The sequence below is a fragment of the Sediminibacterium sp. FW305-C-269 genome, assembly GCF_058231045.1.
This window is the reverse complement of the sequence record NZ_JBIQXQ010000001.1, coordinates 484,250-541,920: the sequence shown is the minus strand read 5'-3', so window position 1 is coordinate 541,920 and position 57,671 is coordinate 484,250. Positions and strand designations below refer to the sequence as shown.

The 57,671-nt window shown below is 46.9% G+C and carries 50 protein-coding genes and 1 tRNA gene (2 of these 51 running past the window's edge); 20 read left to right on the top strand and 31 right to left on the bottom strand.

Translation table 11 applies throughout. The annotated features are described in order from the left end of the window. Positions 1-702, bottom strand: the 5' portion of a protein-coding gene (locus tag ACH3Y6_RS02340) for an iron-containing alcohol dehydrogenase family protein (protein WP_490833960.1). Its footprint begins 372 nt before the window's first position; 702 of the gene's 1,074 nt are visible here — the first part of the coding sequence; its start codon is at positions 700-702; its stop codon lies off the left edge, out of view. A 233-nt stretch (positions 703-935) separates the two neighbouring features. Here ACH3Y6_RS02340 and ACH3Y6_RS02335 point away from each other — a divergent pair, with 233 nt between their 5' ends. Then, positions 936-2,084: a HEAT repeat domain-containing protein gene (locus tag ACH3Y6_RS02335; protein WP_490833959.1), complete on the top strand. Its 1,149-nt coding sequence runs from the start codon at positions 936-938 to the stop codon at positions 2,082-2,084. Next, complete coding sequence (locus ACH3Y6_RS02330) at positions 2,081-5,665, top strand: sulfatase-like hydrolase/transferase (RefSeq protein WP_490833958.1); 3,585 nt, start codon at positions 2,081-2,083, stop codon at positions 5,663-5,665. Before ACH3Y6_RS02335 ends, ACH3Y6_RS02330 begins: the two co-directional genes overlap by 4 nt. Here the strand turns inward: ACH3Y6_RS02330 and ACH3Y6_RS02325 are convergent. The 9 genes from ACH3Y6_RS02325 to ACH3Y6_RS02285 all read right to left on the bottom strand — a co-directional run bounded on the left by ACH3Y6_RS02325 (position 5,662) and on the right by ACH3Y6_RS02285 (position 16,698). Then, the gene (locus ACH3Y6_RS02325) at positions 5,662-6,849 is read right to left on the bottom strand and encodes a hypothetical protein (protein ID WP_490833957.1); all 1,188 of its coding nucleotides are present in this window, start codon (positions 6,847-6,849) and stop codon (positions 5,662-5,664) included. The genes ACH3Y6_RS02330 and ACH3Y6_RS02325 overlap by 4 nt on opposite strands. Next, the gene (locus tag ACH3Y6_RS02320) at positions 6,831-8,093 is read right to left on the bottom strand and encodes a YaiO family outer membrane beta-barrel protein (protein WP_490833956.1); all 1,263 of its coding nucleotides are present in this window, start codon (positions 8,091-8,093) and stop codon (positions 6,831-6,833) included. Before ACH3Y6_RS02320 ends, ACH3Y6_RS02325 begins: the two co-directional genes overlap by 19 nt. Before the next feature lie 42 nt (positions 8,094-8,135). After that, positions 8,136-8,504 carry a response regulator transcription factor gene (locus ACH3Y6_RS02315; protein WP_490833955.1) on the bottom strand — a complete coding sequence of 123 codons (369 nt, stop codon included), beginning with the start codon at positions 8,502-8,504 and terminating at the stop codon, positions 8,136-8,138. Positions 8,505-8,540: 36 nt separating this feature from the next. Next, a complete protein-coding gene (locus ACH3Y6_RS02310) occupies positions 8,541-11,528 on the bottom strand; it encodes a PAS domain S-box protein (RefSeq protein ID WP_490833954.1) in 2,988 nt (995 codons plus the stop codon). Positions 11,529-11,732: 204 nt separating this feature from the next. Then, the gene (locus ACH3Y6_RS02305; protein WP_490833953.1) at positions 11,733-13,079 is read right to left on the bottom strand and encodes a sugar porter family MFS transporter; all 1,347 of its coding nucleotides are present in this window, start codon (positions 13,077-13,079) and stop codon (positions 11,733-11,735) included. A gap of 108 nt (positions 13,080-13,187) precedes the next feature. After that, positions 13,188-13,928, bottom strand: coding sequence for a 3-deoxy-manno-octulosonate cytidylyltransferase (gene kdsB, locus ACH3Y6_RS02300; protein ID WP_490833952.1), 741 nt, complete (start codon positions 13,926-13,928; stop codon positions 13,188-13,190). 101 nt (positions 13,929-14,029) lie between these two features. Further along, complete coding sequence (locus ACH3Y6_RS02295; protein WP_490833951.1) at positions 14,030-14,851, bottom strand: sterol desaturase family protein; 822 nt, start codon at positions 14,849-14,851, stop codon at positions 14,030-14,032. Between the two features lie 195 nt (positions 14,852-15,046). Continuing rightward, positions 15,047-16,162, bottom strand: coding sequence for a DNA polymerase III subunit beta (dnaN, locus tag ACH3Y6_RS02290; RefSeq protein WP_490833950.1), 1,116 nt, complete (start codon positions 16,160-16,162; stop codon positions 15,047-15,049). A 119-nt stretch (positions 16,163-16,281) separates the two neighbouring features. After that, on the bottom strand, positions 16,282-16,698 hold the full coding sequence (locus tag ACH3Y6_RS02285; RefSeq protein WP_490833949.1) for a response regulator: 417 nt from the start codon (positions 16,696-16,698) through the stop codon (positions 16,282-16,284). 96 nt (positions 16,699-16,794) lie between these two features. On the opposite strand from ACH3Y6_RS02285, the gene ACH3Y6_RS02280 reads away from it, so the two are divergent. The 4 genes from ACH3Y6_RS02280 to nagA are packed head-to-tail and all read left to right on the top strand — an operon-like array spanning position 16,795 to position 20,163. Next, the gene (locus ACH3Y6_RS02280) at positions 16,795-17,274 is read left to right on the top strand and encodes a regulatory protein RecX (RefSeq protein ID WP_490833948.1); all 480 of its coding nucleotides are present in this window, start codon (positions 16,795-16,797) and stop codon (positions 17,272-17,274) included. Positions 17,275-17,291: 17 nt separating this feature from the next. Continuing rightward, positions 17,292-18,248 carry a lipid A-modifier LpxR family protein gene (locus ACH3Y6_RS02275; RefSeq protein WP_490833947.1) on the top strand — a complete coding sequence of 319 codons (957 nt, stop codon included), beginning with the start codon at positions 17,292-17,294 and terminating at the stop codon, positions 18,246-18,248. Positions 18,249-18,270: 22 nt separating this feature from the next. Continuing rightward, entirely contained in the window at positions 18,271-19,071 is an 801-nt protein-coding gene (locus ACH3Y6_RS02270) for an amidohydrolase (RefSeq protein WP_490833946.1), read from the top strand. 3 nt (positions 19,072-19,074) lie between these two features. Further along, the gene (gene nagA, locus ACH3Y6_RS02265; RefSeq protein WP_490833945.1) at positions 19,075-20,163 is read left to right on the top strand and encodes an N-acetylglucosamine-6-phosphate deacetylase; all 1,089 of its coding nucleotides are present in this window, start codon (positions 19,075-19,077) and stop codon (positions 20,161-20,163) included. A gap of 6 nt (positions 20,164-20,169) precedes the next feature. Here the strand turns inward: nagA and thiL are convergent, their stop codons facing one another. Both thiL and ACH3Y6_RS02255 read right to left on the bottom strand, forming a co-directional pair. Continuing rightward, the gene (gene thiL, locus ACH3Y6_RS02260; protein ID WP_490833944.1) at positions 20,170-21,201 is read right to left on the bottom strand and encodes a thiamine-phosphate kinase; all 1,032 of its coding nucleotides are present in this window, start codon (positions 21,199-21,201) and stop codon (positions 20,170-20,172) included. Between the two features lie 50 nt (positions 21,202-21,251). After that, the gene (locus ACH3Y6_RS02255) at positions 21,252-22,031 is read right to left on the bottom strand and encodes an inositol monophosphatase family protein (RefSeq protein WP_490833943.1); all 780 of its coding nucleotides are present in this window, start codon (positions 22,029-22,031) and stop codon (positions 21,252-21,254) included. Between the two features lie 84 nt (positions 22,032-22,115). Between ACH3Y6_RS02255 and ACH3Y6_RS02250 the strand changes: the two genes are divergently transcribed. The 6 genes from ACH3Y6_RS02250 (at position 22,116) to mtgA (ending at position 28,594) form a co-directional block, all read left to right on the top strand. After that, on the top strand, positions 22,116-24,044 hold the full coding sequence (locus ACH3Y6_RS02250) for a glycosyltransferase family 2 protein (RefSeq protein ID WP_490833942.1): 1,929 nt from the start codon (positions 22,116-22,118) through the stop codon (positions 24,042-24,044). An 81-nt stretch (positions 24,045-24,125) separates the two neighbouring features. Next, entirely contained in the window at positions 24,126-25,658 is a 1,533-nt protein-coding gene (locus tag ACH3Y6_RS02245) for a GH3 family acyl-acid amido synthetase (protein WP_490833941.1), read from the top strand. Between the two features lie 10 nt (positions 25,659-25,668). Then, positions 25,669-26,301, top strand: coding sequence for a peptidylprolyl isomerase (locus ACH3Y6_RS02240; protein ID WP_490833940.1), 633 nt, complete (start codon positions 25,669-25,671; stop codon positions 26,299-26,301). Between the two features lie 102 nt (positions 26,302-26,403). Continuing rightward, positions 26,404-27,048 carry a LysE family translocator gene (locus ACH3Y6_RS02235; RefSeq protein WP_490833939.1) on the top strand — a complete coding sequence of 215 codons (645 nt, stop codon included), beginning with the start codon at positions 26,404-26,406 and terminating at the stop codon, positions 27,046-27,048. 212 nt (positions 27,049-27,260) lie between these two features. Beyond that, positions 27,261-27,824, top strand: coding sequence for a hypothetical protein (locus ACH3Y6_RS02230; RefSeq protein WP_490833938.1), 564 nt, complete (start codon positions 27,261-27,263; stop codon positions 27,822-27,824). A gap of 53 nt (positions 27,825-27,877) precedes the next feature. Next, positions 27,878-28,594, top strand: coding sequence for a monofunctional biosynthetic peptidoglycan transglycosylase (gene mtgA / locus ACH3Y6_RS02225; RefSeq protein WP_490833937.1), 717 nt, complete (start codon positions 27,878-27,880; stop codon positions 28,592-28,594). A gap of 3 nt (positions 28,595-28,597) precedes the next feature. Here the strand turns inward: mtgA and ACH3Y6_RS02220 are convergent, their stop codons facing one another. From ACH3Y6_RS02220 to ACH3Y6_RS02175, 10 genes are all read right to left on the bottom strand, one after another. Next, positions 28,598-29,185, bottom strand: a complete 588-nt coding sequence (locus ACH3Y6_RS02220) for an AAA family ATPase (RefSeq protein WP_490833936.1) — start codon at positions 29,183-29,185, stop codon at positions 28,598-28,600. Positions 29,186-29,248: 63 nt separating this feature from the next. Beyond that, the gene (locus tag ACH3Y6_RS02215) at positions 29,249-29,632 is read right to left on the bottom strand and encodes a four helix bundle protein (RefSeq protein WP_490833935.1); all 384 of its coding nucleotides are present in this window, start codon (positions 29,630-29,632) and stop codon (positions 29,249-29,251) included. A 109-nt stretch (positions 29,633-29,741) separates the two neighbouring features. Further along, positions 29,742-30,383, bottom strand: coding sequence for a nicotinamide riboside transporter PnuC (pnuC, locus tag ACH3Y6_RS02210; protein WP_490833934.1), 642 nt, complete (start codon positions 30,381-30,383; stop codon positions 29,742-29,744). Between the two features lie 136 nt (positions 30,384-30,519). After that, positions 30,520-31,119, bottom strand: a complete 600-nt coding sequence (locus ACH3Y6_RS02205) for a NifU family protein (protein ID WP_490833933.1) — start codon at positions 31,117-31,119, stop codon at positions 30,520-30,522. Positions 31,120-31,235: 116 nt separating this feature from the next. Next, positions 31,236-31,556, bottom strand: a complete 321-nt coding sequence (locus ACH3Y6_RS02200) for a hypothetical protein (RefSeq protein ID WP_490833932.1) — start codon at positions 31,554-31,556, stop codon at positions 31,236-31,238. 48 nt (positions 31,557-31,604) lie between these two features. Then, on the bottom strand, positions 31,605-32,435 hold the full coding sequence (locus ACH3Y6_RS02195; RefSeq protein ID WP_490833931.1) for a hypothetical protein: 831 nt from the start codon (positions 32,433-32,435) through the stop codon (positions 31,605-31,607). Between the two features lie 171 nt (positions 32,436-32,606). Continuing rightward, positions 32,607-33,215: a c-type cytochrome gene (locus ACH3Y6_RS02190; protein ID WP_490833930.1), complete on the bottom strand. Its 609-nt coding sequence runs from the start codon at positions 33,213-33,215 to the stop codon at positions 32,607-32,609. Positions 33,216-33,475: 260 nt separating this feature from the next. After that, on the bottom strand, positions 33,476-34,108 hold the full coding sequence (locus tag ACH3Y6_RS02185; RefSeq protein ID WP_490833929.1) for a response regulator: 633 nt from the start codon (positions 34,106-34,108) through the stop codon (positions 33,476-33,478). Between the two features lie 85 nt (positions 34,109-34,193). Next, entirely contained in the window at positions 34,194-35,315 is a 1,122-nt protein-coding gene (locus ACH3Y6_RS02180) for an acyltransferase family protein (RefSeq protein ID WP_490833928.1), read from the bottom strand. Positions 35,316-35,325: 10 nt separating this feature from the next. Beyond that, the gene (locus tag ACH3Y6_RS02175) at positions 35,326-38,364 is read right to left on the bottom strand and encodes a sensor histidine kinase (RefSeq protein WP_490833927.1); all 3,039 of its coding nucleotides are present in this window, start codon (positions 38,362-38,364) and stop codon (positions 35,326-35,328) included. A 418-nt stretch (positions 38,365-38,782) separates the two neighbouring features. On the opposite strand from ACH3Y6_RS02175, the gene ACH3Y6_RS02170 reads away from it, so the two are divergent. Next, on the top strand, positions 38,783-38,974 hold the full coding sequence (locus ACH3Y6_RS02170) for a hypothetical protein (protein ID WP_490833926.1): 192 nt from the start codon (positions 38,783-38,785) through the stop codon (positions 38,972-38,974). Between the two features lie 209 nt (positions 38,975-39,183). On the opposite strand, the gene nifJ is transcribed toward ACH3Y6_RS02170, so the two are convergent. Continuing rightward, a complete protein-coding gene (nifJ, locus tag ACH3Y6_RS02165; protein WP_490833925.1) occupies positions 39,184-42,759 on the bottom strand; it encodes a pyruvate:ferredoxin (flavodoxin) oxidoreductase in 3,576 nt (1,191 codons plus the stop codon). 240 nt (positions 42,760-42,999) lie between these two features. Here nifJ and ACH3Y6_RS02160 point away from each other — a divergent pair, with 240 nt between their 5' ends. Further along, a complete protein-coding gene (locus ACH3Y6_RS02160; RefSeq protein WP_490833924.1) occupies positions 43,000-43,830 on the top strand; it encodes a hypothetical protein in 831 nt (276 codons plus the stop codon). A 9-nt stretch (positions 43,831-43,839) separates the two neighbouring features. Here the strand turns inward: ACH3Y6_RS02160 and ACH3Y6_RS02155 are convergent, their stop codons facing one another. Continuing rightward, the gene (locus ACH3Y6_RS02155; RefSeq protein WP_490833923.1) at positions 43,840-44,682 is read right to left on the bottom strand and encodes a hypothetical protein; all 843 of its coding nucleotides are present in this window, start codon (positions 44,680-44,682) and stop codon (positions 43,840-43,842) included. A 75-nt stretch (positions 44,683-44,757) separates the two neighbouring features. Next, positions 44,758-45,351, bottom strand: a complete 594-nt coding sequence (locus ACH3Y6_RS02150) for a hypothetical protein (RefSeq protein ID WP_490833922.1) — start codon at positions 45,349-45,351, stop codon at positions 44,758-44,760. A 246-nt stretch (positions 45,352-45,597) separates the two neighbouring features. On the opposite strand from ACH3Y6_RS02150, the gene ACH3Y6_RS02145 reads away from it, so the two are divergent. Next, complete coding sequence (locus tag ACH3Y6_RS02145; protein ID WP_490833921.1) at positions 45,598-46,344, top strand: hypothetical protein; 747 nt, start codon at positions 45,598-45,600, stop codon at positions 46,342-46,344. Positions 46,345-46,378: 34 nt separating this feature from the next. On the opposite strand, the gene ACH3Y6_RS02140 is transcribed toward ACH3Y6_RS02145, so the two are convergent. Further along, on the bottom strand, positions 46,379-48,736 hold the full coding sequence (locus ACH3Y6_RS02140) for an ATP-dependent helicase (protein WP_490833920.1): 2,358 nt from the start codon (positions 48,734-48,736) through the stop codon (positions 46,379-46,381). A 288-nt stretch (positions 48,737-49,024) separates the two neighbouring features. On the opposite strand from ACH3Y6_RS02140, the gene ACH3Y6_RS02135 reads away from it, so the two are divergent. Further along, positions 49,025-49,095 (top strand) — tRNA-Cys (locus tag ACH3Y6_RS02135). A 207-nt stretch (positions 49,096-49,302) separates the two neighbouring features. Beyond that, positions 49,303-50,052 carry a murein L,D-transpeptidase catalytic domain family protein gene (locus ACH3Y6_RS02130; RefSeq protein ID WP_490833919.1) on the top strand — a complete coding sequence of 250 codons (750 nt, stop codon included), beginning with the start codon at positions 49,303-49,305 and terminating at the stop codon, positions 50,050-50,052. A 312-nt stretch (positions 50,053-50,364) separates the two neighbouring features. Here ACH3Y6_RS02130 and ACH3Y6_RS02125 read toward each other — a convergent pair whose 3' ends face one another. Further along, the gene (locus tag ACH3Y6_RS02125; protein ID WP_490833918.1) at positions 50,365-52,773 is read right to left on the bottom strand and encodes an ATP-binding protein; all 2,409 of its coding nucleotides are present in this window, start codon (positions 52,771-52,773) and stop codon (positions 50,365-50,367) included. A gap of 107 nt (positions 52,774-52,880) precedes the next feature. Here ACH3Y6_RS02125 and ACH3Y6_RS02120 point away from each other — a divergent pair, with 107 nt between their 5' ends. After that, positions 52,881-53,744: a serine hydrolase gene (locus ACH3Y6_RS02120; RefSeq protein WP_490833917.1), complete on the top strand. Its 864-nt coding sequence runs from the start codon at positions 52,881-52,883 to the stop codon at positions 53,742-53,744. Between the two features lie 13 nt (positions 53,745-53,757). Here ACH3Y6_RS02120 and ACH3Y6_RS02115 read toward each other — a convergent pair whose 3' ends face one another. From ACH3Y6_RS02115 to ACH3Y6_RS02100, 4 genes are read right to left on the bottom strand one after another with little or no spacing between them, the layout of a single operon-like run. After that, on the bottom strand, positions 53,758-54,396 hold the full coding sequence (locus ACH3Y6_RS02115) for a response regulator (RefSeq protein ID WP_490833916.1): 639 nt from the start codon (positions 54,394-54,396) through the stop codon (positions 53,758-53,760). Beyond that, complete coding sequence (locus ACH3Y6_RS02110) at positions 54,393-55,175, bottom strand: sensor histidine kinase (RefSeq protein WP_490833915.1); 783 nt, start codon at positions 55,173-55,175, stop codon at positions 54,393-54,395. The genes ACH3Y6_RS02115 and ACH3Y6_RS02110 overlap by 4 nt, the downstream gene beginning before the upstream one ends. Beyond that, on the bottom strand, positions 55,151-55,810 hold the full coding sequence (locus ACH3Y6_RS02105; RefSeq protein ID WP_490833914.1) for a hypothetical protein: 660 nt from the start codon (positions 55,808-55,810) through the stop codon (positions 55,151-55,153). Before ACH3Y6_RS02105 ends, ACH3Y6_RS02110 begins: the two co-directional genes overlap by 25 nt. Before the next feature lie 45 nt (positions 55,811-55,855). After that, complete coding sequence (locus ACH3Y6_RS02100) at positions 55,856-56,134, bottom strand: hypothetical protein (protein WP_490833913.1); 279 nt, start codon at positions 56,132-56,134, stop codon at positions 55,856-55,858. A gap of 208 nt (positions 56,135-56,342) precedes the next feature. On the opposite strand from ACH3Y6_RS02100, the gene ACH3Y6_RS02095 reads away from it, so the two are divergent. Continuing rightward, a complete protein-coding gene (locus ACH3Y6_RS02095) occupies positions 56,343-57,353 on the top strand; it encodes a patatin-like phospholipase family protein (RefSeq protein WP_490833912.1) in 1,011 nt (336 codons plus the stop codon). 65 nt (positions 57,354-57,418) lie between these two features. Then, positions 57,419-57,671: the 5' portion of an MFS transporter gene (locus ACH3Y6_RS02090; RefSeq protein ID WP_490833911.1), read on the top strand. 1,046 nt of this gene lie beyond the right edge of the window; the window shows 253 of its 1,299 coding nt (coding positions 1-253); its start codon is at positions 57,419-57,421; the stop codon falls past the right edge of the window.

The window sequence follows — 57,671 nt, the reverse complement described above, 5'->3', positions numbered from 1 at the left end:
TTCATCATTCCAATGGTCTTTTTCTACAAACACTTTCTGGCATAACTGCAGGGCTTTCTCGCCATAACTTTTGCTGAACTCGTTCAGGTACGTTCCTTCCAGGCTTTCGATGCAGTGGATATAACAATCCATACCGGTATAAAAACGCTGGTTCACCGGGGCGTCTTTGGTGAGTTCGGGGTCGAGTACGATCTGGTCAAAGGGTGTAAAGTCGCTGTTCATACCCAGTTTGCGGGTGGGTCCGGTCAATACGGTGGTACGGCTCACTTCTGCGCCGGTACCGCTCAATGTGGGGATACCGGCTTTGTAAACACCGGGTTGTTTCACCAGGTCCCAGCCCTGGTAATCGGCAGAGGAGCCGGGGTTGGTCATCATGAGTGAAACGGCTTTGGCCAGGTCCATGGTGGAACCTCCGCCGATGCCGATGACACCGCTGATGGTGCCAAACTGCTCTTTCAGCTGCCTGGCCAATGCATCTACCTGAGTGGTCTTGGGTTCGTAAGTGACGTCTGCGAAAATGACCTGGTCCTTTCCGCGCAGGGGTATGCGGCTAACGAGTGGTTTGTTCTGGAAAAAATGATCCACCAGGAAGATCATTGGGGCATCTCCTTTGCGCTGCGGGGCAAGGATCTCATCGAGCTGGTTGAAACAGCCTCGGCCATACACTACATAACTTACCATCTTAAAATTCCGGAAACTCATACTTGTATTTTTAGCAGACAGCGGGTGGACATACCCACAAACCATCCTTGTAAGGAATCAGATACCGTGCAAAATTACTCCAGATGGAACGATTTTCAAACAGGTAGGCCGCTGCTGTTTTGAATAGTTTCTGCTATTCAGAAAAGGTATTACAAGCGCTTTTTATTACCCGAAAAGAACGCGGTTTGGCCTAACTTTAAGTCCTAATTATCCTACTGCCTATCCTGCAATACATGTTTCACCCGACAACGATACCACCGTTTTCTATTGCACCGGATACCTGCCTGCTGAACAGTTTTTTTGTGGACCTCACATCCAGGATCATGTCGCCCGAGCACCTGCTGACAGCTGCCAAATGGCTGGCTGTGGCCATAGTTGTGATCGTAGGTATCATTTACCTGCACCTGTTCATTAAAAAGCGGGATTTCTTCTATAAAGAAAGGATCCGGATATACCTGGAGAACTGGATCACGCAGGTGATCATGGAAGAAGAGATCGATACGGATAAGCTGCTCCGCAATTTCAGGCGGATCCTGTTCAGTCGTACCGCAAGGCAGTTTGCGATTGATGAGCTGATCGTGTGCAAAAAGAACTTTTCGGGTGGTGTAACGGAGAATATCATCTGGTTGTATCTGCGGCTGGACCTGAAGAAAGACTCACTGCGCAAACTGCGCAATACTGCTCCCTGGCATATACGAGCCAAAGGTATTCAGGAATTATACCTGATGGAGCAGCAGGACGTGCTGAAGACCATCTATAAGAATACCAACAGCAATAATGAGTTTGTGCGTATGGAAGCGCAAACAGGTGTGATCAACCTGACGGGATTTCCGGGTCTTCGATTTCTGGATGTGGTCTCTTATCCTATTACGGAATGGCAGCAATTAAAACTGCTGGAGCAGCTGCACCTGCATCCGGTGAAACAGGATTTATCTGATAAGATACCGCACTGGCTGCAAGCAACCAATACCACCGTGATCGTTTTTGCTTTAAAGCTTGCCGATGAATACCAGGTATATTCTGTAAGGGACCAGGTGATGGCCTGCATGGCACATTCCGACAAAACAGTACGCAGCCAGGCATTAAAAACGCTGGTAAGACTGGCAGATGAAACGACGCCTGCAACGCTGGCGGGTTATTTTCCGCAGGAATCGCCGGCTAACCAATTGTATATACTGGATGCTTTACGCACGCTGGCTACAGAGAATGAAACGGACTTCCTGGTGTCGCTGCTGGATCATGAGAATGATACTGTAAAACTGAAAGCAGCCGTGGTACTGGCAGAAGTATCTGAAACGGGTATGGAACTGATTACCGAAAAAAGCAGGCTGCAACCGGAACCCTTTGAGAGGATCTGCCGGCACATAAAAACGATCAAATGAACTGGGATACAGTGGGCACATTCATATTTCATTTGCTTACTTACGGGATCTTCCTGTATTCTTTTGTGTTGCTGTTATCATATGTACTGATCGCGATCTATTCGATCGGTGAAACCCGCCGTTACATGTGGAAGAACAGTTTTACCGATTACCGGGTACTGGCCACTTCGGCACACGCCCCATCGGTAAGCATACTGGCGCCCGCCTATAATGAAGGAAAAACGATCGTTGACAATGTGCGGTCGCTGCTCTCTATCTACTATGCCAACCTGGAAGTGATCATCATTAATGATGGCAGTAAGGATGATAGTCTTGAGAAACTGATACAGGCATACGAACTGGAGAAGACCGACTATTTTGTGAATGAGCAATTATCTACCAAAGCCATACGGGGTGTTTATAAAAGCAGGAACAGTATTTACAACAAACTGATCGTAGTAGACAAGGAGAACGGTGGAAAAGCGGATGCGCTGAATGTGGGTATCAATGTTTCGTCTAACGACTACCTGGTTTGTATTGATGTGGATTGTATACTGGAGCAGGATGCGCTGCTGAAGATGGTGAAACCGTTTCTGGAGCAGACAGACAGGCGCGTGATCGCCACCGGAGGTGTGGTGCGAATTGCCAACTCCTGCGTGATAGAGGATGGAAGGCTGATCAAGGTAAGACTGGCCGAAGACTACCTGCCCAGGATCCAGATACTGGAATACATACGCGCCTTTATCCTGGGAAGAATGGCCTGGAGCCGTTTAAACGGACTGATGCTGATATCAGGTGCTTTTGGTGCTTTTGATAAGGAGATCGCCATCAGGTGTGGGGGTTATAACCATGATACGGTGGGAGAAGACATGGAGCTGGTGGTACGCATGCGCCGTTACATGGAGGAACGCAAAGAGAAATACGCGGTGACCTATATACCCGATCCCCTTTGCTGGACGGAAGCGCCTGCCACTTTCAAGATACTGGGCCGACAGCGTAACCGCTGGATCAGGGGCACTTTTGAAACACTGATGATGCACAAGCGTATGTTCTTTAACCCCAGGTACGGTCTGCTGGGCATGCTGAGTTATCCGTACTGGTTCTTTTATGAACTCTGCGCTCCGCTGATCGAATTCTTTGGCCTTGCCTGTTTCCTGGTGTTCGTGTGGAACGGATTCATTGCCTGGGACCTGTTCTTCTCCTTTTTCCTGTTCATCGTCTGCTTTGGTTATCTCTACTCTTCCTTTGCCATATTGATGGAAGTGTTCACCTTCAACCAGTACAAACGCAGGATAGACATCTTACGTTTGCTGCTGACGGGTATGACGGAGCCTTTTTATTACCACCCCTTTGTGGTATGGAGCGCCATCAAAGGTTTTTGGGACCTGCTGAAAAAGAAAAAGGGCTGGGGCGAAATGACCAGGCAGGGATTTGCACAGAAAAAGAACGGTACAACTCCACTGGCCGTTCCGGCAAACACTACAGTAACAGCAGCAGCCGTTACTATGACCGCCCAGCCTGAGGAACAGACTGGGCCGGAACCGGAATGGTTCGTACAGCGTTCGATTATTCCGGTCATTGGCAGGTTCATCGGTTTTGTTGGCAGATCGCTTAATTATTATGTCAACCATAGCATCATCCTGTTGCTGCTGCTGATCTGTGCGCGTGGATTTGAACTGGTGTACGAGATGGCGCAACATGGCGTACCCCGTTTTGTAGGCAAAGTGGTGTTGATGGGTTTTGCCAAAGACCTTGTATTCTTTCTGCAGATCAGTGCCGGTGGTTACCTGCTGTTTGCATTGTTGTACCTGATACATAAGAAACTGGCACACCTGTTTTTTGTTGTGGTGTCAGTGATCCTGTTGCTGCTGCAGGTATTGTTGTCTGAATATTTTGTGACCACGCTGTTGCCGCTGGGTGCGGATCTCTGGTCCTATTCTGTTGCGGACATCAACCAGACACTAAGTGCTTCGGGTGGTATCAAGCCCTCCATCATCGTGTTGTTGCTGGCAACGGTATCACTGGTCATAGCCGGGTTCATCTTTTTCTTAAAGAACAACAAAGCCAGGAGCTGGACGGTTTTCATCTTTTTTGCTGCATTCATAGCGGTAACATTCACCAACAGTCCGAAACTGGTGAACGACTGGACGCCGGGTCAGGAGCACAGCAATAACATAGCGCTGAATAAATCGCGGTACTTTTTAGAATCCACTCACCGGTACTTTTTTCCACCCGCACAGGAATTGGATATTTATTCGGATCATTATCCGGAAACTACGGTCCCGCTTACAGGAGATGCTGTAAAGTTTTCTTTCCAATATATTGATGAGGCCCATTACCCATTCCTGCATGTGACAGATAGTATGAGGGATGTGTTGTCTCCTTTCTTTACCCCATCGGTAACCCCACCCAATATTGTGGTGATACTGGTAGAAGGACTGGGCAGGGCGTTCAGCAACAAGGGCGCTTACCTGGGAAGTTTTACGCCTTTTATGGATTCGCTCTCAGGAAAAAGTCTTTACTGGGAAAACTTTGTCAGTGAAGGGGGTGGCACATTTGCGGTATTACCTTCCCTGCTTTCCTCGCTCCCCGTTGAACTGAATGGTTTTAATAAACCGGGAGAAGCCATGCCCGAACACCCGTCGCTGCTGAACCTGGTTAAGAAAAACGGCTACCACACTTCTTTTTATTATGGCGGAGATGCGCATTTTGATAATATGAGCATTTTCCTGAAGAAGAACCGGATTGATGTACTGAATGATGAAAACAGCTTTCCGAAAGGGTATACCAAAATGCCTTCGCAAAACGGGTTCAGCCGGGGCTATGGTGATAAGGAACTATTCCGGAGATTTTTTGACAGACAAGCAGATAAACAACAACCTTATTTGTCGGTCCTGTTGACCTTGTCCACGCACAACCCTTTCCTCATCCATGAACAGGAAAAATACCTGCAGCAATTTGAAAACAGAATGCATGCGCTGGGTTTATCGGAGCAGGAGAAAGCAGAGAGAAGAAATTACCGTTACCAGTTTGCGAGTATCTTATATGCAGATGATGCTGTGAAGGAGTTCATTGCGGCTTATCAGAAAAGACCCGGATTTGAGAATACGGTCTTCCTGATCACCGGCGACCATCGTATGCCTGAGATACCCATGAATACGCGGATAGATCGTTACCATGTACCCCTGATTATCTATTCACCCATGCTGAGAAGAACTGCGAAGTTCTCTTCGATGTCTACGCATTTTGATGTGGCCCCTACCCTTACCGCCTGGCTCAAGAGAAGGTATCACTTACAGATACCCAACCAGGTGAGCTGGCTGGGAGCAGGGCTGGATACAGCACGCCAGTTCCGGAATCTGCATGCCTACCCGCTTCTGCAGGCCAAGAACGAAGTGGCTGATTTTGTCAAGGGCGATTATTTGCTTAGCGGCGACAAGTTATTCCGCATCAGCCATAATCTTGACCTGAGCCCGGAAACGAATGAAACCCAAAAAGCAGAACTGCAGGCGGCTTTCAACCGGTTCAAAGCAAAGAGTCACCAGGTGATCGAAACACAGAAGATCGTTCCTGACAGCATACTTCAGCGTTACATCCGTTAATTATGTGGCAGGGTCTGATAATAATCATTCAGTATCCTGGTTACCATGGGTTGGTATACATTCCAGAAAAAACTGTTCCTGTCAAGCGGATCTTTTCTGTTGTACAGGAACATTTTGAACCAGGCGATCTTTTTGAAATACGAAGAAGAGAGGCTGAGCGGGTTATCGGAAAAATCTGCCGAGAAATAAAAAAAGCGATAGTCGCTGCTCACATGTGCGGTGATAGCAGGGAAGGTTGGCTGCAGGTTATGCGCGGCCAGTAGTTTTTCGCCTGCTTTGTTCACTTCTATCTTAAAACTGGAAAGCACGCGGTTGTGCGAACTGTCGGGTACGATTACATCGAACCAGAAAGAATAAGGAATAGAAGCAGGCAGACTATAGTATTGCTGTTCTTCTTTGCCTGAAATGATCAGGGGCAGTTCCTGTTTGAGATGTGTGTTGTTTTCCAGGATCAGCACATGATCGTCTGTGTTTACCAGGGCAATGCCACTTTTTGTAAAAGGCCAGCTGCCATTGTGTTTTTTCCGGTACAGTTCAGTCAGCCATCGCGGCAGGTCGGGGTTGTTTGCGGTATCGAGTGAAGGGAAATAACGGCCGATCCATTTGGTCCAGCGGATACCGAATGCCTTTTCAAACGAAGTCCTTACGGCAGGATGGGTGGGTGTGGCCAGACAATTGAATTCGGTGATGATCAGTTTATGCCTGGCCTGCATCTGTTTGATGAAGTAAAGATCCTGCTGGCTCATGCCTCCGTATAAGATACCGGTGACCGCAGTATCGGTGTTCTCATGGTACCACTCATTCTTGTAAATACCGTAGGTGTCTGTCAGGTATACCAGGTCTACATCCTTGCTCAGCTGTTCCAGCCGGCTGTTGCTAAAACGCTCGAGACCTTTAACCTGGAATTTCTGGTCATCCAGTGGGAAAAAACCATAATAATCCTTTTCGCGATTGTACAGCTCTTTCCGGTTCTTGGTGAATTTTTCCTGGTTCAGGATCCAGTTGATGGAGACATGTTCCTGTCCTTTTTTGTTGAGCACGGTCTTGTCTACAATGGCCACCACCAGTTTTCTTTTCTCTGTGAGCAGCCAGGCGATATATAACCATAGCGGTGTCAATACCACCACCATGATTAAGATACGAATCAGGCTGCCGGTACGGGTCTTTAAAACCGGCGCAGCCATCCTATACTGATTTGGTATTGGTTTCCTCTGGTTTGCGGAAGGTACTCCTGGTTGAACCAGCTGCCGTCTATGCTCAGGATATTGTACAGGGATATTTTCTTTTTAAACATGAAGCCAACCTTGTAAGAGATCAGGCGTTCCTTGGTATCGAGCTGGATGGCATTGAGGCGGTCGTCGGGTGAGATACCATAGCCGATGTTCATACCCACCAGGTCGTCGGCGCTGCCATAGTAATAGCGGGCGGATACATTATAAGAAGCGGATACGGTACTGGTATACGCGCTTGGTGTAAGATAGGTGCGTGCACCAAACAACCAGCTTTTATAATACTTGCCAAGGTATGCTGTATAACTCCAGGTAGCATCGCCACTGAATTTCAGGTAACGGAAACCCAGCTCGCCCTCGAAACTTGCAGGCAGGTTGGCATACAGGGAGAAACCTCCGCGCCAATGTGGAAATACGCCCACTTTATCGGAATAACCGATGCTGACATAGGAATAAAACGTATTGGAGATGCGTGGATACGCTTCCAGCTCATATTGCACACCGTTTTCTTTGAAGCGGTTGGCATAGTTGATCCTGCCGGTAACGGAACCGAAACCTCCGGTGCGTGTATAATCAAAGCTGGCCAGGTGCCAGGGATCAGCGAACTGTTTGTCGAAATACACATAATCGTAGCTTAACCCGATCCTGTTTTGAGAGGATGATTCTTTGATGCGGTTAGCCAGTGAACGGGCTTCCGTATCATTCCTGTTTATTTGCAAGGCCTTGTCTATGGCAACCTGTGCTTCTGCATACCGGCTCGATGCATTCAGCAGTTTTGCCTTTCTTATCCAGAGCGCTTGCGATGACGGGTGTGAGGATAGTGCTGTTTCAACTATTTCCAGTCCTTTGGTATAATGATCGTTCCAATATTCCAGGTCAGCCAGTGCCAAAGAAGCGTCTTCATGTCCCGGGTTGTTCTGTAATACCCCGTTGAAATAATAGCGGGCGCTGTCGTATTGTTTGGTCCATGCGTATATCCTTCCCAGGAATATCCTGACATCTGCATAATCAGGGCTAAATGAGAGTGCTTTATACAGATAGGTTTTGGCTTTGCTGTAATTGTTTTCTTCAAAAGCCGCTTTGCGGGCTTCTTTCAGTAAACCATCCGATGTGGTGGTGTCCTGTGCATGGGCGGCTGTGCCCAGTAACAATGATGAGAGCAGGAGAACAAGGCTTTTCAAATGAACAGGGCGGATCATGCGTATGGTATTAGCTCAACAATAGCTTCTCATAAAAAAGCATCAGCTTTTGGCGCGTATAATGAGGCGTTTGACACGTACTGCCAATTCATTTAAACTGAATGGTTTGGTGATATAGTCATCCGCACCCAGTTCAAATGCTTCCATCACCACTTTTTCCTGCTCCATGGCTGAGAGGATGATGATGGGTGTTTTGCGGTTCAGTTTCTGCCGCACAAAATTGATCACTTCCAGTCCTGATGCATACGGCATCATGATATCAGTAACGATCACATCCGGATTGGCCTGCTCCAGTTGTTCTATCGCCTCACGACCATCATTGGTGACAACAACCTCATATCCCTCTTTTTTGAGTTTCATCTCAATGGTCTTCCGCAACATGGCTTCGTCTTCTGCGACCAGTATTTTCATAGTTATTCCATCGGGTTTTTACAAAATTAATTCATTTTAGGCGCCTGCTGCCAGCTCTTTTTGGATCCTGCTCACTTCCTCCTGCAGTTGTTGTTCTAATGCTGCAAATAACTTCAGCACTTCGTTTACCTCTTGTGCCAACTTTTCCATTGGAGTGTCATTTTTGGCTCCCTGTTCTATGTCAGCCAGCAGTACCCTGATTTTTTCCGCTTTTAACATTCCTGCCGCACCCTTAAGTTTATGTGCTTTTTTAGCCAGTGATTCGCGGTTGTTCTCTAATACCAGCACATTCAGTTCTTTGATGTCGAGCGGGGAATACTGCAGGAAATAGGTCAGTACTTCCAGTACATAATTCGGGTCTTCCAGCTCTTCCAGTAAAGCCAGGTCGTACATTTTTTCCGTTTTTTCAGGTTCTATAGATACCAGTTCGGGCTGAACCGATACATGGAACAGCAGGCGGATCATACGCGCATAGAGATCGTTGAAGTCGAAGGGTTTTACCATGAAATCATTCATGCCCACCTCAGCGCTTTTTTCCTGGTCCTCTTTTAAGGCGGTGGCAGTCATAGCGATGATAGGTGTTTGCAGGTGCATTTTCTCCCGTAAGTATACCGTGGTCTCATAACCATCCATAATAGGCATCTGCAGGTCCATGATGATGAGGTCGTATGCCGGATTCTGTTCACAGAGTGCGATGGCTTCTTTACCATTATTGGCGATATCTGCCCTGATCTGCATTTTCCGTAATACAAAATCTATCAGTTTCTGGTTGACGATATTGTCTTCTACCACCAGTATCTTCCTGCCCGCCAGTCTTGCTGCAAAATCTGTTTGTCCCGTCACCACATCATTGCTGTTCGTTTTCCCAAAGGGGATCACCACCACGAACTCGGAGCCATCATCTGGTTCGCTGTTCACTGTAATGGAGCCACCCTGCAATTCTATTAACCCTTTGCTGATGGTTAAACCCAGTCCCGCGCCGCCATAACCACTGGCGATCTTTTTGCCGGCCTGCGCAAAACTCTTGAAGATCGTGTCCAGTTTGTCTTTTTGAATACCGATACCCGTATCGCGTAAGGCAAAGGAAAGACTGCATTGTTGTTCGGTCTGTTGCTGTAAGGATACCGTCAGCGTGATGGAGCCTTCCGTGGTGAATTTGATGGCGTTATCGATGAGGTTGGTCAGGATCTGTTTCAGGCGGAAAGCGTCACCTTTTATAAAAGCAGGCACCCCCTTCTGTATGTTCAATGTGAATTGCAGCTTTTTGTTTTTAATGGCATACTCAAAATGCCTGGTGAGCTCTTCCAGTGTTTTTGACAGGTCAAACGCAAAACTGTCGAGCGTGAGTTTACCGGTGCTGAGGTTGGAATAATCGAGCACATTGTTTACAATGACCACCAGGTTGTTAACGGAGCGACTGATGATATTGGTGAAACGTTCCTGCTCTTCCGTTAAGGGGGTTTCCAGCAATAAACGGGTCATTCCCTGTATACCGTTCATGGGTGTACGTATCTCGTGGCTCATGTTAGCCAGGAACTGTTCCTGTATCTGTTGCGCCGTTTCTGCTTTTTCTACGGCCTGCATCAGTTTTTGCCGGCTCTCCACCGTATCTGTGATATCGGTGGCGATACCGCTGATGCCGAACATTTCATGGCAATCATTGAACAACGGAAATTTAATGAGCAGGAAATTCCGTTTGCCTTCGGGCGTATCAAGTACCTCTTCCAGCTGAATGGACTTTTTGCTGGCGATTACCTCATCATCTCCTTTCTTGTAGTGGTCGGCCAGTGCCTTTACGTTGAAGTCGTAGTCATTCCGGTTAATGACCATTTCATCGGTAACGCCAAACACTTCTTTGAAGCGCTTATTCACCATCAGGTATTTTCCTTCGAGATCCTTGATGAAGATGATGGCATTGGCATTATCGAGAATGGCATTGAGGCGGTATTCGTTCTCTTTGCGTTTGGCTTCCGACATATCCAGCTCCTGCTCCACCAGTTTCTTTTCTGTGATGTCTTTTGCCATGCACTGCAACCCCTCTATTTCGCCGTCATCTTCCAGCAATTGCGCCGATTGTTCTATCCACTTCAGCTCACCGTTCCGGCTGAGGATCTTGAATTCGAGGTAGGTAGCCGGTATCTTTTGCGTGAGCTGGGTTGCGTAAAAATTCTTTACCTCTTCTAAACAGCTTTCGTCAATCAACGTATAATAGGGTTTACCAATGAGTGCTTCCGGCGGGTATCCTGTAAGGGCCAGCACTTTGTTGTTGACAAAACTGATCAGCCCGTTCTTATTGATGGTATACATGACCGAGCCTGCGTTTTCTATCAGTTTTTTATACTGCTCTTCGCTGGTTATGAGTTCATCTTCTGCTTTTTTACGAAGACGCATGTCCATGTTCATCCGTAGCAGGACACCCAATACCAGCAGGAAAGAAAAAACACCACCGGCAAATGCGATATAACCGATTTTTTTGAAGCTGTTCTGGTTAGATGCCATCCGCTGCAGCAAACTCTTTGCTTCTATATCGCGGATCTGTTGTAGTAGTTTTTTTACGGAATGACTGATCGCGGGACCTTCGCCATCAATCATTTCATTGATAGCACTGCCGGTGTTTGGGGCTTTCATTAAACGTACCTGGAACGTTTCTTTTTGCAGGCAAAGGGTTTCCAGTTTGCTTGTATGCTCCAATAGCCAGGATTCTTCCTGTGTTAATTTTTTCAGTGTCTGTACAGAACTATTGATCAGTGTATGTAAACGATAGGTCTGCTCTTCCCACTTTGGTTCGCGGCTGACAAGATAACTCCGCGCGCTTACTTCGGCTTCGGAGAATACCAGGCCGATGGTATCGATTTCTTTGATCAGTACATTGGTTCGGTCTACCAGTAACCGGGTTAACTCCTGTTTCTTTCTCTGTTGCGCCATTACAAACAGGAACAGGGAAAAAGCCACCAGCGAGAAAACGATTAACCAGCGGATCTTTCTGTCGGGTATCAATAAGCGGATGGTGCCTGTTTTTTTCATGGATAGGGCCTCTGAACAGAAACACGGTTGTGTGCTTACGTGCGATCTTCAAACAGAAGAAAGCTTCTTATGCAAGTTACGCATGAATCCGTTAATAATTTCCCGAAGCAAACTGGCGGGCAGGTAAACACCTGTAAATTTTCCCGAGTGACGCCTATCCCCCGGCTTCCAGCCTGAAAAATAATACCCTGAACCGGCCAGGCCTCAGGCACTCAGCTTTTTCTCGAGCTCTTCCAACGAAACGCCCTTGGTCTCAGGTACGCTGCTGAATACCCAAACCAGCTGCAGCACCATCATAGCGGCAAAGAATGCGAAGATGGGCCAGGGATTGTCTTTGAAGATGCCATTGTCGCTATCCAGAAATACAGGGGTTACCAGGGTGATCAGTGCCGCAAAGACCCAATGCACGCTGGCACCGAAGGATTGTCCTGCACTCCGGATCTTGTTGGGAAATATCTCTGAAATAAACACCCAGATCACCGCACCCTGTCCAATGGCATGCGCCGCAATGAATAGCAGCAGGAAACTCATCAGGAAAACAGGTCCGGCATGGCTGTAAAAAGCCCAGGACACCATGGCAAGACTAAGGATATATCCCAATGAACCAATTACCAGTAGGGTTTTTCTGCCCAATCGGTCTATCAGGTACAGTCCTACAAACGTGAACACGAGGTTCACGCCACCGATGGCGATGGAGTTGAAAAGGGATTCTTTTGCTGCCAGCCCGGCTTTCTCCAGGATCTCCGGGGCGTAGTAAAGAATGAAATTGATACCTGAGAGTTGGTTGAAAAATGCGATCATGAACGCCAGGTAAATGATCCTCCTGTGTTTGCGGTTAAGGAAAGACACGGTTTGTCCCTTACTGTCGTGTTCGTTACTGCGGAGGATGGATTCGGTTTCAGCAGCTACATCGGTTACACCGATCTGCAGCATGATCTCACGGGCCCTGGCCAGGTCATTCTTTTTGGTAATGAGCCAGCGGGGACTTTCCGAAACGCCCAGTACAAGTAAGGTATAGATGGTTGCGGGGAATGCCAGTACACCCAGCATCCAGCGCCAGTCGTTCCCGCCGCCAACACCCTGCAGGAAATAATTCGAGAGAAAAGCCACCAGTATACCGAATACGATATTGAACTGGTACAGCGCACCGAGCCTGCCGCGGGTTACAGGAGTAGAGATCTCTGAAATATAAATAGGGGCTACTACCGAAGAGACACCGATACCTACGCCACCCAGAAAACGGAAGAAAGAGAACATGTACGGTCCTGTTGCCAGTGCAGAGCCCACCGCTGAGACTGCGAACAGGATACCTACCCAGAGCAATACCGCTTTTCTGCCGAACAACTCAGTGGGCACGCCACCAAAGATGGCGCCCAGTACGGTACCCCATAATGCCATCGACATAATAAAGAAGCCATGAAACAAAGGCGTGGTATGCCAGAGTTCTTTAATGGGCTGGTTAGCGCCGGAAATAACAACGGTATCGAAACCGAAAATGAAACCTGCCAGTGCCACTACTATTGACCACTGTACCAGTTTGCTTTTGTTCATAGCAATCGATTTTGGTACAGGAAGATACGAGGAAATGGGAATATTGAATTATAACAAGGAATGTTGAACGCTGAGGGATCAATTCGATCGATAGTCAGGGTTCCTTGTTCATGATTCAATATTCCCCACCAGTTTGGCGGCGCGTGCGAGATCTTCGGGAGTGTCTATTTCAATACCCATATAACCGGTCACGACCATTTTCAGCAGGATGCCGTTCTCCAGGTAGCGGAGGCATTCGATCTTTTCTGCGGCTTCCAGCGGGGTCATTTCCCAGTTGGTGAAATTGAGCAGCGCCTGTTTGCGGAAAGCATATACGCCGATATGTTCATAATAAACGGTGCTGGCCTCAACACTGCGCGGGTAAGGGATCACGCTGCGCGAGAACATGAGCGAGTTCATGTGTTTGTCTACCGCCACTTTTACGTAATTCGGATCCTCGATCTGGCGCTGGTCTGTCATTACCTGCATCAGCGATGCCACCTGTACCGTTTTACCGGGCTCGCCTTCGAATACACGCAGCAGTTGTTCAAGGGGTTCGCGTTTTACAAAGGGTTCATCGCCCTGCACGTTCACAACAATATCAACTGCCAGGTCTGCAACAGCTTCTGCAATGCGGTCGCTGCCGCTTTCATGGTTCTTTTTGCTCATGACGGCCTTACCGCCATGCGAGGTGATCTCGTTGAAAATGATGTCGCTGTCCGTAACCACATAGACCTCATCGAAAAGACCGGTGGCAAGCGTATTATCATAGGTATGGCGGATCACTGTTTTGTTACCGAGCTGTTGCATCAGTTTGGCCGGAAACCTGGTGGCGGCATAACGGGCGGGAATAAAGGCACAGATTTTCATAAACGACGTATTTGAGCCGCGTTTGTGTTGTCAGGTGCAACGGTTCTTGTTCGCACAAAGGCACAAAGGCGCGGTTGGAAGGGTACGGGTGCAAAAGTATTTTAATAATCTGTCTTTACGGTCTTGTCGAAGGGGATCTGTAACTGAAAAGGCAGGTTCTCGTCTTTTGCATTGTCCAGCACATCCAGCCCATAACGGATCTGATCAATGGGCGTATCATTATAGGTCCCGAAGAGGCGATCCCAGATGGAAAAGATATTCCCGTAGTTGCTGTCTGTCTGCGGACGCATATAATGGTGATGTACTTTGTGCATATTGGGCGATACAAGGAACCAGCTCAGGGCATTGTCGAGCCAGAGCGGTAAACGGATATTGGCATGACTGAACTGTGTAAACACCACGCTCAGGCTCTGGTACATCATCACCATCCACATGGGTGCGCCGCTCACCACTACTCCCAGCATGGTAAAGATCACGCGCAAGACACTTTCACCGGGATGGTGGCGGTTGGCGGTAGTGGTATCCACATGGGTATCGGCATGGTGCACCATGTGAAATTTCCACATCCATTTGATCTTATGTTCCAGCAGGTGTACAAAATAGGCCCCGGCAAGATCGAGCAGCAGCAGGCCGGCGATCATGAATAACCAGAGCGGCATTTTTACGAGGTATAATAATCCGAACTGATGCGCCACCACCCAGTCGCTGGCTTTCACGATCAGCAGTGCACAGGCGAAGTTGATGATGATGGTGGTGATGGTGAAAAAGATATTGATGGAAGCATGTTTCCATTTGTGGTACCTGAACCCGAACAGGGGTATCACACCCTCGATCAGCCAGAAGAAAGTAATACCCCCGGCCAGGATAAGTGCCCGGTGCAGGCTGGGTATATGATCAAAATAGCTGATGATATTCTCTACCATGGTGCAATCGTTTAGAGAGTCAATTTACTAAGAAATCACTTACAGCCAACACCGGTAATGGCCCGCAAAGACGCGGAGTGCTACGGACAAGCATTCATTCATCATTCCTTGCTCGTCTGTTCATCTGTTCCTCTGTTCAACAGAAAGCCCCCGTTTCCGGAGGCTTAGTTACTTCATTATATTGAAAGGCTTTGTTTAGTTATTCAGCATCAGCGGCATCACCAGCATCAGCAGGTCTTCGCCCTCGGCCTGTTCGGTGGGTTTGATGAGACCGGCTTTGGTTGGGGTTGACAGCTCCATGCGTACATCATCCGTATCGGCTGCATTCAGCATTTCGATGAGGAATTTGGCATTGAAGGCGATCTGCAGGTCTTCGCCATCATACTGGCAGTTCATGCGCTCATTACCTTCAAAGCTGAAGTCAACATCCTGTGCGGCCATCTGTAATTCGCTTCCGGTAATGTTGAGGGCGACCTGGTTGGTGCTCTTGTTACTGAAAACGTTCACACGGCGCAGTGCATTCTGGAAATCGGCCTTGTTCACGATGAGGCGGTAAGGATTGTCTGCAGGGATCACCACTTTATAATCCGGGAAGCGGGCATCGATCAGGCGACAGATCATCTGTGTAGAACCATGGTTAACGAACAGATGGTTGCTGTTGTAAGTGATGGTAAGCTCATCATCGTTATCGGGTAAAGCATTCTTCAGCAGGTTCAGCGGTTTTTTGGGAACGATGAACGAATCTGTTTTGGTTGCTTTGGTATCTGTTCTCTTATAACGTACCAGCCTGTGTGCATCGGTGGCTACGAACTGGACCGCATCTTTGGACAGTTCAAAGAAAACACCTGTCATGGCGGGACGCAGGTCATCGCTGCTCACGGCGAACAGGGTCTTGTTGATAGCGGTGAGCAGGGCGCTGCTGGTCATGGTAAAACCGGTAGTATCATCGGCAGCGGGTTCTTTCGGAAAATTGTCCGGGTTTTCGCCCATTACCTTGTACTTACCATTATCGCTGGTGATCTCAACGGCGAAGTTTTTATCGATATTGAAAGTTAGCGGCTGATCGGCAATGTTCTTCAGTGAATCCATCAGGATCTTGGCCGGGATACAAACCTTTCCATTGGTTTTGCTTTCCACATCCATCTGAACCCGCATCACGGTTTCCAGGTCGGTAGCGACTACATTCAGTTTTTTGTCCTGTATCTCAAATAAAAAGTCTTCCAGTATGGGCAAAACCGTATTGGCATTGATTACCCCACTGATTTGTTGCAGGTGTTTTAACAGCGAAGACGACGAAACAATAAATTTCATTCTACACAATTTAAGTTCGCAACAAACCTAATGTAAAATGTTAATATTCCGCACTAGAAATCGCGGGTAACCCCGTTAAAAAACGGAATGTGAATGAGTTGTGGATTGGCTGATACTTGTTAACAGGCAAGGTTTTCCATCAGCTCCTGGTAGGTGCTGCGGTTAACGGGTTTTACCAGGTAGTCGGTAACGGTTTTGTAAGAGCGGGAACGTTGCATGTCGGTGCTGTTCACCGAAGAGCTCACTACATAGACTACGATGGGTTTGGGCAGAGCGGCTCCCAGCTTATCGTATTCTTCCAGGAATTCCCAGCCATTCATGATGGGCATATTGATATCGAGAAAGATCACATCGGGGAGTGTATCGGCGTCGGCAGAAAGTTGCTGACGGAAATAGGTAAGCGCTTCGTTTCCGTCGTAAAAAGAGTGAATATGTTTGGCTAATCCGGTAGATTCAAGGATGATCCTGGCAGTATACTGGTAAATATTATCGTCATCTATCAGGCAGACGATATGTTTCTGTTTCACGTCGGTCATGGTTCTTCAAATAAATGTTACTTTGAATGGGGGGTAAGGGCGGATATCGGCGGAAATAGTTTTCAAATATAGGTTTTTATACAATAAGTTGCACATGTGAAAAAGAGCCTGACGCCAGAAATGGCCTATCCCAAGATCCGGCATTACTGCGGTTACAGCGAAAGATGCCATTATGAGGTAAGGGAAAAACTCTTCAGTTTCGGATTGTTCAAGAAGGATGTGGAGATACTGCTCTCCAGGCTGATTGAAGAGGGGTACCTGAACGAGGAAAGGTTCGCGATCTTGTTTGCCGGGGGGCATTTCCGACAAAAACAATGGGGCCGTACCCGTATCATCTACGCCCTGCGCCAGAAAAAAGTGAGTGAACAGAACATCAGGCGGGCCTTGAAAGAGATAGCGGAAGACGCTTATCTGGCTGTTTTACAGAAACTGGCCCTTGCCAAATGGAACAGCCTGAAAGCCGAACAATACATCAACCGGGAAGCCAAAACAACGGCTTACCTGTTACAGAAAGGCTACGAACACCCGCTGATACAAAAGACCCTGGCGGGGATACGCACAGAAAAGAGCAGTTAAACTACATACAGAGTCGCATGTTGAACAAGATCAAAAAAGGATGCCTGTACCTGGCTGCTTGCTGTATGGTCCAGCTGGTGCATGCTCAACAGAAAACAGCTCTTGTCCACACCCGCGAATTTACGTTCACCACAGAGAATGATGCTTACCTGTTTCAGAAAAAAGACGCTTATTATACCAATGGTTTTGCTTTCACCCTTCGTACGGCCGGTGAAAAAAAGGGGGTACGCGTGATGCACACGTATGAATTGGGGCAAAAGATCTACACGCCGCTGCTGCGTAAGACCACCGGTCCCCAGGATATTGACAGGCCGTATTGTGGTTATCTCTATGCGCAGTATACCCAGACGCGTTTCCCTGTGGGAGATGCCATTTTACAGTATGGAGCCACGCTTGGTCAGGTTGGCCCCTATTCGCTGGGTGAAAATGTGCAAAGCAGTTATCATAAGATGCTGGGTTATGCCCGGTTTACCGGATGGCAATACCAGGTGCAGAATTCATTGGGTGCCGACCTGGGTGTCCGTTATGCCCGAACGGTATTTCAGGATAGCAGCCTGTTTAAATGGGTGCCCGTAGCGGAAGCCAGTCTGGGCAGCAATTTTACCTATGCCAAACTGGGCGCTTACCTATGCGTCGGTGTTTTTGAAAAAAACCAGCAAAGCGCCCTCTGGAATGCCAGGATACAGAAAAAAAAATCCCGCACAGAGCGGGCCTATGAATTATTTGCCTATTGGTATCCGCAGGTGTTACTGCAGGGATACAATGTTACCGTGCAGGGGGGGCTGTTCAGTAAAGGAAGTGGGGCCGTGCTGTCAGACCCCAAACGGGTAATGTTCCAGCAGCAATTTGGGCTGTATTATGCCAGCGGTAAAATTTCTGCCAACCTTGCGCTGGTGATACAATCCAGGGAAGCCATCACCCAAATTAACCTCCAACGATACGGATCTGTGCAGCTGAGTTATCGTTTCCATTAACTTGCAGGTATAATAACCCAATATGCCTACACTTAGTTTCACCATCATACAAACCAACCTGCATTGGGAAGACAGGGAAGCCAATCTCTCCATGCTGGAAGAAAAGATCATGGGTATCCGCGAAAGGACCGAGATCGTGGTATTACCGGAAATGTTCAGCACAGGGTTCAGTATGCAGCCGGATAAGCTGGCCGAAAAAATGGATGGCAAAACCGTTCAGTGGATGAAACGAATAGCTGCCACCAAAAAGATTGTACTTACCGGCAGCGTGATCATTGAGGAAAAAGGGCATTATTACAACCGCTTGCTCTGGGTGCTGCCGGATGGGCAGCTGGGTTATTATGATAAACGACACCGTTTTGCTTTTGCAGGTGAGGACAAAGCGTATACGCCCGGCCATAAACGACTGATAGCCCAGGTGAAAGGCTGGAAGATCAACCTGCAGGTTTGTTACGACCTGCGTTTCCCCGTTTGGGCGAGGCAGCAGGTGAACAATGCTCCCGAATATGATGTATTGTTGTATGTGGCCAACTGGCCCGAGCGCAGAAGTCATGCCTGGAAAACCCTGCTCACTGCACGCGCTATTGAGAACCAGTGTTTTGTAGTGGGTGTGAATCGTGTGGGGGAAGATGGTAACGGTATTAATCACAGCGGCGACAGCATGGTGCTGGATGCATTGGGCACTACCCTGTATCATAAACAGGATCAAGAAGATATTTATACTATTGTTCTGGAGAAATCGGGCTTAACAGAAGTTCGGGACAGATTCCCTTTCTGGAAAGATGCCGACCAGTTCAATATCATATCCAACGAAGAAGAATAAATTATGGAACAGTATTATGCCGAGAAGTTATTTACCGGGAATGAATTTTTGCAGCAACAGGTGGTGACGGTTGCTGACGGGTTAATCGTTGATATCGCTGCTGCAGGAATACCTGCCGAAAAGCCAGCGAAACAATACGATATCATCGCTCCGGCATTCATGGATATCCAGATTTATGGGGCACATGGAAAATTGCTGGCAATATACCCGGAAGCCGATTCTTTGCACAAGCTGTACGACTACTGCAGCAAGGGAGGCGCCTCTCATTTTCAGGCAACGGTGGCAACGAACAGCAAAGAAGTATTTTTTGCGTGCATCGATGCGGTAAGGGCTTATTGGAAAGAGGGCGGCAAAGGCTGTATTGGCCTGCATGTAGAAGGGCCCTGGCTACACCCTGTACGTAAAGGGGCACATATAGAATCTTTCATTCACTCGCCATCGGTGGATGAGGCACGTGAGCTGCTGGAATATGGCAAGGGCGTGATCACCATGATCACCCTGGCGCCGGAAGTATGCAGCCAGGAAGTAATTGACCTGGTACATTCCTATGGTGTGGTGATCTCTGCCGGACATAGCAATGCCACTTATGAAGAAGCCACAGCAGCCTTCAACAAGGGAATCCCTGCTGCCACACATTTATACAATGCCATGAGCCCCCTGCAGCACCGGGCACCGGGAATAGTGGGTGCTATTTTTGATCACCCGAAAGTAATGGCCAGTATTGTACCGGATGGTTTTCATGTTGACTTTGCTGCTATCCGCATTGCCAAAAAAATCCTGCAGGAACGGTTGTTTGTGATCACAGATGCGGTTACAGAAACCAGCGAAGGGCCATATCCGCACCAACTTGCCGGCGATAAATACGAATCGAACGGTATCCTCAGTGGTTCTGCGTTGACCATGGCCAGCTCCGTACGTAACCTGGTGAATAAAGTTGGCATAGCAACGGACGAAGCCCTGCGCATGGTGAGCCTCTATCCGGCACAAGTGATGAAAAGGGACAAACAGATGGGCAAGATCGCCAAGGGATACGAAGCCAACCTGGTAATGCTGGATAACGCATTACAGGTGCAGGCGTTGGTTACTGCTTAGTGCTGTTTATTTCTGGAAAGCATTCCAGCCCTGAGCGGTGATCGGGAAAGTATTGCCACCCTTGGTGTGCAGTTTGCAACCTGTTTCAATGTCTGTCATGTAACCGATCACGCTGATCTCTTCGTTGAGGGTGATCTTTTCGTAGTCTTCCTGTTTCATGGTGAAGATCAGTTCATAATCTTCGCCTCCATTCAGTGCGCATACGGTAGGGTCCAGACCGAACTTATAAGCAGCTCTCCGGCTATCGTCGGAGATGGGGATCTTTTCTTCGTACACCACGCAACCCAGGTTGCTCTGTTTGCAGAGATGCAATACTTCACTGCTGATGCCATCGCTGACATCCATCATGGATGTGGGCATGATATCGTTCTGTTCCAGGAACTTGATGATGTCTTTTCGGGCTTCAGGTTTCAGTAAACGGCCCACGATATAACTTTCGTTCTCCAGGTCGGGTTGCAGTTGCGGGTTTTCAAGATAAATCTTTTTTTCGCGCTCCATCAGCGTCAATCCCAGGAAAGCGCCACCCAGGTCGCCGCTCACACAGATCAGGTCGCCCTTGTTGGCAGTACTTCTTTTCACCAGTTTATCCGCCACCACTTCGCCGATGGCCGTAACGGAAATGATGAAACCTTTATTGGAAGAAGAAGTATCTCCTCCCACCAGGTCAACCCCGTGTTTTTCGCAGGCCAGGTATACGCCCTCATAAAACTCATCCAGCGCTTCCAGGCTGAAACGGTTGCTGATGGCAATGCTCATGGTTACCTGTGTGGGTGTGGCATTCATGGCATAGATATCACTCAGGTTCACCATGATGGATTTGTAGCCGAGGTGTTTGAGGGGGGTGTACATCAGGTCAAAATGAATGCCTTCCACCAGCATATCGGTGGTGATCACGGTCTGTTTGCCAAAATGGTCGATCACGGCGGCGTCATCGCCCACACCCAGTATGGTGGACGCGTTGTGTATCTCAAAATTGCGGGTCAGGTGATCTATCAGACCAAATTCTCCCAACTCACTGATCTCTGTTCTTTGCTCCATATATAATGATGAATTGAGAAATGTGAACGTTTACTACTATGATAACCTGCTTAAAATACAGCGCCATTCACAATAGAAAGTAATTCGTCGTGAATCTTTCCATTAGTAGCGATGATATGCGGTTGGTAGGGCGAGTAATAGTCGCCATTGAAATCGGTCACTTTGCCACCCGCTTCTTCAACGATCAGAAAACCTGCGGCGCTGTCCCATGCCTGTAGCCTGTGTTCGTAAAAACCATCAAATCTTCCGGCAGCCACCCAGCAGAGATCCATAGCGGCACTGCCCAGCCTGCGAACAGGAACACCTCTGCGTATCAGCTTCGAAAATACTTCAATGGGGCCGTTGGGCATATCAAGGTAGGTATAGGGGAATCCGGTAACGAGGCAGCTGTTGATGACTTCCGTTTTGTGGCTGACATGGATCTTTTTGTTATTCAGCGTAGCGCCAAAACCATGCTGCGCAAAATAGAGTTCTTTCAGGAAGGGATTGTATACCGCACCCATGACCATCTGTCCGTTATGCTCCACGCCGATACTCACACAACAGATGGGGATGCCATTGGCAAAATTCACGGTACCGTCGATCGGATCGATGATCCATTTGTAGGCCGAATCCATTACGATCTCACCACTCTCTTCACTCAGGATGAAATGATCGGGGTATTCTTTCCTGATCACATCAAAAATGGCTTTCTCTGCCGCATGATCGGCCTCAGTAACGAGGTTGTTGATGCCTTCCTTATTACTGATTTTGAATTCGCCATTAAAATAACGGGTCAGTTGTGCAGCGCCGGCTTCTGTTGCTTTCAGCAACGCGTGTTTTAACATCATGCTGCAAAAGTAAGAAAAGGATGGCAAGTCTGTTTATCCGGCTGCTACCCGGAATCCAGTATCTTGTAGTCCGAATCCGCTTTTTTGCAAGTCTCCATTGTCATAGTGAATTATAATGTCAGGTATTTCCTGGAACAATGCCTGCATACCGTGCTTAGGGCTTCTGCTACGCTGGAAACCGAATGTTTTGTGGTGGACAATGCCTCTTCTGATGATAGTATGGCTTACCTGAAACCCTTGTTCCCAACGGTCAGGTTCATTGAGAACAGCAACAACCCCGGTTTTGCCAGGGCCAATAACCAGGTTTTGTCATTATGCCGGGGGGAATACGTTCTTTTCCTGAATCCGGATACCCTGTTACCCGAACATGCGCTGCGGGACTGCCTGGCGTATATCAGACAACAGCCCGATGCCGGGGCGCTGGGCGTAAGAATGATAGATGGACATGGCTGTTTTCTGCCGGAGAGTAAACGGGCTTTTCCCGCACCACTGGTGTCTCTATATAAACTGAGCGGATTGGCTGCCCTGTTTCCCCGCTCCGGCATCTTTAACCGTTATGCACTGGGTAACCTTGATGAACATGCCAACCACCGTGTTGATGTGCTGGCAGGGGCTTGTATGCTGGTGAAGCATGACCTGCTGCTGCAATTACATGGTTTTGACGAACGTTATTTTTTATATGGGGAAGATATTGATCTCAGCTTCCGTATCCGTAAGGCCGGATACCAGAACCTGTATTTTTCCGGTGTTACCATTGTTCATTTCAAAGGGGAAAGCTCCGGTAACAATAGCCTGCGTCATGTAAAATATTTTTATGAAGCCATGCTGGTGTTTGTAAGGATACATTACCAGACCCTCGCCGGAAAATCATTGGCTGTTTTTCTGCAACTGGCCATCGGTTTACGTGCGGCTATGGCAGCCATTACTCGTCTGATGCGGCCATTGTTATGGCCGCTGGCAGATGGCATGCTTGTCTGGCTAAGCCTGCAGCTCACAAGGCTTTTCTGGATACAGGCGTTCCGTAACGGGAGGGATTTTGGCGTGGATGTTCTGGAATATGCGTTCCTTGTTTTTTCGTTGCTTTTTGTGGGCGCTGCAGCTTTTGCGGGTATGTATGATCTGCGCACACGCATATCGCAAATGTTCTCGTCGCTTGTTTTTGCCATATTGTCTTTACTGTCTGTGTATTCATTATTACCCGAGACCGTTCGGTTTTCAAGAGGTGTCATGTTGTGGGGTGGTTTGTTGGCAACACTGCTGGTTTTGTTGACAAGGAAATTATTTCGCCACCCCGGTGCGGAATGGTTACCGGATGTTTCAGAGGCACTTACCGTGCTGGTAGCTTCTGAAAGAGAGTATACCCAAGCGCATCTTTTGCTGGAAAAAGAAATGCTGGATCAGCAGTTACTTGGCCGTATATCGCCGGAACCGGGCGATACAGATGCAATGGGTTGTTTAACAGATCTGCCGCTGCTTGCGGAGAAACTGCGTTTTCGCAGAGTTGTCTTTTGTTTGGGCGATCTTACCCTGCAACAAGTGTTGCCGGTATTGACGGCATGCCGTAAACAACCACTGCGTTTCCTGTTTCATGTATCGGGAAGCCGATCAATGGTGGGCAGCCAGGCAATGGCGCCCGGAAACGGGATCATTATTCCGGAGTTTTCCTATGCCATTCAACAACCTCACCAGCAAAGAATGAAAAGGGTGATTGACCTGTTCTTCAGTTTTGTATTTTTCTTAACGCTTCCGGTACATCTGCTGCTGCAAATCCATCCTGCGGGTTTCCTGAAAAATATTTTCCGGGTGTTACTGGGTTATAGAACATGGGTGGGCTATGCATCTGCTGCAGATCAGCTTCCATGCATAAGGCCTGCTGTATTGGCTTCAACAGGCATACCGGGTAGTGTTTCACCATTGGTTGAACAGAAGGCTGATCGTTTGTATGCAAGGAATTATGACTGGTGGGGCGATATCCGTATCCTGTTCCGTTATTACCGTCAATTGGGGAATTGAAAAGCCCACCCCTGATCAAAATCGTATCATAATTACGGCTTTTGCGTTAGCTTCGTGCTTTCTTAAACCCTGCTTCTAACGATGGCTATACTTGATATCAAGCTCCCCAATACCATTTTAAAAGCACTCCGTTTGCCGCAGAACAGTCCTCGCAGGCAACAGATCAAAGTATTGAAGAAACTGCTCCGAAAAGCCCGGTTCACCGAGTTCGGCCAGCAATATCTGTTTGATGAGATACTGCTGAGTAAACATCCGGGAAAGAAATTCCAGGAACTGGTACCCACTTTCAATTATAACAAGATCTATAAAGAATGGTGGCATAAGACCCTTGAAGGGAAACCGGATGTATGCTGGCCCGGTAAGATCCGTTATTATGCACTCAGCAGCGGCACCAGCGAGTCGGCCAGTAAATACATTCCCATCACCAACGACCTGTTGCGCGGCAACAAGATCGTCATGATCAAACAACTGCTGAGCCTGCGTACCTATGAAGACATCCCTTACAGCTCTATCAGCAAAGGATGGCTTACACTGGGCGGCAGTACAGACCTGCAGAAAGGAGCAGGTTATTATGCCGGTGACCTTAGTGGCATCACCGTTAAAAAAGCGCCTTTCTGGTTCCAGCCTTTTTATAAACCAGGGAAAGAGATCGCTAAACAAAAAGACTGGAATAAAAAACTGGAAGAGATCGTAGAGAAAGCGCCGCAATGGGATATTGGTTTTGTGATCGGTGTACCAGCCTGGATACAGATGTGTATGGAAATGATTATCCAGCGCTATCAGCTCAACAATATCCACGAAATGTGGCCCAACCTTGCCTTTTTTGTGCACGGGGGCGTGAGTTTTGAACCGTATAAAAAAGGTTTTGAGAAATTGCTGGGCAAGCCCATTACCTATATAGAAACCTACCTGGCCAGCGAAGGGTTCATTGCTTACCAGGAACGGCAGCATGCCCAGGGTATGCGGCTGGTAACCGGGGAGCATATTTTTATGGAATTCGTTCCTTTTGATGAAAAGAACTTTGATGCCGACGGAGAAATGGTTGCTAACCCGGAAGCACTCATGATACATGAAGTGGAAGAAGGAAAAGATTATGCCCTTCTCATCAGCACTGCGGCCGGCACCTGGCGTTACCTGATCGGCGATACGATCCGGTTTGTGGATAAGGAAAGATGCGAGATCGTGATCACGGGCCGCACCAAACATTTTCTTAGCCTGGTAGGGGAACACCTGAGTGTTGAGAACATGAACAAAGCAATTCAACTGGCAAGTGAAGAATTGAATATCTGCATACCCGAATTCACGGTTGCCGGCGTACCCCATGGTAACTTTTTTGCGCACCACTGGTATGTGGCCTGTAATGATACCGTAGATGCCACTCTGTTAGCCAACAAGATAGATAACCAGCTGAAAGAGCTGAATGATGATTATGCTGTTGAAAGAAAAAGCGCATTGAAAGAGATAAAACTGGAGGTGCTTAGCGAAAAACAGTTCATGGATTTCATGCAGCTCAAAGGCAAAGTTGGCGGTCAACACAAATTTCCGCGGGTTCTGAAAGGGGGAATGCTGGACGATTGGCAGGCCTTTCTTGCTTCGCAGAACCATTCTAAATAAACCTGCAACCATGGTAAAGCGTTGGGGGATATTTCTGTTATTTGTCGGTTTTGCCTGCAGCATGGCAGCGCAAAAACCGGATATTTCCATCCTGAAACAAAGAGCCCCCGAAACCTTCCGCGCTGTGTTCACTACCACAAAAGGCGATTTTGAAATAGAAGCATATCGGAAATGGTCACCACTGGGTGTAGACAGGTTGTACCAGCTCATCAGTACCGGTTTTTATGACAAGGCATTACTCTTCAGGATGGAACCTGGTTTTGTGGTACAGTTCGGAATTGGTGCCAGCTACAGCGACAATCGTTTCTGGGACCCGAAGAAATTACCCGATGAACCCATGCTGCAAAAAAACCTGGCAGGAACCATTGCTTTTGCAAGAGGCGGCCCTAAAGAACGGGCTACGCAGATATTTATCAATCTTTCTGATAATACAAAACTGGATACGGTTCTACGGGGTGGCATAAAAGGGTACACACCTATTGCCAAAGTGATCCGGGGAATGAATCATATAAAAAAATTCTACAGTGGTTATGGAAGAAAGCCGGCACTGATCCAGGATTCTTTATATAAGTATGGTAATGTTTATTTCCAGGAGCGCTTCCCTTTTCTGGACCAGATCATCCGTGTACGGATTGTTAAATGAAGTACACCAATTTGATGAAAGGCAACCACACAAATGTAAAATTTAGAATTTACCACTTACTTTCGGGTAACATTCGAACCGCGAACAGTGATAATAGCGCCATTGATTAAAGGACTGGTATTGGGTATTTTTCTGGCCATTTCGGTAGGGCCGGTCATATTTGCCATTCTTAAACAAAGTATTAATAACGGGCATAAAGCGGGGTATGTATTTGTGGCCGGCATTTCGGTAAGTGATATTGCACTGGTATTGATCTGTAATTTTTTCACCTCTCTTTTTCAGCAGGCACTTACCCATAAAACAGTGATCGCTGTAGCTGGTAGTATTTTTCTGGTAGCACTGGGTGTGTATACGTTGTTCTTTAAAAAAGTAAAAACGGACGAGGATAATAATATCATTGTCAAAAAATTCCGCAAGCGTGATTACCTCGCGATCTTCCTGTCCGGCTTCTTTATCAATGTACTTAATCCCGCTGTTTTTCTTTTCTGGTTTGCATGGACAGCAGCGATCCTGGCCGATTCGCAAACGGCCCCCAATCCGCTTCAATACAGGGCCATTGTATTTGGTACCTGTTTGCTGTTTGTATTACTCACCGATATTGTCAAAGTAGCCCTTGCATCCAGGTTACGTTCCAAACTTACCAAACACAACCTTGTTAATATCAACCGTATTTCAGGATTGATTTTGATCGGTTTCGGCATAGCCCTGGCCTGGGGTATCATGAGCTACGGAGACCAGATTAAATAAGAGGTGAGTGGGCAGTCGTGAGTGGTGAGTAGTCAGTAGGTAGTGACTGAGGGCAGAGACGCCAATTTTCTCTATTAAAGACCAGTATAGTGAATCGTCAATGGTGAATATAGATATTTGTGACCATTCCGGCTAATAAGAACTCCACACTGACCATTCACCATTAACAGTTCTTTTGCGCCTCATTCCCCGCTATCTGTTACCTTCGACCAGTGAAACCACTGTTAACTGCTGCACTTATTGTATGGAGTCTTACGGGTAGTTATGCGCAAAGCGATCTGCTGGTATTGAAACAAAAGAACCAGACCATACAAACCTGGGTGCCAGGCAGCCTGATCAGCTTCCAGTTCAGTAGCAAACAATGGTTGCAGGGTATCATCAGGACCATCCGCAATGATTCCATCATTATGGAACAGATCGATATCCGTACAGTCCCCAATGCTTTTGGTTTTCCCACGATTGATACGGCCAAACTGGGTCTGATGAAATTACACGTGAATGAAGTGTACGGTATGCCTAAGCGCGTATACGGAAGTGGCATTTTCACCAATGGTATACTGTTGCAATTGGGCAGCGGTGCTTTTATGTTCCTGAATATTGTCAACAGCCTCATACGAAACGAACAGGTGTTCAGTTCCCTGAATCTCGGACGCCTGGGTGTGGCCGGCGGCGTATTTGTGGTGGGTAGTTTATTGCGGGCCAGTCATAAGACCTATATTGTCCTGGGTAAAAAGTATCGCCTGGCAACCATACAGGTGGGCGCCGCTAACAGGTAGCCGGCTTTTGTTTTGCAACAAGTGCTCCGGGGTTTTAGTATCTTGCTAACCAGATGGCAATCAAAACTTTATTCAAGACCACCTGGCGGTGGACCAAACGTATCCTTTTCTGGGGTTTTGTTTCTTCTCTTTTATACATTATTGTCTGTCGCTGGGTAATGCCCCCCATTACGGTTACACAGCTTACCAATAGTTTCAGCTATGGTTTACAGAGGGATTATGTAAGCGGCAAACAGATCTCACGTAATGCCAAACTGGCTGCCATAGCCAGTGAGGACCAGGCTTTTCCGGACCACGGCGGCTTCGATTGGGATGCCATTGAGAAAAGCCTGCGCCCGAAAAAGAAAGGAAAGAAAACCAGGATCCCTCTTGGTGGCGGGGCCAGTACCATTACACAGCAGGTGGCCAAGAACGTTTTCCTCTGGCAGGGTGGTCGCTACGATAAATATATCCGGAAAGTGCCCGAAATGTATTTCACCAAAATGATTGAATGGATCTGGGGTAAACAACGGATACTGGATGTTTATCTGAATACCATTGAAATGGGTCCTGGCATTTTTGGTATAGAAGCGGCATCGCAGAAATATTTTGGTAAACATGCAAAAAATCTGAGTCGCGCAGAAGCCGCCATGATCATTGCCTGTTTACCCAATCCTAAACGATTTACTGTTAAACCCATGAGCCGCCGCGTAGCCTGGCGTTATCCGCAGATAGTACAACAGATGAACAATATTGAAGACGATGAAGATGTACAGGCTTTGCTGAAGTGAACCTTACAGGTATTCTGCTATAGCGGCTATGGAAGTGGTTAAACGATCATCATATCCGCCGGTGATCTCTACCCAGGGAACGGACTGATTGATGAGAATGTCTTTATAGATATGATACAATTCTTTCCGGTTCTTCTCATCGGGGTATTCCCGTAATTCATCTTTCACCCACGGCAGATCCGTATTGCATAATAAGTAGAGATCGTATCTTCTTTCTACTATCTGATCCAGAATGAACTGGTGACATTTACCAAATACATATTCGCACCAGACCTTCATCACATACATGTCAGTATCAACAAACAACAGCGGTGTCTGCTGACTGGTTTCCAGCGAATGCGGGTTCACCCAGGTTCGTTCATTTACTTTGGCCCACTGGCTGTTCACCAGGTTGGTATATTCATCTTCCAGCGCCAGTTGTCCTTTGGCAATGGTGAGCAGATCATCGAATTGGTAATCTTTACCATTGGTGAGCAGGTATTCCCTTGCAAATTCGGGACACCACTGCATACGGTAATGTTGCGCCAGCAATTCGCACAAAGTGCTTTTGCCGGTAGACTCGGGGCCGATGATGACAACTTTTTTAATCATGAATACAATATGATGGGAACAGATGAACAGATGAGCAAGGAACAGAAGAGTGCAGAATTTTGTTTAACATGACTGTTGTGTTTTCTCCGTACTCCGATTCTTCTGTGCGGTAGAGATACTTTTTACAAATATGCTGATAAGTTCGTTACATTCTGTTAGCTCTGCATAGATGTTATGTTCCTTTAGCCAATCCAATTTATCAATAATTTTTAAACAGTTATACGTTTCTCTGAGTTCTTTAACGGCGATTTTCATCTTATGGATAAAATCAGACCTGGATTCTGCTGATTGAGCTTCGCCATATTGCAATGCAGGGGATGAACCACTTCTTGTTAATTGCCTAGCCAAATGGTAGCCAGCTATATTTTTAGGCAGTTGATCAGTTACAGTTATCATTGATACAGCAAAACTTATCAGTCGATCACTTAGGTTATGATAGCTTTTCATATTTTCCCGTTTGCGTGTCAAAGTGGGAAGATTAGCGATCTCGGTCAAGCGTATTTCCCGCAAAATCTAATGTATTTACCCCCTCTTTCCTCATTCATCTGTTCCTTGCTCATCTGCTCATCTGTTCCATGTTTCCTGCTCTTTTCCTCCACTCTGCCAACCCTGCAATAGCCAGAACTAACAATATGATAAACTGTACACTTGTGAATACATACCCTTTGATAAAGTATAACGGAACGGAAGCCATATTGGTTGCGATCCACCAGATCCAGCTTTCTACTTTCTTTTTGGCCATCAGCCACATGCCGGTATAGGCGGTGGCAGAGGCAAACGCATCGGCCCAGGGAATGGCTTCGGGTGCAAATGCCCGTTGCGCCCAGGTCAGCGCCGCAAAAATGACGAAGTAAAAAGCGGCGAAGAACAGCAGCTGTTGTATCCATTCTTTCCGATCGCTGTAGCTGATGTGTAAGACCAGCTCCTGCCTGGCCTTATCTTTCTTAGACCAGAGGATCCATCCATAGATACTCATGATGCTGTAATACAGGTTTACGCTGGCTTCTCCCAACAGATGACCTTGTATGCTGAGGTAGATGTAGAACAGCGTATTGATCAGTCCTACAGGATATACCAGGATATTTTCCTTTCTGCTGAACCATACACTGCCGATGCCTGCCAGTACGGCAATAAACTCAACAGGCCCCGTTTGCTGCAAGCCTGTAATGAATTGTTGATAGATCTCTGTTGCACTCATAATAAGATACTCAATGTAAGGAATCCTGTTGAAGTAGGATGACAGTCTGCCAACACGGGATGTTTTGTGCTTTGTTGGTAAAAAAATACCCTGCAGTTTTTACTGCAGGGTAGAATAACCATATCAACTCACAAAATTATTCGGCTTCTGCCACGACTTCTTTTACCTCGGGGATCATACGTTTCATCATTCCTTCGATACCTGCTTTCAGGGTGATCATAGAGGATGGACAACCACTGCAGCTTCCCTGCAGCATCAGGTTCACGGTTCCATCGTTATAACTTTTGAACTGTATGGCGCCACCATCCATTTCAACGGCGGGTTTCACATAATTTTCCAGCAATTCCTTCACGCGTTTTACGATATCGTCATCATCTGCGCTAACGGCATTAGAGGCTTCCTGTTTTACTTTGGCCACTTCCTCTTCGTTCACTACAACACCACCGTTCTCGAGGTATTGTTTCAGGAATTCTTTGATGGTAGGAATCACATCCTGCCAGTCGTCGGTATCTACTGTTTTGGTCAGGGTTACAAAATTGCTGGCAATGAATACGCTCCTGATAAAAGGGAAACTGAACAGCTCTTTTGCCAGGGGGGATGGGGCCGCCAGTGTTTCATCTGCAAAATCAATACTCTTGCCGGGATATAGTAATTTGTTGGCCACGAATTTCATGGTCTCCGGATTGGGCGTCATTTCGGTATAGATACTGATGACCGGATTGCCTGTTTGAATCATAATACTTGGCTTTTGTGCTACTGCAAAAATAAACAAAAGCCAGGCAGGGAAGGTTCAGATGGACTGTTGGAGCCATTCCGGAAGCCATATTTTTCGGATATCGAAACCCCGGTTCGCTACCAGCAGGCAAAACGAACGCTGCCTTCCTCAATGGAAAGGGGTGTTTCTTTACTTGAGTTGGGTTCAACAGTCTGATTATCAATGCAATCAATGGGTTTTGCTACAGGTTTTTCGATTGATTGAATCAGCGGTTGTGGATGTGCAATGTTTTGGGTGGGGGCAGCCAAAACCACACTTGCCAGGCAAAACAGGCTGAGAAGGGTATTTTGGTACACTGCTTTCATATTCAAAATTATGGAACAAAAATATTCTCGAATCTGCATGTTTGCAACCACATAAACGTGTGAATTGCCGGTTTGTGCATGTTTTGAATACAAAAGCCCGGATTTTGTCCGGGCTTTTGGGCGAATAATAGTTTGTTTCTATTAATAGGAGAAAGTAGCATTCTCTATTGTATCGGGGAACCCGGTTGATTTGGTAACGGTCTTGCGGGTCAGCGGGTAACCGCCGGTATCATAGGTATAGGTATGGGTCACGGTCTCTTCTATATTACCCAAAGAATCGTAGTGTATTTCTGACAATGGGTTGTTCGGGATAAAACTTTCCATAGGCAGGTAGGGGTTGGTTTCAAAAACGGCGCTGGTGTTCGGGTTGGTATCGTACTGGCTAAATACAAACTCGTTGGTTTTATCCAGCGAACCGGTTGTTGCGTCCTTAAAATAAAGGGTCATTTTTTTCAGATTGCCATTGGTATAGTATTCGTTTTCGTAGCGTAAACTGGGTGTAACAGAAACACCGCCACCAGGTACACGGGTATATCCGTCTGTCTTCCAGAGTTTACCATTGGCATCGTAAGTATAGGCATACCAGGCGATCAGGTTCCCCCCCGCGTTAAACATTTCTGTTTTACTCAGTTTATTATTGGCATCGTACGTGTATTTGAATTTACTGCCGTCATCTCCACGCACTTCAGCTACCTGGCTTCCTGTGTAAATAAAATCATACACAACATGTATCGGTGTACTTGTGCCGAAAGTAATATGATTGATGATGGTTTTAATGCTTCCGTTGCCGTTGTAGGCGATGCTTTCATAGCTACCGTCATCGTAAGCGATCCTGGATAATTTTTTGGTACTGCCCGGAGGCGGATTTTGTGGGTCGGGTGTAACAGGGTTTTTGGTGCAGCTGGTTACCAGTAAGGCAAATAAGAGATAGCATACACCAGTTTTCATCGATAATAATTTCATTTTTTTCATAGTATTCGTTTGTAATCTGTAGCAAACCTAAGCCTGCAAGAACCGGCATCCTATTACATGAAAATGTGGTTGGGATAAAGGGTGCCAATCCTGTAAGAGCGGTCTGACCGGTTTATTGAAAATAAAAAGCCGCAGCAAACGCCGCGGCCTGGTTTCTCAGTCAAGGATCGATTATTTAATATCGGTCGGTGGTACCGGGTTGGGTACGGCGTTGTTAACCGGTTTGGTTGATTTGAGATAGGCGAATATGGATTTCAGGTCCTCATCTGTAAGTTTACGGAAGTTGGGCCATGGCATGGGTGGCAACAGTTGGCGACCACCTTCCAGTCCCTTGAATTTGCCTTCACGTAACGCACGCATAAAATTTTCTTCTTTCCAGCCACCGATACCAGTACTGTCTGAACTAATATTCGATGCATAGGAAATACCCCACGGTCCTACAGCAGCTGTCAGGTCCGGAGCAAACAGGGCCCATCCGTTCTGAACGGCTTTTTTATCTGCCGGAGGCAGTTTGCCATCTTTCTGGAACCCGGAGAAGCGTAGTTCTGGAATGAGTTCGGGACCGTGTGCGCCCATTCTTTTGGGAGAATGGCAGTCATCACATCCGATTGTATTTACCAGGTATTCGCCACGTGCGATCCTTTTAGTGGTGTCAACAGTGTTCTCGCTGGTGGCGGCAGTGTTTGTTTGAGAATCTTTGCCGGAAGAGCTGGTGCAGGAGATAATTGCGGCGGCAATAACGGCAGACAGGATGGTTACTGTGAGAAATTGTTTTTTCATGGTTGGTTTGTATGGTTACATAATTTTGGAAAATTCATTTCAGCTACAGAAATGTTTTTTATTGCCGCAAACCTACCTGTAGCAGCAGGCCTGGGCAATCACATGAAAATGTGGTTGGGTATGAAAGGGAAATAATCGGTAGGAATGGTAAACAACAGAGGCTATCCGGTGTAGATAAACACAGGTACAAAAAATAGCCGCGAAGCTGCAGAACAGTAATCTGAACGGCAACCCGCGGCCCCCCAATTATAAACAGAATGTTATACCAGCTTGTCTTTGAAAGCTTTGGCTACAGCTTCACTTTTGCTGTTTACGTGAAGCTTTTCGTAGATTTTTTTGATATGGCTTCTTACCGTATCGATGGCAATGAACATTTCATTGGCGATCATTTTATAACTATAGCCTTCTACCAGGAATTGTAATACCTGTTTTTCGCGATCTGATAAATTGTAGTCTTCCCCTTTTTCATTGTTCATAGAGGAGAACATCTTTAATACCTGTGTGGCAATGCTGGCGGTCATAGGAGCGCCGCCGCTTTGAGCCTCTTTGATGTATTCAAGCAGTTTGGAGGGAGGTGTTTTTTTCAATACATACCCATTGGCGCCGCTGCTGATGGCCTGGAATACGTTTTTGTTATCATCAAAAACAGTGAGCATCAATACTTTTACATCGTCGTTCACCTGGCGTATCTTCTTCAGGCCTTCAATACCGTTGATTCCGGGCATATCTATATCCATCAGTATCACGTCGGGTTTCCAGGCGGTGACTTCTTCGGTTACGTTATTGCAGTTCTTAAATGCGGCCAGTACCTCAAAACCTTCCGATCCATTGATGAGCATTGTCAGTCCTTCACGTAGCTGGGGGTTATCTTCGTAAATCAACAGTTTCGTCATTATTTCTCTTTTACCGGTTCAAAAATAGGCAGTGGGTCAGGATAAATCAACCGCATAAATATGTTATCCTGTCTGTTATCTATGGTTAAAACCCTCTTCCGCCGGTTGCCCACCGGTAACAACCGGGTAAATATCGCCTGCAGAGCGCTCCCAATCCCACACAGCCAAAGAAAACGACCGCGGGTGCCAGCAGGTAGGTGATGAGGCGGTAATTCGGTATATCGTTCAGGTACAGGTAAAACAGCCGGGTCAGATAAACCACCAGGGGTGCATGTAACCCAAAAATAAAAAAGGAGAAAGAAGAGATCCAAAGAAACCAGTGCTGCCGCATACACCATTTTACCAGGGTATCGGCGCCGAACCATACTGCAAGAATACCGGCCAGTACGGCAATATCGTGCAGGATATTCAGCAGAATATAGGTGTATTTACTGTTCGGATCCAGCTCAAAAGCCATGAAGCTTTTAATAATGCTGAATCCGACAAATAAAAGCCAGGCAAGGTACAGGCTTAGCCATTTTGGCTTTTTTTCCAGGTTAATACCGGCTTTTTGCAGCCATACACCTGCAGAGAAAAAAAGTAGTCCCCTTCCATCAAACACAAAAAACCCCAGTTCAAATACCCAGAGGAAAAATGTGATGGCGAACCATCCGACAGGAATAAAACGGATAGCCCAGCGGATACCCGGATAGATCAGGTTGGTGAGAAACAGTGCCAGGATAAACCATAACTGAAAAGAGATGGGTGCTACCAGCCACCTGACAATAATACCCCACCAGCCGATCTCTGTATAGGGGCGGTTATCTCCCATTTGATCCAGTTTTGATTCTAGTACTGCCGTGGCGGTAACGGGAAACTGCTGCCAAATATAGGTGGTGGCTAAACCAATCGCACTCCAGATCAGGTAAGGGGCCAGTAATGTTCTGGCCCTTTTAGAGACCTGTTGCAGGTAAGGTGCTTCCTGGTCCTTAAGCGCATAGATATAACCAGATATCATGAACAGTAACGGTATGCGGAAACGCAGGATTCCATTGGCCATAAAGTATTCGAAGAAAGAAGTGAAGGTCAGGGGCTCCTGCACTGTGGTAAAGGGTTGCAGGTAAGTCTGGTTCAGGTTATAGCCATGCACTGCCAGCAGCAATGCAATGGAGATAAATGTATAGAAACGTAGTTTCTGGCTAACCAGTCTGCTGATCTGCACAGGCATGAAGTTGGATTTAGGTTACTGGTATGTTCACCGTTACTTTTGCTCCACCGCCGGGTTTTGATAAGATATGTAAACGTCCCTGCATGGCATCGGCTCTTTTCTGCATATTGCCCATTCCATTTCCGCTGTCTGCTTTTTCGGGGTCAAAACCGATGCCATCATCTTCTACTACCAGCAGCAGCCTGTTATTGTGTAAGCCTATCTGCACAATCACCATACTGGCTTGTGAGTATTTGGCCGCATTGTTCACTGCTTCTTTGAATATGAGGAAAAAATCTCTCCGGGCTTCCATATTCAGTTTTACATCAAAGACCGATTCATCCACACGAAAATCCAGTTCTATTTCTTTTGCTTCGAGTACATTGGTGGCAAACTCACGCATTCGGGCAGTGATCTTCTGCATGCTGTCGTTGCTGGGTTTGATGCTCCAGACGATATCATCCATAGCTTCCATCATACGCTGACTGTTATCGCTGATCTTGCCGAGGTATTCCGTGGTTTTTACAGGGTCTACATGGATCCTGCTTTTGGCCATGGAACTGAGGATATTGATGGTACTGAGGGTACTGCCCATATCGTCATGCAGATCGCGTGCCACACGGTTCCGTAATTTTTCAACAGCCAGTAATTTGTTTACGCGTAACCTGTGCACTGCATAGATACCTAAGGCCAGAATGAAAAACAGGGTACTAATGAACCAGTAGGTACGCCAGAAAGGCGGTTTGATATAGATGTGCAGTTGAGTGATATTTCTGGAGCGGTTGCCGTCAATGTCCTCGCAGAACACGCTGAATGTGTAGTTTCCGGGTGGCAGTAATGAATAATTGATAAAATTCTGGCGGTCGGCTTTGATCCAGTCCTTATCAATGCCACTCATCTTATAATAATAAGTCAGTTTTTCACGGTCAAGATAGCTGAGCGAGGCAAAATAAAAACTGAATGAATTCTGTGTGTTTGAGAACTGGATGCGGGGTAAAGATTGCAAAGAATCGACCGACAGGTAATTGTTCAGCAGTTTGAAATCGGTGATCACCACATCTCTCGGTTGTTTGTTCCGGAAGATGCCGGGTTTGAAATAGAGCAATGCATTGTTACCGGTAAACATCATGTATCCGTCGGCGCTGAAAAAATCTGCTTCGGTGGTGGCATGTGCCAGAGTGATGCCGTCTTTTCTTCCATATGGTGTAACCCGCCTGGTACTGGGGTTGTAACGGCATAATCCATCGAGCGTGATCATCCATAGGTAACCCTCTCCATCCATGCGCATGCGCATGATGGTATTGCCTGGCAATCCGTCATCGTATGTAAGCCAGTACACTTTACCCGTTTTCTTGTTGATGAAGTTCATGGCCCCTGCACCAAATACAATGGTGCTGTCGTTCAGCTGCTCAATATCCTTGCCCACATTCATGAACAGTTTTTCTCCGGCAGGACCTTCGGCGGTATAGTGTTTGAGGATGCGCGTACCATCGCTGCTGAGGCAGTACAAACCCTTACTTTCAACGGACACCCACAACAGTCCTTCCTTATCGACAAAGATCTTGTTGATGACAGAGCCCATTTTGTGAAGTATGGTGAACTTCTTACCGTCGTATTTCACCAGCGAGCCGCGGAAACTGGATAACCAGATATTTCCTTTTGTATCTCCTGTGATGAAATTGATGGTTGCGCCTTCAAAAGCCGGTTCGGTCAGAAAACGGGTTTGTTTGGTGGCAGTATCGTAGATCATGTAATTGCCTGCCTGGCAACCGATCCACACTTTTCCGTCCGTATGCTGGTACAGGGCCCAGGTTTGCCGGTATTCGATCCATTTATCGCTGCCTTCAGGTTTGTTGGCATAGATGCCGGCATCATAGGTTTCCAGGTTTCGGTTCAGGGTAAGGATGCCACGCCCCCAGGTGCTGAGCCAATATTGTCCCGAGTGCAACTGATAAATATCGGTACACTCCACTGCGCCTTTTTTTTCCGAGAAAAGAATGTTCACCACCGAATAAGTGCCACTGCCCGGGGAGGCAAAATATAGCCCGTTGTCGGTACTCACCCAGATGCTTCCGTCATGGTCTTCCATTATCTGGTATACAAAATGAAACTGTATCCCGGTTGCTGCGCCGGCTTCATGTTCATAATAATAGAAACTGCGGGTGTCATTGTCAAAGTTGTACAGTGCATTGGTGCCATACATCCAGAGCAGACCCTGCTTTGTTTCATAAAAATTCCGCAGTTCTGAATAGTCGGGGTTATAGTTCAGGCCTGCAGTATCTTTCAACGGTTTGCCGGTTGAGTCGTAACAATATTTTACATGTGCTGCCACCCAGGTAAATAACCAGTGCCTGCGTTTGCTATCGATAAATACTTCTGATGCACCGGCCCCAAGTTCTTTCCGGTTCAGCAAGGGAATTTTTTTGGGATTGTACTGTTTGGTGTACATTTTTTTATCCCTGACATCATATACCGAAAACCCGTTATCCCCGCAGGGGAACCAATACTGCTGTTTCGGGCTATCCTCAAATAATCCCGGACCCGGTATCCATCCTTGGGGAAACTGAAAATAGTTGTCATCTATAAATGCTTTCTGTTTTTTATCGTAGTGCAAAAGCCCGAATTTATTGATGATCAGGAAGGTCTCACCACGACTATCCTGCCATAGCTTGAATCCGCCGAGGTTATTAATGGGCCGGAAACTTTTTATCGGAACAATGGTATAGGTCAGGGTAGCCGTATGATAAATGCCTATTTCCTGCAGGTTGGGAAAACAGAGCCAGAGTGAGCTGCTATCGTAAGGGAGTATCCCGGTAAGGTTGGATGCCCTGGGACTGGCAATATTGGCTGCATTGAAACGGATAAATTTGGAGCCATCGAAACGCTGTAGCCCATTGGCCGTTCCTGCCCAGATAAAGCCCTTTTTGTCCTGGTAAGTGCAATACACAACATTAGAGGTAAGGCCAATACCATCATCGGTACTAATGCGATTGAACGTAAATCCGCGCTGCGCCAGCAACGGGGTTACAGAAAGCAGTAAACAGGCAAAAAGTTCAAGGGTTTTCTTCATGCAGGGTTTGGATGTATCAAATCTATAAACAAAAAGGTTTACTGGATACCGGAACAGGAAATTCACCCTTTTATGTGGTATAAACGGTTTACCGGGCGTATCAAATGGGCGGTTGCCGGCAGAAGAATAGAAAAGCCCCAATAGGAATACCGGGGCGAAACTAACTGCATATTATGAAAACGGGGGATGTTATTGATCCTTGCCATACCCCGTATTGAATTAAAATTGCAGCAGCAGTACCTGTAAAAATATCGGATAAGGATAAACGGAGGATTGAAAACGATGAAAGGCAAACCACCTCACATAAATGTGTGATAGGTCTAGAATCCTTACTGGTAAAGGATTTCACATGAATGTGTGATTGTACGGTAAGGAATTTGGAGGCAATTTTGCACCATCTCATCACATAAAAACAACTATGAAAGGAAAATACATCACCACTTCTTTAATGCTGGCTGTGCTGGCTGGTGGTAAAAACGGGGTAAGTGTACTGGTGGATGAAACCACAGCCGTTACCCAGGATCATACACCAATCTGGACCAGGGATACCAACAAATCAGCAGAAAAACAACCCAGAATGCAGGGCAGGGATGAACTTAAACTGGCTTAACCTGTTATATCAATTACCCGGAAAAAAATACCATGGAAAAGAAATTCATACAACTGATGGACCGCTTTTTCACATTTCTCCTGCTGATCTCTGGCGAGGAGGATTATGAAACTGTTTCCATCAGTCATATCCTGTAATGTTCTGCTTGTTATCCAATAAAAAGGGGAACCTCTTTTCGAGATCCCCCTTGGGTTGGTAAGTATGCAAGCTTATAAGTTTCGTAGTGCCAGTATTTTCTCCCAACGATGACGGATGCCTTCATTGGCCAGGGCCAGGAACTCACCCGCTTTCTCGGGATCATTGTTCTTAATAGTGGCAAACCGGTTCTCATGATAGAGGAACTCATCCAGTGCAACAGAAGGATCTTTGCTGTCAAGCACAAATCGTTGTCCCTGTTCTTTTAATGGATTGTAACGGAACAGTGGCCAGTAACCGGTTTTCACGGCCAGGTCCTGCTGGTCTAATCCATGGCACATATCGTATCCGTGTGCAATACAGTGGCTATAGGCAATGATGATGGATGGACCAGGATAGGCTTCTGCTTCCAGAATGGTCTTCAGTGCATGAACATCGTTGGCACCCATGGCGATCTCAGCCACATAGGCAGATCCATGTGCGATGGCCTGCATGGCCAGGTCCTTTTTACCGGTTGTTTTTCCCTTGATAGAGAACTTAGCACTGGCACCGATCGGTGAAGATTTCGATTTCTGTCCGCCGGTATTGGAATACACTTCTGTATCCAGGACCAGGATGTTCACATTTTCGCCGGTTGACAATACGTGATCCAGTCCGCTGAATCCGATATCATAGGCCCAGCCATCTCCACCCACGATCCACATGGATTTGTGTTCGAGGAAGTCGGCTACCTGGTATAATAATTCCGCTTCTTCTTTCTGTATCTCTTTCAAACGGCTTTTCAGGGCTGTCACGTTCTTACGTTGCTGTATCACTTCTGCTTCGTTGCCCTCTACGTTGTTCAGAATGGCGTCGGTCAGTTCACCGCCCACTTCTTCGCGTAGGGTTTTCAGCAGTGAGAGCGCATAGTTGCGTTTCATATCGGTAGCCAGCTTGATACCCAGACCGAATTCAGCATTGTCTTCAAAGAGTGAGTTGGCCCAGGCTGGTCCGTGTCCCTCTGCATTTTTGCTCCAGGGGGTAGTGGGCAGGTTACCGCCGAAGATAGAGGAGCAGCCGGTTGCATTGGCAACGATCATCCTGTCGCCAAACAGCTGGGTCAGCAGTTTCAGGTAAGGTGTTTCACCACATCCGCTGCAGGCGCCGGAGAATTCGAACAGGGGCTCCAGTAACTGTGAACCTTTTACGGTACCGCGGTTCACACGGGTTCTGTCGATATCTGGCAGACCGATAAAGAAATCCCAGTTTTGTTTCTCAGTCTCTTTTAATGGCAGCACATCCTGCATGTTGATGGCTTTGTGACCTGGCTCTGTCTTGCTCTCGATCGGGCAGGCTTCCACACAAAGGTTACAGCCGGTACAGTCTTCTACAGCTACCTGTAAAGTGTAAGATTCAGTGTCTTTAAAGAACTCCTTACCCACCGGTGCAGTATGTTTGAAGAAGTCCGGTGCATTGGCCAAGAGGTCGTTGTTGTAGACTTTCGGACGGATGGCAGCGTGCGGACAAACAAAGAAACATTTACCACACTGTGAGCAGATGCTGGGATCCCACACCGGAACCTGGTCGGCAATATTCCTTTTTTCGTAGCGGGTGGTTGCGGATGGATATACACCATCAGCTGGGAATGCGCTTACAGGCAAACTATCTCCTTCTCCTGCAATGATCCTGGCCAATACCTGCTGTACAAACTCAGGCGCTTTACCGGAAATAGCAGGCTCACTCTCCTTGGTACCGATGCTGTAGTGAGAATAATCCACCAATGACAGGTTCTCAAGCGTTTTATCGACGGCCTCATAGTTCTTCTGCACCACTGCATCACCTTTTCTGCCATAGGTCTTTTTAATGGCCTTTTTGATATAACTGATGGCTTCGTCTTTCGGCATCACATTGGAAATGGCAAAGAAGCAGGTCTGCAGGATCGAATTGATCCTGGAACCCATGCCGGTTTCCTTGGCTACTTTCGAAGCATTGATCACATATAGTTTCAGTTCTTTCTCCTTGATCTCTTCCTGGATATTGCGTGGCAGGTTAAACCATACATCTTCTGTGGGGTATGGGGCATTGAGCAGGAATGTTGCCCCATGTTGTGCATCTTTCAGGATATCGTATTTCTGCAGGTACTGGAAGTGGTGACAGGCCACAAAGTTGGCGGAATTGATCAGGTATGTGGAACGGATGGGCTGTTCGCTGAAACGCAGGTGCGAAACAGTGAGCGAACCGGATTTTTTAGAATCATACACAAAATAGCCCTGTACGTGGTTCTGAGTCACATCGCCCACGATCTTGATGGTGTTCTTGTTGGCACTAACGGTACCATCGGCCCCCAGGCCAAAGAACAGTCCGCGGAACAGGTGCTGGTCTTCCAGTGAGAAGGTTTTGTCGTATTTGAGACTGGTATGCGTAACATCGTCCTCGATACCGATGGTGAAACCGTTTTTAGGTTTATCTTTTTTCAGCTCATCGAAGATGGCTTTTACCATACCGGCATTGAATTCTTTGGATGCCAGTCCGTAACGGCCGCCGATCACAGCAGGCATTTTACCCTGCCAGCCGGCATGCAGTGCGTTGATGACGTCCATATACAAAGGCTCGCCAATAGCGCCGGTTTCTTTGCAACGGTCCAGTACCGCAATGTTCTTAACACTCAATGGAATGGCATTGATAAAGTGTTTTACGGAGAATGGACGGAACAGGTGTACATGCAGGTAACCGGTTTTTTCTCCGGTGCTGTTCAGGTAATCTACGGTCTCGTGTACGGCACCGGTAGCAGAACCCATGAGAATGATGATGTTCTCTGCTTCGGGATGTCCATAGTATTCGAACAGTTTGTAGGAACGACCGGTCAGTTTTTCGAACTGCTGCATGGTGTTTTCCACGATCTCGGGTACTTTCCAGTGAAACTGGTTACAGGCTTCACGGCTCTGGAAATACACGTCCGGATTCTGGGCGGTACCACGTATGGAAGGATTTTCGGGGTTCAGTGCACGACTGCGGTGGCGGGCCACGGCATCGTTATCGATCATCTGGGTAATGATGCTGTCGGGGATGATCTCCACTTCATTCAGTTCATGTGAAGTGCGGAACCCGTCAAAAATATTCAGGAAGGGGATGCTTGAACGCAGGGTGGATGCGGTGGCGATCATGGCCATATCGTGTGCCTGTTGCGGACTGTTGCCGAATAACATGGCAAAACCGGTGGCACGTACGGCCATCACATCGCTATGGTCTCCAAAAATGGAGAGGGCATGTGTGGCCAGCGACCTGGCGGCAATATGAAATACGGTAGGGGTCAGTTCACCCGCGATCTTGTACATATTGGGGATCATCAGCAGGAGACCCTGTGAACAGGTAAAGGTGGAAGCCAGTGCCCCGCCCTGTAAGGCGCCGTGAATGGCGCCGGCAGCGCCTGCCTCACTCTGCATTTCTATGACTTTGGGAACTTCCCCGAAAATATTCTGTCTGTTATCACTGCTCCACTCATCAGCAAATTCGCCCATGGCAGAGGAAGGGGTAATGGGATAGATGGCACATACTTCGCTGGTCTTGTAAGCGATGTGGACTGCAGCCTCGTTACCATCTATGATAGCAAGGTTGGCTTTTTTCAGTGGGGTTTTACCGGCAGACTTGCCCCGGGCAACGGTTGTTTCCATGGCGTGAGATTTTGGGTATTTTGAAAGCACCAAATTACCCTTAGTGCCAGGCGTAAAATATGACCAATGTCAGCCCGGAATATGATTTATATAGGATTTAGGCCAAAAAGGCGCTCATTTTATCAGTAGCATTACCGTTTCTTATTCATTTATATCGTTTTATCACAGAAAATAACGGCTCATGTAAATCCGCGGTGGTTACGGAGCTTACCTTATTAATATTGTATCAAATCCGTATGCATGAAAAACCAGGGCAGGCTGATATGTTTATTGGGCATGATGGCCGTTACCATGACCGCGACCGCACAAAAAGGCCTGAGTGGCCTGATCGAAGCTGAACGGGCTTTTGCCCGATTCACCGAATCCCATAGCATACGGGATGGGTTCCTGAAATTCATGGATACTGCCGGTTTGATCTTTCAAAAGGGAGAGCCCCTGCATGCGCACCAGGTATACCAGCGGCAGAAAGCCGGTCCGGGTTTGTTAAGCTGGGCGCCCGATTTTGCCGTGGTAAGTGCTTCGGGTGATATGGGTGTAACTTCAGGTCCATATATCATGCGGGCGAAATCCCTGACGGATACACCGCTAGCAAGAGGCTATTTTTCTTCCATCTGGCGGATCAATGCGCTTGGCGAATGGAAAAACCTGGCCGATCTGGGAACGGCTTCCGCAACCGCGGAGTTGCCGGTGAAGAACCTGGTCTCATTCAGTATACCCAACCAGCCCCTGACCGATCCCAGTTATGCCTCCATTCTTTTGCTGGATAACATGCTGAATACGGCCATTACCGGTAGGGACAGCCGACAGTTGGAAAAATTCCTTACGGCAGAAAGCCGGATGAACCTTGAAGGGCATGCACCGGCCTCAGGGCAAAAAAACATCATGGGACTGTTATTACAGGCACCGGATCAGTTACAGTTGGCGGCTATCGGCGGAGACATCTCTTCGGCCGGCGATTTTGCCTATACCTATGGGGTGGTCACCAACGGTACCCGGAAAGAAAACTATCTCCGCGCCTGGGTGTACCGGCGGAAAGAATGGAAGCTGATACTTCAGACGATCAAATGGTAAATAACGGGATCAGAGTTTTACACCTACACTCAGGGTCACATAAAACAACTCTTTTCCTCTTTCAGACAGGTCCGGGCGTCCGGCAACCGTGATCAGGTTCTGGGGAACGGTATAAGAAGGAGTGACCGATGCATTGAATTTACCCGAAACAAAAACAACCGGAACTGAGATCTCGTAGGAAAGCAGGTTGAATTGGGTCACTTTCTGTGTAGTCTGCTGCGAGATGGGAATACCCAACACGTTCCTTTTTGCCAGGTAGGTATTGGAAAACTGTTGAGTGCCGAAATAGGCATATACGGAAGGATTGATGGCGAAAGCTGCATTGGTCATACCCTTGTTGAACAGGAAAAGGTGATCAATGCCCAGCGTGGCACCCACGTCGGTCTGGTTACTGAATTTCAGGTCAAGCCCGGTATTGATATTCACGATCTGTGAGAGGTAATTGAGGTTGATCCCCGTTTGTGATCGTAAGGCAGATTGCACCAGCGTGCTTTTGTCTTTGTACAGGAACTGTGTATAAAACAGGTTACCTGAAAAATGCGGGGTTTCGCGAAAACGATAACCCGCTTCAATAGTAGTACCGGTATAGCTGAGTGGAAGGGTTTTATTCTGAACAAAGATAAAATTACCCTGTGCATACAAACCCACTGCCGATTGAAACCCGATAGTCGGGAAGAACCCACTGCTGGTGAGACTGTCTGTTCTGCCAAAATAATGCAGGGCAGACTGGTAATTCACAGAAGCGCTGAGTTCGTTTTTCCGGGTATTGTCTGTATTCCCTTCCTGCGCAGCAGAAAACAGGGGTAAGAGCAATAGCAAAAAAAGACTGGGTGTTCGATGATTTGTTTTCATATGCATGGCATTTAAACAGCTGCCGGAACTATCTATTGAAACGGGATCGGATATTGGATTGCTAAAACGGGACGATTACTGTTTGCCTGCCTTTACTGAACCGCTGGTTTTGGCTTCTGCACTGGCTTTAACAGAAGGTTTTACTGATTTTACTTTTTCTTTTGCTTTACCTTCTGTTTTTTCAGCAGCTTCTTTTGTTTTTTCAACTTTTTCTTTTGCCTGTTCAGACTGCTCTTTCAGAGACTCTTTTGCTTCACTCATCGGAAGTTTGGCATTGGCATTGGCATGTACTTCAGCCTCGGAAACAGATTGTGCACGTACCAGACCTCTTTCTTCACCGCCTGCATTACTATGAAGGTTTGCTTCATCGCTGTGTTTCACTCCGGCGTCTGCCTTTGCATTGACACTGGTATTGCTGGCGGCCTTATCTGCAGCTTTTAATGATGCGGCAGATGCCTGTTTTGCTGCTCCGGTAGTGGCTTTTACGGCGTTACCTGCAGCAACGGTGGCACGGTTGGTGGCATTAACCGCTGCGGTAGTGGCTTTAGTAGCATTGGCAGTGGCTTTTACAGCCGCACCGGCATTGGTTTTCACGGCTACCTGTGCATGAGCGGCCTGGAATAACAGAACAGAGGCCAGCAGAGCTGAGGATTTCATTAGTGTTTTCATAGTTGTTGTTTTTTGGTTAAGGATGCTTTTCGAACAATGAAATCCAAATACTGTGCCAACAGGAATAACGACACAAATAAAAATGTATAAGATGCTGATAATAAAAAATTTAAGAAACGCTAAAATCTTTCCGACCATTCTTACGCATAATCCTCCTTTCATCATACATACATATTTGTGCGATAGGGAACATATGAGGCGCAAGAGATATTTGCACTTAAAAAAATGACACGCGTAATGAATCCTGTGCGATTGTTAGCCGGATTATTGTTTTTCGCAGTAGCCTGCACAAAAGACCCTGTAATACATCCTTCAACACCGGCAAATGTCATCAGTAAACTGGAAAAAGATGGTGATAGCTGGGAAGTTTCCTACAACCCGGATGGTTCCATCCAACACCTTACCCGGCGGCTGGCAGACAGCTCTGTGATGGCACGTTATGATTTTGTATATGCCAACGGGAAACTGTTTGAAGTGAATGCTGGTGGTAAATGGAGGTATTATTATAACGGAGATCAACTGACACAGATAGAAACCTTTAACAACCAGGGTGTATTGCGGTATCGTTCAGTGTTTGTATATACAGAGGGCAAAATAACCGAGCGGACCAACTATTATGCCAATACACCTGTGCCCCTACGGCCACTTAACCGTATCCGGTATATGTACAATACAGACGGTAACGTGGTGGTAAAACAGCATTTTGATTATGTCAATAACGACTGGAGAAAAACGGAAGAGATTCATATGCTTGCTTACGATGATCGCCCAAATACCTATGAACACCTGGAGACCTTTCCATATTTACCTGCCAACCTGCTTTCTGTGAACAATCCTTTGCGCGAGGAATATGTTGGCGTGGATGGTCAGTCCTATGGATCTGCTGTGTATGAATACCAGTACAATGCAGTGGGCAAACCTGCCTGGCGCAGGATTACCTATGCATATACGGGTTTCCCCGATACGCATTCGGAAGCGAGGTTTCATTATTGACACCAGGGTTGTTTACAGGTAACCGATGTTCTGTTTATTGAATGATCCGCAGTTTGGCGTAGTTGAGCATGATCTTTTTTTCGCCATTCAGTTTAAAGTGAATGGTAGCAACAGGATTATGGGCTGAACCTTCTACTTTGATGACGGTACCGAACCCGAATTTCTGGTGTTCTACTTCCTGCCCGGCTTGTAACTGGCTGGTATCACTGGCTACAAAATCAGCCGAAGGTCTGTGTTCCACTACTTTATTGACGGGCGGGTTAATGGGCAGGTATTCTGGTTTCTGGTTTCTGCTTTCTGGTTTTTTCGAAGGCGGCGGACCGTATCTTTTTTCAGCGCTGGCTGCAGAATCACCGAAGCCAAACCCACGTTGCATACGTTCATAACCACTGCCCCATTCTGCACCAAGGTTTCTGGCGCCGCCGCCGGCATAACTTTTATCGATATACTGCTCCGGCATTTCTTCAATAAAACGGCTGGGTTCATTTTGTACCAGTTGGCCAAAACGGTAACGGGTATTGGCATAGGTCAGCCACAACCGCTGTTTGGCACGGGTAATGGCCACATAGAACAAACGACGCTCTTCTTCCAGCTCTTCACGGGTGTTGATGCTCATGGCGTTGGGGAAAAGCATTTCTTCGATGCCTGCCACAAATACGCAGCTAAATTCAAGTCCCTTGGCAGCATGTATGGTCATCAGTTTTACCACATCGCTGTTTTCTTTATCGTCATCGGCATCTGTGAGCAGCGTGATCTGCTGCAGATAGGCACCCATGGTTTTGTCGCCCAGTTCCCCATCGTCATTACTGGGACTTTCTGTCCACTCCTTGATAGAGTTGAGCAGCTCTTGTATGTTCTCGTAACGCGCCAGACCTTCGGTGGTCTTATCGCTGAATAATTCCTTTACGATATTGGTGTGTTTGCCAACCTGTACCGCTACATCATATGCATTCTTATCGGTAAGCATACTTTGGAAATAGCGTATCATGGTCACAAAATTTTGCAGGGTCTCCAGGGTGCCTGCACGGAAGCCGAATTCAGCTGCACGTGTCAGCACTTCGAACATGGGAATGTTGTGTTCGTTGGCAAAGATCACACATTTCTCCACGGTGGTTTTGCCAATGCCACGGGCCGGGTAATTGATAATCCGTTTTAACGCTTCCTCATCTTTGGTATTGACGATCACGCGCAGGTAGGCCAGGAAATCCTTGATCTCTTTCCGCTGGTAGAAGCTGACGCCACCGTAAATACGGTAGGCAATACCCATCCGGCGCAGGCTTTCTTCAAAAGAACGGCTCTGGGCATTGGTACGGTATAGTATGGCAAATTCGCGGTTATAATAATGATTGCGGAGTTTTTGTTCCTGGATGGTATCGGCAACGAATTTACCTTCATCGTTATCCGTCATGGTGCGTACCAGGCAGATCTTTTCTCCTATGCTATTCTCGGTCCAGAGGTTTTTGGGGATCTGGCCTTTGTTATTGCTGATGACCCCATTGGCCACGTTCAGGATACTCTGGCTGCTGCGATAGTTCTGTTCCAGTTTCACCACTTTCACATCATCATAATCTTTCTGAAACTGCAGGATGTTCTCAATGGTGGCACCACGGAAACTGTAAATGCTCTGTGCATCATCCCCCACCACGCAGATATTCTCGTGCGCGGCAGCCAGTAGTTTGGCTATCTGGTACTGTACGGCATTGGTATCCTGGTACTCATCTATCAATATGTATTTGAACTTGTGCTGAAATTTGTACAGGGCTTCCGGAAAATTCTTGAGCAGTTCGTACATTTTCAGCAACAGATCGTCAAAATCCATCGCTCCGTTTTTGAAACAGCGGCTGGCGTAGGCAGCATAGATCTGTGCAATGGCCGGTCGGTTGGCACGCATATCTTCCTGCTGTATATAATAGTCTACCGCATATTCCGCCGGACTCACCAGTGCGTTTTTGGCAGATGAGATGCGGTTGTGTACTACACTGGGCTTATAGTGTTTATCATCCAGGTTCAGTTCATTGATTACGGTCTTGATCACGGAACGGCTGTCGTCGGTGTCGTAAATGGTAAAATTGCTCGGATAACCCAATCGGTGCGCTTCGCCGCGCAGAATACGCGCAAATACGCTGTGGAAAGTGCCGATATAGAGGTTGCGGGCATCAGAATTACCCAATATCTTCTCTACCCGCTCCTTCATTTCGGCAGCAGCTTTGTTGGTGAAGGTCAGTGCGAGTATATTGAATGCGTCTACCCCGTTCGCCATCAGATGGGCAATACGGGTAGTGAGTACTTTGGTCTTTCCACTGCCTGCTCCGGCAATGATCATCAATGGGCCGTTAATATGCGTAACCGCTTCCATTTGCGGTTCGTTCAATCCCTCCAGGTATGCTTGCATGGCTGCAAGATACTATGGAACCTGCTTGCATACAAACAGGCAGACAGGTTATCAAGGGTATTTTGCTGACAGTTTGTTGCCAAAGAGGAGATATATAGTGCAAAGGCTATCAATGCCTTTGTTTTCGAAAGCCGAAAATAAACAAATTATATAGTCTATTAATTTGATAGACTAATAAAATTATTGTACCTTTGCATGGCGAACATAAGATCTTATTAGTATGAGTGAAGCCGTTATACCGTTTCTGAACGGTATGGCGGCTTTAACCAAATAAGCCTCTTTTGAGAGGGCCACGTGGCCGAGCGGTTAGGCGCAGGTCTGCAAAACCTTTTACGGCAGTTCGATCCTGCCCATGGCCTCACGTATATTGATGTTCTTTTATATGGCAAGCAATCGTAACGGGGCTGTATGTCTATATGGCCCCTTTTTTCTGAAAACCCTGTTAAAGCGGAGCCGCTTGTTTCACCCGGTTGCAGATATTCCGTAATTTTGCACGCAACCATTACCAACCAACGCTTTTCGGCAGTTTTTACTGGATTTTACTGTAAACCCCCCAATTAACCGATATGAAAGTATTCAGGCAAAGGAAATGGCATACCCCGATATGGGTAGCAGCAGTATTGTTTGTGATGATGACATTGAGTTTTACTGTTCCGGCTCCGAACCCTCCGGCAACAGCATCCAGGGAGCTCAGCTCCCGTCCCACGTTGGTAACAGCGAAAATGGAATTATATGAGCGTCTGAATCTGGCGTCGCTGGGTCTTTCGCACGAAGCGTTTGTGTACGGCCTTACGGGCTTTCATAATCTGCTCAGCAGTGGCAAAGTGGTAAAGGACAATATCCTTTCGATCGTGGATTTCAGTCTGCCCTCCAGCAAAAAAAGGTTGTTCGTGATTGATCTGGAAGCTGGCGAGTTGCTGTTTCACACGTACACGTCGCATGGACGCAACTCTGGTCAGATACTTCCTACACAATTCTCCAATAAGGCCAACAGCAATAAGAGCAGTCTGGGTTTCTATATTACCGGTGATACTTACCAGGGTAAACACGGCGAATCGCTGCGTTTGCTGGGAGAAGAGGATGGCATTAACGACAATGCCCTGAAAAGAGGTATTGTGATGCATAGTGCTACGTATGTTGATGAAGATATCATCAGAAGCCAGGGTTTTATCGGGCGTAGCCAGGGTTGTCCGGCACTACCTAAAAATGTCTATAAGCAGGTGATCGGTACTATCAAAGACGGTACCTGTCTGTTTATTTACAGTCCCGACAAATACTACAAGACCCACTCACGGTTGCTCCGGGAGCTGGTATAATTTTATTACATGAATGGCTGAATGATGATATGCTGCGGCATTTGTATGTTTAAAATGCCGCAGCATATTAGATAATATACGTGCACACCCTTTTTCAATAGTACTATCACCGTAAATCACTGGCATTCTTAGAAATTTCTTGATACTTTCTGGGAAGCTGATTTTAGTAGTTTGTAGAAGTGTAACCCCAAGATTTCTCCGATGCGCTTTATCTCAATACAGGTTATATGTATCTGATTCACCTGGAAATATCTTTGTCCCGCAATTGGTAAACATCGGTTTTCTATAAGAACAGACGCTTGTCTGCTACTGTCATTTTTTATCACCTGACCTGTGAATATATGTGTGATGAAGGATGATGCGATACAATTCATCGGGCACAAAAGGTTTTACCACAATATCATCAATACCACTGCTGGTGATCCTGTCTTCCACTTCCCTTGGCAGGCTGGCTGTAAGTGCGATGATCGGAATACGTACGCCACGTTCGCGCAGTATGCGGGTGGCTTCATAACCGTCCATTACCGGCATGTGCATATCCATCAGGATGAGTTTGTGTTTGGAAAGGTCCAGCTTGTTCAGTGCTTCCTGCCCATTCATGGCAACATCGATCGATGCACCCCAACGTTCGAGAAATGTTTTAGCAACGAGTATGTTCACTTCATTGTCTTCTACAAGCAGTACAGACATACCAGCAAGTGGTTTACTTTCTTCGGTGGGAGTGGTTTTTTTCTTCGCTTCTGTTTTCTTTTCGGTGTTCACCAGCTTCGGGAAGGTCTGGGTAAAATAAAATACGGATCCTTTTCCCTGTTCGCTGGTGAGGTGCAGTTCGGTTCCCTGTAAGGCCAGCAGCTTTTTGCAGATGGCCAGCCCAAGTCCGGTTCCACCGAAATTTCGGGAGGTGGATGTGTCTGCCTGTGTGAACTGTTCAAAAATAATCTTTTGTTTTTCCTGTGCGATGCCGATACCGGTATCTTCCACACTCACCAGCAAAGTGATCGTGGAGGGGCTCTGACCCATTACTTTGATATCCAGTAGCACATACCCTTTTCTGGTGAACTTGATGGCATTGTTAACGAGGTTGGTGATCACCTGTCCGACCCGGGTGGGATCGCCCAGTACCTTATGCTGCAGGGCGGGATCGATTTGTAACCTGAGTTCGATACCCTTGTCCTCTGCAGAACTACGGAGGCCGGAGATGATATTCTTCACCACGTTCGGGATATCGGTCTCAATCATTTCAAAATTCACTTTTCCGGCCTCTATCTTATTATAATCAAGTATATCATTTACGATCGCCAGCAGGTTATTGGCCGAAAATAACAGTACATTCAGCTGCTCTTTCTGTTCGGTACGAGGGTTATCGCGAAGGATCAGGTGGGTCATGCCCAGGATGGAGTTCAGCGGTGTCCGGATTTCGTGCGACATGGTTGACAGGAATTCGTTCTTTGCCTTCAACCCCTGCTCGGCCGCCTCCTTGGCCTGTTTCAATGTGGAAGCAAACCGGAAAGACAATATCAGCGATTGCAGGAAGAAGAAACTGATATACCCTATAAACAGGATGCTTTTATGAGGCGCTACAATACCGAAATACTGAAGATTGATCACCACAAAGACCACCAGTACAACAGCAGTGCTTACTAATGCGTATTCAGCTCCAAGCCTTTTGTTACGCATAGCTTTCACGTACACATAAAAGGCATAAGCGATCACCCCAAACATCAAAACCAGGAACGGGTTGATAAGATAGGTGAACACAGCAGGCGGGAACAGAATTACGATGGCAGATAAACTCAGTCCCAGCCCTACTTCAATCCGTGTTGTCAGTTTGCCCGATTCTTCGGGATACAGGTATCGCGTATACAAACTGAAAAAGACCAGGCTGATAAAAAGGCTGAGGTATTCAATATGCGTGGTGATACTCCAGGGTATTTCAGGCAAAAGTGTATGCAGCACATAACTGCGGGAACCGATCATCCGGTAACTGTATACCATACAGAACAGGGCAAAATACAGGATCGATTTATCGTGCTGGCCAAACAGGAATAACCCGAAAAAGAACAATCCGCCCATGAACAGGCAGCCGGTCAGTAACAGGTCAAAAGCCATGTCTGTATCGCGTTCATAAAACAGCGCATCTTTGCTACCAATAACAATTTCTTTGTACGGCCCACCTTTTGAATGCCAGAAATTGGCTATCTGCAATACCAGTTGAATCGTGTCTGGGCCTGACGGGAGCTCAACGGTATGCTCCATCCATTTCGGGACCGCTTTCTCTTCCAACGAATCGGGTGTGCCCGAATAACAGAGTAAAGTGCCATTCACAAACAGCCGATAGGAACAATACGTATCGGGTACCTGTAATGCCAGTTGCCTGTTCTGTTTTGGTAACAGAACGGTGGCTGTATAAGTAGCATAACCATCGGCACTCAGTTTTGCATTGTTGATAATAGTATTGTTGAACAATTTAGGGAACGTAACATATACCGGCGCCTGTTTCGTTGTTGTACCGGGCGTGAGTAACTGCTTCCAGTACATTCCCCACTCTCCTCCCAACGGAACGGATTCCTTCTGCAGATCAATGCTGCGCAGATCAATAATGCCCTTTATGGCTTTGGGATATTTCTCCTTTTGGCTATAGAGATGGTTGGATAACCCCAGGCAAGCCAATAGCATTGCCAGAACAAACAAAGGATGACAGGATGGTTTTTTCCGGAGCATGGATTGGCAGATATGATAAAACAATACCCGTTGAAAACAAGGGGAGAAAACGGGGCGGCTTCTTATAGCAAAAAAAAGCTAATTTCAATATCCTGCAATCAATTCGTATGAAACAATACCTGATTTTTTTTCTTTTGTTCGCCTCGGTACAAACGGGATTTTCGCAGAAAACTGACAAGCACTTGCAGAAAAAGCTGTCGGAAATGGTTGGTGATTTTCGGGGAACGCTGGGTATATATGTGCATGATCTCTCTTCTAACCGCGTGGCAGCACTGCAGGCCGATACTGTTTTTCCCACTGCCAGTATGGTAAAATTGCCCATACTGGCTGGCATTATGCAGAAAATAGACAAGGGTGAAATGCAGTATCACCAGGTACTTACGTACAGGGATTCGCTGTTGTATGCAGGAGAAGATATCCTGGGGTCATTCAAAACCGGGGAGAAGATTGAATTGAGTAAGGTAATATTACTCATGCTGAGCACCAGCGATAATACGGCCAGCCTTTGGTTACAGAGCCTTGCCGGTACTGGCACCGTCATTAACCGACTGATGGATAGCCTGGGATTGCGGGATACCCGTGTCAACAGCCGTACACCCGGAAGAGAGCCCAACCGCTTACAATATGGCTGGGGACAAACCACACCCCGGGAAATGGCGGGCCTGATGGAATTGATTGTGAGCAAACAGGTAATCAGTCAGGCTGCCAGTGAAAAAATGCTCCGTTTGCTGAGCAGGAATTATTGGGATGAGGAGGCCATTTCACAAATACCTTCGGATGTGTTCATCGCCAGTAAAAACGGGGCGGTAGATGCGAGCCGCAGCGAAGTGCTGTATGTGAATGGTAAAAAAGCCAGGTATATTTTCTGTATAGCTACCAAAAACAACAGTGATACCAGCTGGAAAAGCACCAACGAAGCCTGGGAGCTGACCCGTAAGATATCCCGCTTTTTATGGGAATACTATCAGTAAAATGAACCAGGGGCTACTGCAGCGTCACCAACCCTTTTTTGATGGCTTCCATGGCAAGTCCCACACGGCTCTGCACTTTCAGTTTGCCAAAAAGTGATTCACGGTAGCCATCAATGGTGCGTTCGCTCAGGCACATCAATGCTGCAATCTCTTTGTAGGTAAGATCGGAGCAGGCATGCTGCAGGAATAGCTTTTCTTTTTCTGTAATGACCACCGCATCCTGCTCAGACTGCAACAACCGACGGAAATTGATATTGCTTGCATCAGCGTTGTAAAAACCGTTTGTATTGATTTCCTGCAGTGCTTTTTCCAGCTCATCGGGATGGGTTTCCTTCAGGAGATAGGCGCAGCATCCTGCTTTGATCATGTCAATGATGACCATATCATCATCATTCATCGAAAGTGCCACGAGTTTCATCTTCGGGTATTTTTTGCTGAGCCACCTGGCAGTTTCAATGCCGTTCATGACGGGCATGTTTACATCAATCAGCATGATGGCCGGTGTGGGGGCTCCCTGTTCCAGTTTTTGCTGCAGTTCTTTCCCGTGTAAAGCTTCCAGTACCACATCATAAACGGCAAAACTTTTCAACATCAGTCCCAACGACTTCAGGAACAACTGGTGATCATCTACAATTCCGATAGGTGTTTTCATTGGTTGGTTGGATTTATGGGTAGCTGTATGGTAAACTGGGTACCCTTATTGATAGAGGAAACCAACTGAACGCTTCCACCCAGTAGTCCGGTCCTGTGCTTGATATTCAGAAGACCTACGCTCTTGGTAATGGCCGCTTCATCAAAACCGATACCATCATCCCCGATGAAGATGGTTAGCTGTTGATTATTTTCTTTGATCTTGATCTCGATATTCCTGGCAAAAGCATGTTTGATGGCATTCTGCAGGATTTCCTGTACAATGCGAAAAAGGATGATCTGCTCTGTGGCTTTCATAGAAATGTTTTCGGGCCGGTACAGGTGTATCTGCAGGCTCTTGGCTGCATTAATGCGGTTGATCTCTGCTTCCAGGTTCTCCATGAAATTGAATTGCTGTAACCATTCCTTGTTAAGCGATTTTGAAAGTGCACGAACTTCGGCAATGGCTTTGCCCAAGCTGTCATCGGCCATATTCAGGGTTTCAGAGGGTTCAGGCAAAGCACGTTGTGTAATACCGATCAGCAGTTTGGTGCTGTTGAGTAATTGTCCAACATTATCATGGATCTCATTGCTAAGCTGGTTCAGTGTTTCTTCCTGTGTTTCCAGCTTTGAACGGAGTAACTGGTTCTCAAAATCGGCTTCCATACTTTCTTTTTCCTTCAGATGCTTCAGGTCTCTTTTGAGGTAGGCCACCACCAGCATGACAATAAATAAGGTAATCAGCAGGAGAATACTCGATGCAGCCAGAATGATACTTATGTTTTCTGATAATTTTTGCATGTGAGGCCGTAGATCGAATAAATACAGAAAATGGTTAAGAGCAGGTTATGAAACCGCCAGAGAATACCGATAACCTCAGCTTCGCGTACAATGAGGTACTTGTATGAGATAAATATAAAAAAACTACCCGTATAGTAGGTAAAAACACCGATGGCCGACCAAAAAAAGGCGCTGTCGGTCACAGCGCCCGAATACTGTTTATCCTTTACCAGGCGCCAGTAGAAAAAGATCAGGCAATAAGCGGTGATAATAAAACTGGCCGAAGCGGATATGATGCTGTTATAGGTTTCAATACCATCCCCGTTGGCAATGGAGTAAGTGGCAAAAGCGAGAAAGAGCAGTGAAGTGAACGGAAATATTTTTCTGATCAGCGGTATCCCCAGTTCATAGAAAAGAATCGACAGCACAAGAAACGACAGGATAATATTTAACAGGTACACTGAGTAGTTGGTGATGTGCATTTTTTCCAGAACGGTAGCCGTTACATTGGTGATCAGCTGGATGCTGATAAAATAAAAGATATACAGGAGTTCCTTTGACAGCCTGTTTTGTGTCAAAATCCTGATAAAGACCAGTAGTGCCAGCAAGGGAGCGCCGATATCTATATAGTTCAGTATGGTAATAATGGTTTTCAAAAATTTGCAGCTGATTCAGTGATAAAATGTTTGAACATCAAGGATTTACTCTGTACAGCCGGGCGGGTAGGGGCAACCGTTAATGGTTTCTTCACCAGTGGGTACCGATGTTTTCAGTTGGGTAGTATCTGTATTTTGTTGGTTTTCTCCCAGGTCGGGCCTGGCTTTGATACGGGTTACATTCACATAATGATCGGCACCCTTGGGTTTTTCCCTGACGATCTGTTGCGATATGATGATACCTTTTGCTGTAGGGTTGTCGGCCAGCAATCGGGCCATTTCTTCGGCTTTGAAATAAAATTCAATCCTGCATTCGTGCGGCATAATAATTGGGTTTGGTTGTCTGAGGATAAAGAACCCCAAATATTCAAAAAAAAACGGCATTAAATAACCGGGCTTTTTCTTGATGGCATACGGGAAAATTCCCGTTACGGATAGGGGAAATGGCTCCTTGTGTTTATCGGGGTTTGTCCGCATATTTGGATCAGTATAAAACCGGCTCATCAGCTAACGTCATTTTAATATCCATCCTATGTCAACCTTTAACATCCTTGCCATCGATGGCGGTGGCCTGCGGGGTATTGTTCCCCTTGCCATCCTGCAGACAATTGAGTCTATCACAGGCAAAAAAGTCCAGGAAACTTTCGACCTGTTTGCCGGTACTTCTACCGGTGGACTGATTGCCTGCTGTCTTACCCTGCGCGATGAACAGGATCCATCGCAACCCAAATATTCATTACAACAGGTGGCAGATATCTATACCAACTATGGCAGTATTATTTTTCCGGCACGATCGGGGTTGAATAAACTACTGCACAGGTTGATCAGTTTAGTGGCACCGGCGTATGGTCCGGAAGGACTTGATAAGGCATTGCGTTGTTTTGTAGGTGAACAAACCATTCTGGAGGCGCTCCGGCCGGTGTTGGTACCCACGTATGACCTTAGCAGTAACCAGCCTGTTTTTTTCAAGTCAAGTGAAGCTTCCGACGATCCAACGGCCAATGCTAAAGTGTATGATGTGTGCAGGGCTACTTCTGCGGCACCCACCTACCTGCCGGCCTATTCATTCATACATAAAGAGAAACTGCTTACGGGGATCGATGGCGGCGTGTATGTTAACAATCCATCTATGGCAGCCCTTGCAGAAGTTAGCCGGTATGGCGATACCGGATTTTATCATAAAAAGGATGGAAACAAAGTTGCGTACGATGATATCCGCATTCTTTCACTGGGTACCGGTAGTTATGAAGGAACCATCACCCGGGAGCAGGCCATTAGCTGGGGCCAACTGCAATGGATCACCCGTATCACTGATATCATGATGAAAGGGGTGAACAAAAGCACCCACTATGAAGCATGCGAAATGCTGGATATGGGAAAATACCTGCGCTTATCCATCAATATACAGGATGAGCAGTACTCGGATATGGCCGATTCTTCTGCCGGTACGCGGCAATATCTTTTACAGCAGGTGAAGGAACAGGTAACCCATCATCCGCAGCAGGTAGAGAAACTAACACAGTTCCTGGCAGGTATAAGCTGATAATTTTACTGATTGCCCTGTTAATAAGATAAGTATCTTGACAGCTGTTTAGAATTGTTTCTTTTATGCAGAAGACCAAGCGTAAACATTCGGGCAGCCGTATCAGAGCCATCGTAAGCGGATCAGTGGGGAACCTGGTTGAATGGTACGACTGGTACGCATATGCAGCATTCTCACTTTATTTTGCGCCGGTATTTTTTCCAGGTAAGGATGCTACGGCCAATCTGCTACAGACCGCTGGCATATTCGCGGTGGGTTTTCTGATGCGCCCCATTGGCGGATGGTTGTTCGGCAGCCTGGCCGACCGGAAAGGAAGAA

Coding starts and splice junctions, on each gene's coding strand:
- ACH3Y6_RS02195 (WP_490833931.1), bottom strand. CDS start 32,435: ATGAAAAAAATGAAATTATTATCGATGAAAACTGGTGTATGCTATCTC.
- thiL (WP_490833944.1), bottom strand. CDS start 21,201: ATGGAGCAAAGAACAGAGATCAGTGAGTTGGGAGAATTTGGTCTGATA.
- ACH3Y6_RS02100 (WP_490833913.1), bottom strand. CDS start 56,134: ATGCCGCACGAATGCAGGATTGAATTTTATTTCAAAGCCGAAGAAATG.
- ACH3Y6_RS02320 (WP_490833956.1), bottom strand. CDS start 8,093: ATGATCCGCCCTGTTCATTTGAAAAGCCTTGTTCTCCTGCTCTCATCA.
- ACH3Y6_RS02185 (WP_490833929.1), bottom strand. CDS start 34,108: ATGACGAAACTGTTGATTTACGAAGATAACCCCCAGCTACGTGAAGGA.
- ACH3Y6_RS02270 (WP_490833946.1), top strand. CDS start 18,271: ATGCCTACACTTAGTTTCACCATCATACAAACCAACCTGCATTGGGAA.
- ACH3Y6_RS02120 (WP_490833917.1), top strand. CDS start 52,881: ATGAAACAATACCTGATTTTTTTTCTTTTGTTCGCCTCGGTACAAACG.
- ACH3Y6_RS02110 (WP_490833915.1), bottom strand. CDS start 55,175: ATGCAAAAATTATCAGAAAACATAAGTATCATTCTGGCTGCATCGAGT.
- ACH3Y6_RS02190 (WP_490833930.1), bottom strand. CDS start 33,215: ATGAAAAAACAATTTCTCACAGTAACCATCCTGTCTGCCGTTATTGCC.
- ACH3Y6_RS02175 (WP_490833927.1), bottom strand. CDS start 38,364: ATGAAGAAAACCCTTGAACTTTTTGCCTGTTTACTGCTTTCTGTAACC.
- ACH3Y6_RS02305 (WP_490833953.1), bottom strand. CDS start 13,079: ATGAACAAAAGCAAACTGGTACAGTGGTCAATAGTAGTGGCACTGGCA.
- ACH3Y6_RS02315 (WP_490833955.1), bottom strand. CDS start 8,504: ATGAAAATACTGGTCGCAGAAGACGAAGCCATGTTGCGGAAGACCATT.
- ACH3Y6_RS02245 (WP_490833941.1), top strand. CDS start 24,126: ATGGCTATACTTGATATCAAGCTCCCCAATACCATTTTAAAAGCACTC.
- ACH3Y6_RS02215 (WP_490833935.1), bottom strand. CDS start 29,632: ATGAAAAGCTATCATAACCTAAGTGATCGACTGATAAGTTTTGCTGTA.
- ACH3Y6_RS02115 (WP_490833916.1), bottom strand. CDS start 54,396: ATGAAAACACCTATCGGAATTGTAGATGATCACCAGTTGTTCCTGAAG.
- ACH3Y6_RS02335 (WP_490833959.1), top strand. CDS start 936: ATGTTTCACCCGACAACGATACCACCGTTTTCTATTGCACCGGATACC.
- ACH3Y6_RS02240 (WP_490833940.1), top strand. CDS start 25,669: ATGGTAAAGCGTTGGGGGATATTTCTGTTATTTGTCGGTTTTGCCTGC.
- ACH3Y6_RS02310 (WP_490833954.1), bottom strand. CDS start 11,528: ATGAAAAAAACAGGCACCATCCGCTTATTGATACCCGACAGAAAGATC.
- ACH3Y6_RS02205 (WP_490833933.1), bottom strand. CDS start 31,119: ATGATTCAAACAGGCAATCCGGTCATCAGTATCTATACCGAAATGACG.
- ACH3Y6_RS02160 (WP_490833924.1), top strand. CDS start 43,000: ATGAAAAACCAGGGCAGGCTGATATGTTTATTGGGCATGATGGCCGTT.
- ACH3Y6_RS02140 (WP_490833920.1), bottom strand. CDS start 48,736: ATGCAAGCATACCTGGAGGGATTGAACGAACCGCAAATGGAAGCGGTT.
- ACH3Y6_RS02220 (WP_490833936.1), bottom strand. CDS start 29,185: ATGATTAAAAAAGTTGTCATCATCGGCCCCGAGTCTACCGGCAAAAGC.
- ACH3Y6_RS02130 (WP_490833919.1), top strand. CDS start 49,303: ATGAAAGTATTCAGGCAAAGGAAATGGCATACCCCGATATGGGTAGCA.
- ACH3Y6_RS02285 (WP_490833949.1), bottom strand. CDS start 16,698: ATGACCGACGTGAAACAGAAACATATCGTCTGCCTGATAGATGACGAT.
- mtgA (WP_490833937.1), top strand. CDS start 27,878: ATGGCAATCAAAACTTTATTCAAGACCACCTGGCGGTGGACCAAACGT.
- kdsB (WP_490833952.1), bottom strand. CDS start 13,928: ATGAAAATCTGTGCCTTTATTCCCGCCCGTTATGCCGCCACCAGGTTT.
- ACH3Y6_RS02255 (WP_490833943.1), bottom strand. CDS start 22,031: ATGATGTTAAAACACGCGTTGCTGAAAGCAACAGAAGCCGGCGCTGCA.
- ACH3Y6_RS02180 (WP_490833928.1), bottom strand. CDS start 35,315: ATGCCTGTGCAGATCAGCAGACTGGTTAGCCAGAAACTACGTTTCTAT.
- ACH3Y6_RS02125 (WP_490833918.1), bottom strand. CDS start 52,773: ATGCTCCGGAAAAAACCATCCTGTCATCCTTTGTTTGTTCTGGCAATG.
- ACH3Y6_RS02330 (WP_490833958.1), top strand. CDS start 2,081: ATGAACTGGGATACAGTGGGCACATTCATATTTCATTTGCTTACTTAC.
- pnuC (WP_490833934.1), bottom strand. CDS start 30,383: ATGAGTGCAACAGAGATCTATCAACAATTCATTACAGGCTTGCAGCAA.
- ACH3Y6_RS02150 (WP_490833922.1), bottom strand. CDS start 45,351: ATGAAAACACTAATGAAATCCTCAGCTCTGCTGGCCTCTGTTCTGTTA.
- ACH3Y6_RS02295 (WP_490833951.1), bottom strand. CDS start 14,851: ATGGTAGAGAATATCATCAGCTATTTTGATCATATACCCAGCCTGCAC.
- nifJ (WP_490833925.1), bottom strand. CDS start 42,759: ATGGAAACAACCGTTGCCCGGGGCAAGTCTGCCGGTAAAACCCCACTG.
- ACH3Y6_RS02155 (WP_490833923.1), bottom strand. CDS start 44,682: ATGAAAACAAATCATCGAACACCCAGTCTTTTTTTGCTATTGCTCTTA.
- nagA (WP_490833945.1), top strand. CDS start 19,075: ATGGAACAGTATTATGCCGAGAAGTTATTTACCGGGAATGAATTTTTG.
- ACH3Y6_RS02325 (WP_490833957.1), bottom strand. CDS start 6,849: ATGGCTGCGCCGGTTTTAAAGACCCGTACCGGCAGCCTGATTCGTATC.
- ACH3Y6_RS02095 (WP_490833912.1), top strand. CDS start 56,343: ATGTCAACCTTTAACATCCTTGCCATCGATGGCGGTGGCCTGCGGGGT.
- dnaN (WP_490833950.1), bottom strand. CDS start 16,162: ATGAAATTTATTGTTTCGTCGTCTTCGCTGTTAAAACACCTGCAACAA.
- ACH3Y6_RS02275 (WP_490833947.1), top strand. CDS start 17,292: ATGTTGAACAAGATCAAAAAAGGATGCCTGTACCTGGCTGCTTGCTGT.
- ACH3Y6_RS02170 (WP_490833926.1), top strand. CDS start 38,783: ATGAAAGGAAAATACATCACCACTTCTTTAATGCTGGCTGTGCTGGCT.